Source organism: Mycoplasma bradburyae, from assembly GCF_024339025.1.
In the GTDB taxonomy this organism is placed as follows: Bacteria; Bacillota_I; Bacilli_A; order Mycoplasmatales; family Mycoplasmoidaceae; genus Mycoplasmoides; species Mycoplasmoides bradburyae.
The window spans coordinates 749,728-807,398 of record NZ_CP101415.1 but is presented as its reverse complement, the minus strand read 5'-3'; the positions used below and the strand labels follow the sequence as shown (position 1 = coordinate 807,398).

The following is a 57,671-nucleotide window of genomic DNA, read 5'->3' as shown; positions in this document are numbered from 1 at the left end:
ACTACAATGTTCGTTGAGATTCCTAGAATTATTAGATTAATCCGTAAAGTTGATAATGATTGCTTAATAGCAATTACCCAAATCAAGGGAATTGATGGATGGATGTATATAACTGAAGAATAATAAAGAATGAATCATTCCAAAATTAATTGATTCCCAGGTCACATGAAAAAGACCTTGGATGATATCAATAGAGTTAAAAAACATATTGATTTAGTTATTCAAGTTCTGGATGCTAGGGCAATTAATTTGACATCCAATCCTGATTTGTTAGATATTTTTAATAACAAAACAATTATTAATATAGCTCTCAAATCAGATTGAGCTGATCTTAATTATGAATATGATAAAAATACAATCATAACAAGTATTAAAGATAAGAATTTTAGTAGTTTTGTTATAAATAAAATCTATCAGATTCTTAATGATAAGATTAAAAAATTGCAAGCAAAAGGTTTAGTCACACCACACTTTAGTATTATGGTGATTGGTTTACCAAATATTGGTAAATCTTCATTGATAAATGGATTGATTAAAAAAAACCATAACAAAGTCGAAAATAAAGCTGGAGTTACTAAACGTCAAACCTTTGTTAAATTAAATAAAAATTTCACCTTGTACGACACTCCTGGGGTGTTGTATAAAAAAATTGATGATTTTGAACTAGGTGCTAAACTTAGTTTATTAAACTTAATCAATTTAGAAGTTATACCAATGCAAGAGGTTTTGGATTTTGGTTATAAATATCTAATTAAACATTATCCAAAACAGATGATAGAATGATCTGGCAATTCTGAATTACTTGATGACTTTAATGATTTTATTAAGTTGTATGCTAATCAAAAAGGTTATTTAAATAAAGGTAACGCAATTGACCTTAATGCAACTTACATGAATTTTTATAAAGACATTTCTTTATCTAAAATTACTAAACTGAACTACGAAAAAAAATAATTTTTTATAATTTTTAAAATGTAAGACTATGAGTATATTAATTGAAGAACTTAAAAATAAGATTAAAGAATCTAAAAAAACACCTGAAATCCTTTTAGTAGAAGGATGACATCCATATGTTCAAGAAGCTGCTAAAAAGTTAGTTGCAGAAAAACTTGTTAAACCAGTTTTAATTTTTAGAACAATCGATGAAATACCTGCTGATTTCGATCCTAGAATCAGACGCTACGTAATAGAAAAAATGGATTTATCTAAGTATGCTACATACTTATTTAAATTACGTGAAAAGAAAGGTATGACTCTAGAAGTAGCTCAAGAAGAAGTTAAGAAACCTAATGTTCTAGCTGCTTTATTAGTTAAACTTGAAGAAGTTGATGGTGAAGTTTGTGGTAAAGAATATACTACAAAAGATACATTAAAACCTGCTTTACAAATCATTAAAACTGCTGAAGGTGAAAAGATCGTTGGTTCGGTAATGGTTTTAGAAAAAGGTGAAGAAAGATTAGTGTTCACTGATTGTGCTATTAATCTTTATCCAACATCTGAAGAATTAGCTGAAATTGCTAAATCAACTATTAAGTTTAGTAAGCAAGTATTACAAACTGAAAAAATTAACTTAGCAATGTTAAGTTATTCAACACTTAATTCAGGTGCTGGTGAATCAGTTGATAAAGTTAAAGAAGCTACAAAATTACTAGAAGAATCTGAAATCGGAAAATTAGCTTCAATCTGTGGTCCTATGCAATTTGATGCTGCTTATGTTGAAGAAGTAAGAAAACAAAAAGCTCCTAAATTAGATTGAGAAAAGGGCGCTAACACTTTTGTTTTCCCTAACATTGATGCTGGTAACATTGGTTACAAAATCGCACAACGCCTAGGTGGATATGAAGCGATCGGTCCAATTCTTACAGGATTAGCTAAACCAGTTAATGATTTAAGTCGTGGCGCTAGCGCTAACGAAATTTATTCAGTTGCTATTATAACTGCTAGTCAAGCTGTAGCTAATAAATAATAATGAAAAACAATATTGAGTGAGTAATTAGTGACCTAGATGGTACACTTATCCGTTACGAAAACAACGAACATATTGTTGATCCTGAAGCTATTAGAGCTATAGAAAAATTACCAGGTAAAAATATATCATTCACGATTGCTACTGGTCGTAAACAATCCGATGTAGTTAATCTATTAAAAAAATATGATCTTTCTTCACAAACGCGTTATATTATAGCTTGTAATGGCGCTATCATTTACGACTTAGTTGAAGATAAGATTATTAAGAATAATTATTTAACTAAAAAAGTAAAAACAACTGTAATGGAATTCATGGATGAATTTAAAAACATTACAGATGATTGTCTTGTATTATCATACGATTTAAATAATAATATTTATGTCTATGATAAGAATAAAAAACATAATAAGAAACTTATAGAAGAATTAACAGCTTATGAAGGATCATTTACAGATAATAATTACATCGAAACCGATGATTTAAATGCTCACGATGATTTAATTAAGTTAATCTTCTTTTACGGTAAAAAAGCGATTAAAGAAGATATTACAGAATATTTAGCGAAGTTTCTTAACCTAACAAAACTTGAAGCTAGTGATTGCGTAATTGTTTCGCCAATGGCTTTTGAATTAAACTCTGAAAACACTTCAAAGGGAAACGCAATTCTAGAGTTAAATAAAATATTAAAAAAAGATCTTAAAAACACTTTAAGTATTGGTGATTCATTTAATGATATTTCGATGTTCAAAGTTACAGGGCTTAGTGTAACGCTTGAATCATCCCACAAAGAAGTGCAAAATAACGCAACAAATATTCTTGATGTTAAAGCATCTCAAGTCGTTGCGGATGCAATCGAATTATTTGTACTTTAATATTCTTCGTTTAATAATTTATTTAAGCGTTTAAAACTAATGTTTTTAGTTAGCGCTATTGCTTGAGTCAGATTATAAAAATGATCATGCAATAGCGCTAATTTTTTTTTGTCACTAAACTTAGTTTTAAGAATATCCTGAATATATTCGTCAACCTCTTGAATTAACTTAGTTTTTATAAATTCAATCTCACCCTCGATTTGCTTTTCAAAAAAATCGATTTCTGCATATTCATCATCGTCATACATGATTCTAGTATACATTGATTTATCCATAATTTTGTTATAGTTATTAATTAATTTTTCAAGATCAATATTAGATAATAAATCCTTTAATTTTTCAATATAGGTTTTAAGATTTTGCATTTCGAATAATTTCCTTTAATATTTCAATATAAGTGTCTTTGTGTTCTAGAATGAATGCATGCCCACCATTTTTTATTTCAATATGTTTAGCATCTTTAAAAAAATTCTTTATATAATGTCTGACCATTGTGAATGGTACTAAACGATCTTTATCAGCAGTTATAAAAGTAAAGTTTTCATATTTCTTTTCTGAATGATAAGCGCTGATTATCTTTCTTATCATATCAGGATTAAGTAAAGTTAATGCTAATTTTTTTTGCTCTGTTTGATGTTTTTTGTAAAAATCTAAATCAAACCATTGATTAAATTCTTTTAGATATTTCTTAGGATCATAAAATAAATCTTTAAAAAATTTTTCGATACCAACATCGTTTATTTTATTGGCATCACTAGTAAAGTATTTTGTGAAATGTAGCGCAGTAAGTAAAGTGTTGATTGTTAATGGAGCGTTTAAAACAATCTTCTTGATACGTTCTTTTTCGTTTTTAGTTAGATGTTTAAGAGCGAAAACAATAACGGCACAACCCAATGAATGACCGACTAAAATAATGTTTTTTAAATCAGGATTTTGTTTAATAAAAATAGCTAAAAGTTTTGAAAAATAATCAACGTTTAACTCCTTCATTGTAAATTTAAAATCTGTATCAATATGACCAGGAAAACCCAAGTCATAATGATTAACATTACTTAGTTCTTTAACGATTTTATAATGCATGCCAGGTTCTGTAGCTAAACCATGACAGAATATCAAATCGACCTTCGCTCCTTTGTTGATGTTTTTAATAACCTTTAAATGGTTAATGTCAACGTTCTTAAATGCTCTATTCATAATTTAAAGTTATTATAATAATAATAGAAGATAAAAATCAATATGTTAAAACACGAAAAAAACGTGTTAGTTTCAGACGAAATAAACGAGCATTTAGTTAATTTAATACCTGTCGATGCTTATAAGTTATGTCATAGATTAATGTATCCTAAAAATACAACTAATCTATTTTCAACACTAACAGCAAGAAAAACATCATTAAAAAATATTACAACTCACGCATGAAATGCTGAATTAACAACTAAAGTTGTGTGTGATATCATCGATCGTTTCGTATATTCATTAATTGAAATGTATAACGAAAAAGATGACAAAATTAAAAACTTAATAAGAAATAAATTATATAGCGTTTTTAGTAACAAAGAATTCAGCGATGATTTTACAAAAGCGTTAATAGATGTATCGAAATACGCAAACGAACACAAAAGACTACCAATAATTATTTCGGTAAGAAAATCTGATCAATATATTAACTTTAACGAACCATTATTGACGATATGCGGCGAAGAAGGTATTAATAAAAAATATGTTTGATTAATTAATTATTTTGAAACTATTATTTTGCAAAATATATGACAATACCAAACATCGTTAACAATTGCAAGAGAATTTTATGATTTATGTTCAAAATATGCGGTAAAAACAGCAGATTTTGATGATTTTGTTAAATATCAATGTCACGATTTTTCAATGCGTGGAATGAGTTCTTTTAAATCATCTATTTATTCAGCTAATGCTCACTTACAATACTTTAATGGAAGCGATTCAATTCTTGGTGGTAACAATGCTGAATCTGTTATAGCTTCTGAACATAGTGTTATGTGTGCTGATGGTGAAGAACAAGAAGCTCAAACATATGAACGATTATTAGATATATTTAAGGATGGTATTTTATCTTTAGTTGTCGATTCTTGAGATATCTGAAATGTTTTAGATAACATATTGCCAAGTTATAAAGAAAAAATCTTATCAAGAAAAGGAAAATTAGTTGTAAGACCAGATAGCGGAGATCCTATCGAAGTTATTTGTGGTAAAAATTACGATCCTAACGACAAATCTACTTGAGGGACAATTCATTATTTAGATCACCACTTTGGAAGCAAGATTAATTCAAAAGGATACAGAGAACTTAATGAAAAAGTTGGTATTATTTATGGCGACGCTATTACATTAGCTAGAAGCGAAATGATTTTACAAGAACTTGAAAAACAAAAATACTCATCTAACAATATAGTTTTCGGTGTAGGAGCTACAACTTATCAATCATCTACTAGAGATACCCTTGGTTTTGTGATTAAACTTACAGCAATAGAAAAAGAAATTAACGGTAAAACCGAATGATTTAATATAAAAAAAGCTCCTAAGACCGATCAGTCTAAGGAGTCTTTAACTGGTAGATTTTTTAACGAAAATTTAGTAAGAATTTACTAAAGTAATTCAATCCCTTTTCTCTTAGCTTCTTCTAATACATCATCAGATCATTGTGAAGCTTGCACTTCTCCAATGTGATCTTTTTGCAAGAAGAAATAACATAATCTAGATTGACCAATCCCTCCGCCTACAGTTTGGTGTAATTCGCCGTTGATAAGCTTTTTATGAAACATTAGTTCTAATCTTTCTGTTTGTTTAGATTCTTCTAGCTGTTTAATTAATACTTCTTTATTTACACGAATACCCATTGAAGAAAGTTCTAGTGATTTTTTAGATTTAGGGTTGTAAACTAAAATATCACCGTTTAATGATCAATCATCATAATCAGGTGAACGACCATCATGAATATCGTTATTTGAAAGTTTTTTACCAACTTGCATAATAAAAACTGCTTTTTCTTTTTCGCAAATTAGCTGCTCTCTTTCAGATGGAGTTTTATCGGGATATAGATCTAATAATTCTTGTGTGGTTATAAAATAAATAGATTCTGGTAATAAGTCTTTTTCGCTAAAAATACCGTATTTTTCATTAATTTTTAATTGACATTCCTTAATTACACTATAAATTTTATTAACGGTCGATTTTAAAAATTCAATGTTACGATCATTTTCATCTATTCTTAATTCTCAATCTCATTGATCGACATACATTGAATGAGTTTCATCTAAAACTTCATCCATTCTAATCGCATTCATATCAGTGTACAAACCTTGATGTAAAGGAATGTTGTATTTAGCTATTGAATATCTCTTTCATTTTGCTAAAGATTGCACAATCTGACAATTAACGCCATTAGTTTTAGATTTAAACGATACTGGTGATTCCCATCCATTTAAATTGTCATTTAATCCTGAATCAGAAGATACAATTAATGGAGCGCTTACTCTTACTAAATTCAATTTATTTGCTAAAGCATTTTGAAATAAATCTTTAATATATTTAATCGCTAGTTCTGTTTCTAGCAGCGTTAACTTTTTCATTTTTATACTTTTTTCTATATTTTTATTATTTGTGTTGCAGGTAAATTATATAAAACAAGAATTTTAAGCTTCAAAAAAACAGAACAAAATGGTAAAATATACAAGACATATTTGCTTTATCTAATCTAATTAAAATTCAAAATTAATTAATCAGAAAATAAATAAGTCAATTTTCATACCCAAGGATTAAAAAAATATACAAATGGCAAAATATGAAATTATGTTATTGGTAAGCGGAAAGCTTAACCAAACTCAAGCGCAAGCTGTTAATAACGAATTAAAATCAGTATTCGGTGACATAGAAATAAAAGAAGAATACTTAGGGCAAAAAACTCTAGAATATCCTATTAATAAGGAAGTAACTGCTCATTACTACAACTTATTCTTAAACAGTGATGCTCAAAAAGTTCACGAGTACAAACGTGTATCTAGCATTAGAACTGATGTGTTAAGAACTTTAATTATTAACACTGAAAAAGACTTTGGTTACAGAGCTACACAAAATGAAAAGAAAGTAGCTATTGCTAAACAAAAACAAGCTAGATATGAAGAAATCATGAAGCAAGTTCAAGAAAACGGATTTTTCCAAATCAAAGGAAGTAAGAGAAATTCTAAAGTTGAAAAAGCTTCAGCAAAAGAAACTTGAATTTTAAGAGAAAAATTCGGTGAAGATTTACCAGAACAAAAAATTCCAGTACTTAGAAAAGTTAATTTAACAAAGAAAACAACTGCTAAAACTACTGAAAACAAATCTAAAGCAGAAAAATAAGTTTTAAAGTAAGGTAATATGAACAAAGTAATACTTATTGGAATGTTATCTGAAGATCCCAAAGCTTTTGAATATAAAGGTCTAAAAGGCTGTGAATTGAAAATTGTTGTTCAACAAAACGATTTGCAACAAAATAATTACCCAAGAGATCCTTATATTTTTCAAGTGAATCTTTGAAACAAAAACTTAGATTATGCAATGGATTTTCTAAGAAAAAATGATTTAGTTTCGATAGAAGGTTATTTAAAATCAGAAATTCAGCAATCTACGAATGGTAAAGAATATTTAAGATTATCTATTTCAACTGAAAAAATTAGAAAAATTCCTTTATCGTTTAACAAGAGCGGAAACAGATCATTGCCTAATGAATATAAATTCAATCGCATGGATCAAACTTTATACAACAGTTTTAATAAGTCGAATTATGATTCATATTCTAATGATAACAATCGTTTTTCTAATGAAGACTACTTTGAACCGCCTGCAACAACTGAAATTAAAGACTATCGCGAATCGCACGATATAGAAGATATCAAAAAAATAGAGCCTCAAGAGTTTGCTAAATTCAAAACCCCATCTAATTTCAATCCTAAAAGAAATTTAATAGATGATGAGGATGATAACGATTCAGATAGTGATGATGGTTTTATGAGTATAGATGATTGAATGAACGATAAAAAATAAATACTAATAATAATTAATAAATATTAAGGATAAATACAATGAGCGACATTACAAAACAACCAGCTAACAACATTAGCGAAGACAAAAAAACGCCTACACAAAAAAACAATCAAAAATCTAATTTTGAAAACAACAAAAAGAAATTTTTCTATAAAAATAAATCAAGAAAACTTTGTCACTTCTGTGCTAAAGGTATCTTAAAAGTTGATTATAAAGATGTAGCTACTTTAAGAAAAAACATCAACTCATACGCTAAGATTGTTTCTAGAAGACAATCAGGTAACTGTAACCTTCACCAAAGACATGTATCTAACGCAATTAAGAGAGCTAGAATTGTAGCCCTACTTCCATTCGTTAAAGAATAATTTATTTAATTAAAATAAAACTACGAGGTTTCGTTTATGAAAGTTATCTTAATTAAAAACGTTCCAAACTTAGGTAAAGCTGACACCGTAGTTAATGTATCAAATGGTTATGCCAAAAATTATTTGTTTAAAAATAATTTAGCTGTTCCTCTAACAAACGAAAGTCAAAAACAATTAGATTTAAGAAATACAAAACGTTCAGAAGATCATGACTTACTTTTGTTAGAAGCTAAAAATTTAAAAAAACAATTAGAAGGTGTTAACCTAGAATATTCCGTTAAAACAAACCAAGAAAATAAAGCTTTCGGGACGATTGGTTTTAAAAACATCATTGATGATTTAAATAAAAAACATATCCCTGTTACTAAAGACATGCTTGATACTAAGATGAAACTTGATATCGGCGAACATAAAGTTAATATCAAAATCTTCGAACAAGTACATGCAACTATTTTAGTTAAAGTATCAAAAGCATAATATACATGTTAATTAATCAATTTAATAACCCAACAGACGATTTTTACGACGAGAACAATTCTGATGAATTAGATAATAATTCTGTTTCAGATCAGTTTGAAAGTGAAGAAATGGTTATTGCTGAGATAGAAGCGTATAATGATATTTACAATAAAAATATCGTTTCCTTTGATCCGGCTCAAAACGAACTTTTTAAAAAAAACCCACTTTTTTTATATAAATGCTATCGTTTAGAATTAATTGTTTTAAGCTGTCTTGTTCATAAAATTCCCGGTTATGAAATTGCTAGAAGAATATTAAACAAAGAAGATTTTACTGGAATTAATAGATATATCTTCCAATGTTTAACTAACGATTTATATGTTAATCAAATCGATGGTTCAATTGATAATATTCAAACTTGAATCAATGAAAATTTTTCATTAGATAATAGCCAACAAGATTCGTTAACAGAAGTATGTTCATATATTAGAGCTCATACGAATATTAGCGCTGATAATTTTGCGAAATTTTTGAACAACCTGATCGAACATAGTAAGTTTAGATCTGTTTATTACCTTACATACAACTTTTTTAATGACGCAAATTTTGATAACAAAAATATTAATGGCCCTTTAATTCCACTTGATCGTTTTGAAAAACAAATAAATGAAATCGTTAACCGTTCAATTCAAACAGATCTTGATTCAATTGATAAAATAGCTGATGATTTTTTAACTAAAATCAATAATTTAATTAATGCTAAAAAAAACAATATTTACTCAACTGGTTATGCTGGTTTAGATAAATATTTAAGTGGTTTAGTGCCAGGTAATTTAGTCGTAATAGCTGCTCGTCCTGGACGAGGTAAAACTGCTTTTGCTTTAAATATTTTATATAACATAGCAAACGAATTAAATGAATATAAAAAAGCAGTAAAAGATGATCTAGATAACTATAATTTAGATGATGAATTAAATGAAGATAATGACATTTGTCTTTTTTATTCAATCGAAATGAACTCCGATGAAATTTTAGCTAGATTAGGAAGTTTACATTCTAATGTAAGTTTTAAACTTTCAACTGCTACACAAATTTATTCAAGTAAAACTAGTTCATATCAAAGGTTTGCTAATGGTATTAAAGTTTTAAAAGATTTGCCGATCTATATTAATTCATCGCCGCAAACGTCGATTAAAACGATTTATAATGACTTGCACTATTTAGCAAGTATTAATAAAATACCTAAAATCATCATTGTTGACTACTTGCAACTAATTAATACACATGATTTAGATGCTGTTAAAAATAGATCAAGACACGAAGCAATAGGTTTTATTTCAGGTAGTTTGAAAAGAATTGCTAAGCAATATAATGTTCCAGTAATCGCTTTAGCTCAATTATCTAGACGTATCGAAGAAAGAAAAGGAGCTGACGCTGTTCCTATCTTGTCTGATTTAAGAGAAAGTGGAAGTATTGAGCAAGATGCTGATATCGTAATGTTTATCCATTCTTCAACTCCTAATAAAAAAGGGCAAGATGTGGATACTTACGAAATGGAAAAGAAATTAGATGTAGTAATGCATATTGCTAAAAATCGTTCAGGACCAACAGGACAAGTTAAATTTATCTTTGATAAAGAACATTCAAAATTCGAAGAGGATAAAGATTAGAATGAAGAAAAAATATCTATCAATACCAACATTAGTATTAGCTAGTTCGATGGCATTAAGCTCTTGTTCTACCGCTATTTTTAAGCGTAACAATCAAACATATTCTAAATTTACTGAAATTCTAAAAGATCCGCAAAATCCAGATACTTCAGCTAAACAGGTTGTCTATATGTCATGAAAACAAAATGATATTAGACAAGCAGCAGCTGCTTTAGATGCTAAAAAAAATAATACTCAACAACCATACCAAAATTTCTTTAGCTATGCATATGGAGATTATGGAACAAACAATACTCCAATGTTAAATAACGATGCTGATCTATTGTTTAGATTATTCTATGAACAAACTTTTATTTCTGTATTAGGTTCAATCGTAATTCCTTCAATTCAATATTCAAGTAATTTATCAAATTATCTTGAACATAATAAAAAAGAAGATTGAACAAGTAAATTATTTGGTGTTGAAACTGATAAAATAGCTTCACAAAAAGCTTTTTACCAAGCTTTTTCTAATACTTTATTAACCGGTAACCAAGAAAACAATTATATTTTTACGCCGATTGATTTCAAATTTCATTTTGAAAAATTAACTCCTCAATTAGTTAGTGATAATAAGATCTATGATGTTCGAGCTTATAATAATAAATATAAGTTAAATGCTACTGAAATCCAAGATGCAAATATTTTTAAAACATCTAATTATTTAACTAAGTTATATGCTATTAAAGATATCAACATTACCTTTGGTTTTTACTCTGTGGGACTAGATAATACAGTAGCTCCTGATCGTAGTGCTTATATTACTTCTAAAGAAGATGCTAGATTTACTGCGCTTGCTAATAAGTTTAATGAAGTTTATAAAAATAAATTAGAAGCTCCAGTATTCAATTTAAAGCTTAAAGATCTTGGATTAATTGTTAGATACAATATAGTTAAAAAAACAACTAGCAGCAATAACGAATCTAATAATGCAACCGCAAGCAGTAATACTACAACAGTTAATCCAACAGATTATTTAATTCAACCTTCTTCAATTGATAGCATTATCCCGTTAAGTTTATTATCTAGTAATGATCTTGTATATAAATCTGGTGATTTAAAAGATCAAAAAGTTGGTTTCAAAAAAGAATGAACTGACAAACTAGTTGATTTAACCAAAATTTTATCGCCTGAAGAATACAACGATAATACTAAGAATACTAATAACTTTGTAAATCAATCTAATAATATTAAAGCGGCTACTGGTTCGTTCTTTAATTTAATTAGCAAAACCCATTTTAATGTTATTGATCAAGATTACGTAATTGATAACAACTATTTAGGTGCTAATTTATTTAATTACTATTCTTGATATTTTGATAAGTTATCTTTATTAGATAAATACACAAAGATCGATTTAACGATTCCAAAAAATGACAAAGAGATTTTAGATCTTTCTAAATCTAAAGAAAACAGTTCTAGTGATATGGATAATAATTCTTCAACAAATAATATGATGAATTCTGATATGATGACTGATGCTTCAAATGATTCTAGTGTTATGACTGATTCAATGAATTCAAATCAACCCGCAAATGATTCATCGTCAAGCACGCCTGCAGCGATGTAAGTTTAACTTAATCCTTAAATATGCTTAATCAATTAATTAGCGAAATTAAAACTGATTGAAAAAACTTAATTACCGAATTTTTTGATGAAAATAAAAAGATTTTTAACAGATTAGATGAGTTAATTAACACAAGACTTGAAAATAATAAATTAATTCCTAAAAAGGAATTAATTTTTAATGCATTTAACTATTTTGATTATCAAAAAACTAAGGTCGTAATCATTGGTCAAGATCCTTATCCTAGTGTTGATAAAGCTAATGGCTTATGTTTTGGCGTTAATACGAATAAAATACCACCTTCATTAAGAAATATTGTTAAAGAAATGAAGAATAATCTTAATTTATCTGATCAAGATCTAAATAAATTTGATTACTCTTTAAGTCATTGAGCTAAACAAGGTGTGTTATTAATTAATACGATTCTTACAGTAAAACAAAAATCAGCTTTAAGTGATATAAATTTAGGATGAGAAGAATTAATTAAATTCTTGATCATTAAATTGCTATATTTAAAGCCACAACCAGTATTTGTTTTATGAGGGAATAAAGCAAGCAGTTTTTTAAAAGAATTAGATATTAAGTTTGCGTTAAATTCAGCCCATCCCAGTTTTTTTAGCCAAGAAAAGTTTTTTAATAATAATCACTTTAATTTGGTTAATGAAATTTTAAAAAAGAATGGTATTAAGCCTATAGATTGGCTTTAATAATATTTATGTAATTTATAATTACAACTAGAAATAAAGCTTTATGAAAGAATCATTTATCCAGCCAACGAGTTCGTTTGCTATAACTGTTTTTGCGATTATCATAGGGTTAGTAATTCTTTTAGCTCTAGCTAAAAAAACCTACTATTTCTTGTTTCAAAAAAAACGGTATTACACAATTCCTAGATTCTCAGTGATAGGTATGACGAATGTGGCGATGGTGATAGCGATAGCTGTTGCAATCATCCTATTAATTAGCGCTATAACAGGTGGATTAGCATCCATATTATTTAGGGTCTATCCGGGTACTAGAGTTTCAATTGAAACAATTCTAGTGAAAATTTCAGGATTATTATTTGGTCCTATTATCGGGATGATATCAGGGATTATTATTGATCTCTTAGCAGTCACATTATCAGCTGGATTTTTTCATTACGGATATTTTGTTGTTGCGATATTAACAGGAATGTTATCTGGAATGATTCGATCGTTATTGACAACATCTAAATATTCTAAATATCGAAATTTTTCGTTATCAATATATTTAAGTTTATTAGTTATTTTATCGTTTTTAGTAACCACTTTCCTAATCTCAAGTATGCCTGAGATTAGTGTTAATAAAGGATTTGATTTATCGATTCCAGGAATTTCTCAAACGAAGCTTTCGTCAGTTGCTTTTACTTGAATTATTCTAGGTTTTGGAATTGGAATTATTGCTTTTGTTTGAATTACTTTTTTAATATATAAGCTAACTTCACTTAATAATGTTAATGCTTTAAGTGGTTTTACTCATAAAAGAGAAATTCATTGTAATCACAAACATATTATTACAATAGATGCCAGAAAGAATTGGTATTCATCATTAATTTCATTAGTCTGTTTAGCGGGTGTTAATGCTGTTCTAGTTAATCTTTTCTTTTTACCTATCTTTGATAAAGAAATTACTGGTCAGCCTTATCCATTCTGAATTTCGATCAGATTAATCGCTAATCCAGCGCTGTTTTTAATTGATATTATAGTAATCTATCCTGTTATTATGATCATTCAACCAATAATGAAATATAACTATGAGGATGAATTAACAGAAGATTTAAATACACCATTGTTTATTAAAAATTGAACAAGTAGAAAAAAAGGTTCTAATATGAAAATAAATAAAGAAGATTTAAAAAAACTTTCAAAGCTAGTTAAGTTTGAATTAGATGAAGAACAAATTGAAAAGTTGCAAATGGAGTTTGATGATATTTTAAGTAACTTCAAGGAAGTTGAAAAACTAGATACAAGTAAGATAAAATCAATGAACTATCCTATTAGTAATAGTTCTAATCAATTAAGAGATGATGATGTTGTGTATCTAACTGATAAAGAAATCATTCAAAAAACTGCTAAGGAAACTTTAGGAGATTTTGTTAAGGTATAGCTTATGAAATCAGAAATTTTAAAACTTAATAATCAATTAAGAAAAAAAGAAGTTACGCCTGAACAATTAATTAAAAATTCATTAAAATTAATTCATAAGTACTCATGAACTAATGCTTATTTATATGTAAATGAAGATTTATTAAGTTCTAGTTCAAATAGCTTCAATCCAGATAATCTTAATAGCTCTTTATTAGCTTATATTCCTTACAGTTTAAAAGATAATATTTCGACAAAGAACATTAGGACGACTGGAGGATCAAGATTTTTGGGATCTTATAAACCACCATACGATGCAACAGTTTATAAGATTCTAGAAAATATGAATGCTTCTATGATGGCTAAAACCAATATGGACGAATTCGGATTAGGTGGTACCGGTCTAGATTCTGGTTTTGGTTATACGCATCACCCGATATCTAAAAAATATGCTCCAGGAGGATCTTCTTCTGGTAGTGCTATTAGTGTTGCGAATAACTCTGTTGTTTTTAGTATCGGAACTGATACTGGTGACTCTGTTAGAAGACCAGCTAGTTTGGTAGGTGTTGTAGGTTTTAAACCTACATATGGTTTGATTTCGCGTTATGGTGTATTTCCTTACGCACCATCACTTGACCATGTAGGGATTTTTGCTAGATCAGTTATTGATGTGGCTATTGTAGCTGATGCTTTAACTCAATACGATTCAAAAGATTTTACATCACAAAAAACAACTAATAAATTACTTAATAATTTATTAGAATCTGATTCATCTAATAAAAAGATTCGCTTAGGTTACTATAAGAATTTAGAGCCTTATATGTATGAAGATGTACTAACGGCTTGAAAACAAGTAATTGATTTCTTAAGAAAAACCAACAAGTTTGAGATTGTTGAACTTGAGTTTGACATCAATTTATTAAAAGCGACAATTCCAACTTACCAAATGTTAAGTTTCCCAGAGGCTAATAGTTGTTATGCTAATCTGACTGGTATTCCATTTGGTGAAAAAGTGGAAGGTGATAATTATGATGAGAAGGTAATTAATGCTAGAACTAAATTATTAGGAAATCAGATCAAAAGAAGATTCACAATCGGAGCTTATATTACTTTAGCTAATAATTACGAACCGCTATTCAAAAAAGCGCAAAAAGCGCGAAGATTAATTGTTGAAGAGTTTGAACGTTCAAAAAAATCTGTCGATGTTGTTTTCTCATTAGGTGCAAGTAGTTTTGCGCAAACAATTGATGATATTAAAGAAGGAATAGCAAGTTCTAACTTAATCGATGATTTCTTAAGTATTGCTAATTTTGGTGGACATCCATCTATTACTATTCCAATGATTAAAAATCGCGAAAATCTTACAATCGGTTTAAATTTAGTATCAGATCAATTTAAAGATGAATTAGTTGTAAAAACAGCTCATATAATCGAAACAGAATTAGATAACTATGGAGGGAATATAAATGCATAATTTCCAACCGACAATAGGTATAGAAGTGCACGTAGCTGTAAATTCGAAGACAAAGATGTTTTCTCCATCAGCTAATTCGCACACAGATAATCCAAACAGCAATGTTCATCCGATTGATTTAGGATTACCAGGAACAATGCCTGAGCCTAATGCTTTGGTAGTTAAAAAAGCTTTAGTATTAGCTAAAGCTTTAAACATGAAAAATGTTGATCACCACGTAAGATTTGATCGTAAAAATTATTTTTATCAAGACCTACCTAAGGGATATCAAATTACCCAACAACATCACCCAATAGCTACGAATGGTTATGTTGAAATCTTTAATAAAAAAATACCAATTCAGCGTTTTCATATTGAAGAAGATACTGCCAAACAATTAAATCAAGATAACAAAATTTTATTAGATTATAACCGAGCAGGTTCTCCATTAATTGAGATTGTTACTGATCCAGTGTTTGAAAGCGGACAAGAAGTTAAAGAATATTTAACAAATCTAAGAAGAATCCTAATTTTTAATGATATCAGCGACGCTAAGTTAGAAGAAGGTTCTATGCGTGTCGATGTTAATGTTTCGATTCGTCCATATGGCGTGAAAAAATACGGAACAAGAGTTGAAATCAAAAATATTAATTCGATTAATAATGTTGAAAAAGCGATTAATTACGAAATTAATCGACAACAAGAAATGCTTTTATCAAACCAAGGTTTGATTCAAGCCACTATGCGTTATGATGATCAATTAAATCAAACTGTATTTATGCGTGAAAAGACTGATGCAGTTGATTATCGTTATATGTTTGAACCGAATATTATAGGTATCCAACTTGATCAAGAATTTTTAGAACAAACTAATCAGATGCCAGTTTTTGATATTAAGAAACTTGAATCAGAATTATTAGTTCAAGGGCTTGATAAACAATTTGTAGATCTGTTATTAGACAATATCTTTTTATACAGAAAATTAAATGAAATTAACAGTAAAATTGATGATTTAAGCTTGGTGTCAAAATGATTATTAATCGAATTAATTGGTCGTGTTAATAAATTAAAATTAAAACTAGAATTAATTAACCCAAAATGATTTGATGGTTTAAGTGATTTGCTTGTAATGATTAAAAATGAAGATTTAAACCAAAAGCAAGCAAAAGTAGTTTTAGATGAAATAATTAAATCAGATGAAACAGTTGCTCAGATAGTTGAAAGACTAAATATGAAGCAAATCAAAGAACCTGGTGAAATCAAAGCATTGCTTGAACCGATTTTATTAGAAAACATTAATGTTTTAAATGATTACGATACACGCAAAGAACGTGTAGAGAAATTATTAATAGGTTTATTGATGAAAAAAACTAATGGTCAAGCAAACCCTAATGTTAGTATCAAAGTATTAGATGAATTAATTCAAAAACACAGATAGATAAAATGAACGCTAATAATACATCATATATGAGTATCCAATCAATTCTAATTATTCTTTTAGCAGTAATTGCTTTTGTTGTAGTTGTATTATATAGCGTTTATTTTGTTATATTTATCCGCGTTCGTAGATCAATTAATAAGAATTATAAGTTTAGAGAAAAGTATAATCTTTTATCTGCTAAAAATTACAAACAAACAATTTTGCAAATAACAAAATTATCTAATAAACGATCACAACTTGCGCATGTTGTTGAGTTTATTAATAAGTTTAATGATTTTTATCGAGAGCAAATTGATGCTGTTTATGAACCAATTAAAGAATTGAGTAATTTTGACTATCATTTTGATTTTCAATACACAAAGAAAGCTTCAAAACAAATTTCTTTATATCTAGATAAGGCTCAGAGTTTAGATGAATCATTTAACAATATTAAAGGTGATATCTCAGCATACAAAAATAATTCATCTGCCTTAGTAGTTAATTTTAAGGAATTGTTTGATGATTTAGTTAAGTTTTTAGAAAGATATATATTACCTTCATTTGATAATAGTGAGCTATTAAAAATGACTAATTCTTTTTCATCTTGTTTAGCTAAGTTAGAAGATGCTTCAACGATGTTAATGAATAAGAATTTAGCAGCTTTTATCGAACATTTTCTAAAAACTTGTCCAACTCTTATTAATACTTGCAAAACATATTTCGTTCTTAATAAGTGAAGAATAAGACTAAAATATTTATTGGAAGAAATGCAATGTTCTTACAATCAATTATCTAAAGAACAAAACTTTCCTTACGAATCTAAACAACGCGTTCAGACGATTATTAAATACACAAACAAAGAATTAAATGATGTGTATGATGCTTTAATTAATCGTAATTTTCATTACGCTGAAAAAGTAATGAAGGATAAGTTTGAATTGATTTATCGAACTAAAAACGAATTAGATTTAGAAATCAAATCAATGAGCACGATTTCTGTAATTTATGAATCGTTTCAAAGATGAATTGAACATTACATAAGTAATTTTGAGAAATTAAAAAACAAACTTGATACCTTTATTCTTAACTTCAAAAAAGATCATATGTTAATTGAGCAGATTAAAGAAATTAATTACAAATCAGCTCAATTAAAAACATTGGTTAATGAAATTAATGATGATAATAAGAAATCTTATAGCCATAAAGAATATCTAGTTTTAATTAGCAGTATTGCAGATAACGCTATTAAATTAAATGATATGATCGAACATTTAATTAAAACAATAGCTGATAATATTGCTGTTTATGAAAACTTTTTATTTAATACAAATAACTTAAGATTGCAATTTGGAATGATTAGAAATTATTTCATAAAAAATGATATCAAGAATGATAAATTGTATAAGTTGATTGCTGACAACACCAATGAATTAAACATAATGGAAAGTAATTTAAATAAAAATTACAAAGAAAACATTGTTAAATTCGATGGATTGCATAGAAAGATGGAGCGTCACTTTCTTGAAGCGTTAGCTATATCAATTAAAGAAGTTGAATTAAAAGAACTATGTCAATATGCATTTATGTTCTTGAATAAATATATCTACGAATCGCAAGATATTAATAACTATGTTACTGATTTCAGAAGAAGATTATTTGCGAACGGATCTTATGAAGAGTGTTTAATAAACCTAATAACCTTATTAGAAAAAATGAAACGTGCAGCAAAAGATAATCAAATTAATCTTTTTTAATTCTTTTTAAAAAAATTGACATATCTTGAACAGGAGTAGAATATGATAACTTCTGTATATGCAAAAATAGAATATGTTACAAGCACGAAAATGTTGTTTGTTGCCAATAACTGAGGTTATTGGGTTAATGTAAAACCAAATAGCGGTTTTAGTAGATCTGATACAAATGTATTAATCTTTTTACATGAATTAGCTTTTGTTACGCAAAATAACTCTTTAAGTAAAGAATTTTATGCTTTCAAGAGTTTAAAAGAAAAAGAATGATTTAAATCGTTGTTGACAGTTAATGGAATTGGACCTAAAACAGCAATTAATATTATGGCTAACAATCAAGATGATGTTTTGTCGTTAATTAAAAATAATGACCTAGAAGGATTATTAAAACTAGAGAATATGAATAAGAAAATTGCTACGATCCTTCTAGCGTCTGATATTGCTAATAAAGGTTTCTTAAGAAGTCAAATTCTGAATGATAAAGAAAATGAAGAAGAGTCTAAAAGCAAAAAGCAAGAAACCAACCAATTCCAAGCTGATATAGATGAAGTGCTATCAGATTTAGTTATTGAGGCGATAGATTGTTTAATAAATTTAGGATATAAACAAGAACAAATTCAGAGTGCGTTGTGTGAAATTGATTTCAAAAAAGAAACAATTAATGACTCAGCTGATTTAGTTGCAGTTGTTATTAAACAAATAGGTTTAAGAACAAGTGAAATTAACTAGACCAACAAATTTCAATGAATTTATAGGTAAGAATGAATTAAAAGAAAAACTTTTAACATTCATAAATGCATCAATTAGTCAAAACAAATCTTTAGACCATGTCTTATTTTATGGACCACCAGGTGTTGGCAAAACATCACTGGCCCAAATAATAGCAAATGAATTAAAATCAAAAATTAAAATTCTGCAAGCATCACAAATTCAAAAACCATCTGATTTACTAAATGCTTTTTCGTTATTATCAAAAAATGACGTGTTGTTTATCGATGAAATCCATTCATTAAATCCTGCCATTATGGAACTATTATTTCCTGTAATGGAAGATTATGTTATTGATATTTTAATAGGTAAGGATTTTAATTCTAAATTTACAAGAATGAAATTACCACCCTTTACTTTAATAGGTGCGACAACAATGTATGGAAGAATAATTGATCCATTAGAAGAACGATTTGGTATTTTATTAAAACTCGATTATTATCAAGACGAAGAAATTTTTGAAATCATTAAGACGGCTAATGCTAAGGATAAAATTAAATTATCGGATGACGAAATACAAAGCATAGCATTGAATTCCAAAGGAACACCAAGAAATGCGTTAAGAATTTATAAACGGGTTATGGATTTTAAGCTATTTAATAAAAAAGAGAATATTCATCAGATACTAGAAAAACTTAATATCCACAAATTTGGCTTATCCAATCTAGATCTAGAATATTTAAAAGTTTTTGAAAATAATCCAAAACAATATCTTGGTTTGAAATCGCTTTCATTAATTAGTGGAATTGACGGATTTACAATTGAATCAAAGATTGAACCATATTTAATTAAACTATGTTTAATTAAAAAGACTTCTAAAGGTCGTCAAATAACTCAAAAAGCAATCGAATATTTTAAAGATAATTAGGTTCCTAATTGTCTTATTTTTTAAATTTATTAAAATTACCAAGATATTATTGTTCAAAAAACATATGAATCAAAAACCTAATCCAGCAATAGATAAGAATAACAATTTGCAGCAAGTCATAAGACCTTCTGTTAATATCGCTAGCAAACAACAACCAAGACCTAATGCTAATATTTATCAAGCGCAAGCTCAAATTGTTAATGCTCAGACAAAGAAAGATGGATTAGATAGTCCTAATAAAATACAACAAAGACCAAATCCTAATCTAAACCAAAATAATCAACCTAACAATATTGCTCTCGGATTAAATCCTAGACCTAATTTAAATGCACAACAAAGACCTAATCCACAACTTAATTTAAGTCAAAATCCTAATAATTTAAATGGTAATTTAAATCGACCAAATCCTAATTTAAATAACCAACAATTAAATAATAGAACAATTAATTCTAATCAACCTGGAACTCTTAATATATTAAATAAATTACAACAAAACCCTAACAAACCAAACGAAAATATTAAATCAGATGCTCAAGGATTAAATAAAAGACCGGCTAGTTCGCTTAGAGATTTTGTTGCTCAAGATGAAACAAATTCAGTTGATGATGAAGGTGAGATAGAGGCGCCAATTACTTCATTAAAAAGTAATGAACCACAACAAGCAATCTTAAAAGATTTCAATCAAAACCAAAAAGTTGAACAATCAAAACCAGTTGAAAAACCTCAACCGATTAATAAAGCACAATCAATTCAACCAACACAACAGCCTCAACCAGTTCAACAAATCCAAGAATCACCAAACCCTACCCCTGAAGAAACAGCAGAAGAATTAAAGACTACAACTCCTCAAGCGCCTACTCCAACTCCTGCCCCTGCGCCATCAGCTAAACAACCATCAACACATCCATCTGGAATGACGCTTGAAGATTTCATGCGCAAAAAACTAGAAACTAATCTAGTTGTTGTTGATGAAGAAACTTTAAGAAAACAGCAAGAAGAGAAAGATTCTAAAGCAGTTGCAGTTGTTAATGAAAATCAAGCTGCTCCAGAAGAAGAATATCAACAACCCGAAACTTCTAGCTTTGATCTTCAATATGATGTTTGAACATTAGATCGACTTAAAAAATTCAGTTTAGCATCAATATTTATGGGGATTTTTTCATCTCTTTTAGGGATTGGTGTTTTAGCTCTTTCGATTTTATATATCCTAAATTCTTTAGAGACATTAAATGTTTCAAAAGCATTAAATCTAAAATCTGAAACACTAAATGCGATTTTAGTGGCTATCTCAATTGTGTATGTAGTGATTAGTTCAATATATCGTGCTCTCGCATTAGTTTGTGTTTTATCAAGCAATCAAATAAGTAGTCAGAAGAACTTCTACAGTTATGACTTTGATTCGTTAAAAGCACCATTGTCATTCAGTGTATTCTTCGAAATAACAAGTTTAATATCTTACCCAATGTTGCTTTCTAAGATATCTAAAACAGTTAATCTTCTAAAATAATTAGATAAATGAACATTAAATCGGTTGGTTTAATGTTCATTTTATATTTATCTTTTATGAAACTGATTTTAGACATTTTATTCTTGAGAAACAAATAAAAAAACAAAAATGTTAATAAATAAGCCTCTAAGATTGAAAATAATAAAAGTAGTATAAAATTACTAGGTTACTTAATAAAAACGCTACAAGGGCTATTTATTAGCGTTTAATGGCTATGTTTAGAAAAATTAAAAACAATTTATCTTAATAGCTAACTCATATTTTATTGCCAATAATAATTTTTATTAAGGAAGAAATAGGTATATCTTAGATAATTGATTCAAGAAAAACTTATTTTTTTAAATTTTTCAAATTTGCTTGTTTAACCCTTATTTAAAGGTAAATTTACTTCCTTATTATATATGAAGGGTTTTTGCTATATAAAAACTAACCAAAATCATTACATTTTTAAAGCTTAAAATCAACATAAACAGATTGAAAAAACTTAATAATATAAATAATATTATTAACAAAAATTGATGTAACAAACCTCTTGAAAACAACTTTTTAGATCATTAAAATATTCACACAAAGCCAAGTGCATTCAGTATGAAAAATCAACGCATTAATAAAATCTTTTTTTTAAGCTGCTTGTCATTATTACCAACAGTAGGTGTTACTGCTGGTTTAATCGGCAATTCTTACAGCACTAATTCATTCAAATCATCTCAAATTAATCAATCTGCTACATTAGTAGAAGAAGAAAATCAAAAACAACTTCAAAGATGAGATAACGACTTATCTAAATACAAATACATTGACAATGACAAAACATTATTCTTAGGAAAAAATTTCCTTAGACTTAACAACGCTGTTGTATTTGATAAAGAACAAAGAAAATTAATTCAACAAACAACAATTGGTGTTTATGATGAATTAAACAACCAATTACAATCTATTGTTTTATCTAACGATTACAAACAACTTTATTTTGTAGATGATAACGATCCAACAAAAGGCTTTGTTGTATCAGATGATTTAAATAATGCGATTTATTATCCTATTGATTTAGATACTGGTTTAATTGATCAAACAAATGCTTGAGCTATAGCAACTCAAGAAAAAGCTAGCAACGTTGCTGCTTACTTATCAACTCAAGTTGATGAACGAAATGATTTAATAAAGAATGCTAGAATTGTTAGCTTCAGCGTTAATGACAATCAATTAAAAGTTGTTGTTTATAACCAAAATGGTAGTTTTGAAGTAGAAAACATTCCAGCAATTAACAAAGCATTTACATCAATTAAAATTGTTAAATCATTTTCAATCAACAACGCTTTATTTACTGGTATCAACTTTTTTGATGATGAAAATAATTTAGTCGGTTCACAAATTATCAATATTAAAAATGGAGCATATGTTCCAGGTGGTGCTAGCTTTGATATCAACCGACAAATCAATGCAATGGTTTATGATGCTGATCACAATGCGATTTATGCTCAATACCATTTCACTAACGACAACACTACAAGAATGTGATATTACTCGATTTCTCCAATCGATCAATTTGGACAAATCGGAACAATGCCAAATGAGAATTACTTTTCAGATTTAATTTTTATTAAAGGTGAAGGTATCGTTGGGGTTAATAAACAAAAAAATAACTTAACACTATATCCTTTTGAAAGAGAAAGAATTTTAGCTGCACCTACTTTTAAAGATGTTGCTTCAAGTTATACAAACGACTTTTTCAAACTTAATTCTGATAAAATAACAAACATTATTTACGATCAAAAGAATCAAAAGTTTAATGTTTTTTATAACAGTAATATCTATGTTGACGGATTAGTAAGTTTTAATTTAGCGGACTTTAAAAAGAAATCTGATATATATTCAAATATTGTTCCAATCTACATCGATGAAGCTAAATTAATCGATGAAATGAACAAACAAGAATATCAAGAAAGCTTTGCTTCAGTTTATGCTAAGAATGAAATGAGAAATGATTTTAATAAGTTTTTAGTAATACCTGAGTTTTATAAAAATTTAGAAAATCAATCAAAAATCGCACAAGATAAGAGTTGAAGTTTAATTTATAATTCAGATGAAAATCTTGGATTAATTAACATCAAAATAAAGTTAAAATACGGCGAAAAACAACTGAATCTAGTTGATCGAGACATTTTTGGTTTTGAAGCAGTTAATGTAAATGATATTAAAACTCATTACAATAAAAATTCACCATTACTTGATAAAACGCCAACAGAAATTAGACGCTTACTTGATGACGAAAAAACTGTAACTGAAACAAAACGAGCAATTTTTGATCTTTACGGTTTTGATGCTAAATATAAACAATTACCATTTGATGTAAAAATCAAAGATAGTTCAGTATTAGGTGATATTAGCTTTATCTTTAGCTTTTTAACAATAAAAGATAATAAAATTCAAGCTAACTTTAAAAAAGAACAACCTAAAGATAGCTTAGTAAAACAGGATGCAACAATCGATTCAAATACGGGATTATTAACATTTGATAATAACTTCAAATTATCGATTGAACGCTGATTTATTCCGGTTGTAGTTATTGCAGCGATCCTTCTAATGATGGGTATAACAACATTAACTTATTTCTTATTAATTCAAAGAAAATACCCTAAATTATTAGCGAGTATTAAACAAAGAATTAATTCAACTTCGAATAATGAAGACGAAGCAGAAAATATTGAAATTAACGGTAAAATTAATATAAATCAAATTAAGAAAGATCAAGATGAATATGTTGATTTATATCAACAAAGTGAGGTTAAAAAGAAAGAAAGAATAACAGAAAATCTTAAGCTAGTTACAATTGAAAAAAGAGTAGATGAAAATACAACTAGAGAATTAACAAGCGAACAAACTAGTTCAACTAAAAAAAGTCAATACAATGACTTCTACAGAAATAAAAAAGCAGCTACTATTGACATCTTTCATCAAAAGATGGCACAAGATCAATTAAGTTGAAACCCAGAAATAAAATTAACAAAACAAATCGGATAATCTAAAATTTAATAAAATATATATACTATGGCAAAGATCAAAACATTAAGTGCAGCTGAATATCTTAAAGAAATTGCTGACGATACTAATCTAAGAGTTCAAGACATTCGTTTAGTAATTACTTCTTTACAAAAAGTTTTAGCTAAAGAATTAGCTACTACTGGTGAAGTAAGACTATTTGATATTGGTAAATTCAAAGTTCAAATAACTAAACCTAGAATGGGAATTAATCCTAAAACTAAAGAAAAGATTCAAATTCCTGAAGGTAAAAAAATCAAAGTAACAATATCTAAAATCTTAAATGATGAAGTTATAGGTTCTAAATAATCAAAATGAATCTTTTGTAATACTTTTAATGACTAGATCATTAAAAGTATTTGTTTTATATAGTACATTTATGGCATCGAATTATAATGAGACGAATATTAAGGTTCTAAAAGGATTAGAACCAGTTAGAAAAAGACCAGGGATGTATATCGGATCAACTGATATTAGAGGGTTGCATCACTTGGTGTGAGAATTATTTGATAATGCTGTAGATGAAGCATTAAATGGTTCAGCTAACAAAATCGAAGTTGTTCATAAAAAGGATGGTTCGATTATTGTTACTGATAATGGTAGAGGAATACCTGTTGGTAAAAACCCAAGCACAAACTTATCAACTGTTGATACAGTTTATACAGTATTACATGCAGGTGGTAAGTTTGACGATCAAGCTTATAAAGTGTCAGGCGGTCTGCATGGGGTTGGGGCTTCAGTTGTCAATGCATTATCATCAAAATTAATAGTTACAGTTCATCGTGATGGTGGAATGTATGAATCAATTTATGAAAACGGAGGAAAGATTGTTCAACCGTTAAAGAAAATTGCATCATCAACAAAACACGGAACTATCGTGCAATTTTGACCTGATAAAACAATCTTTAAAAACACTCAGTTCAATTCTTCAATCATCAAAGAAAGATTACATGAATCAGCGTTTTTATTTAAAGGCTTAAAAATTGTTTTTGTAGATGAAAACAAGCCTGAATTATCTGAAACATTTATTGCTAAAGATGGTATTTTAGAATATATAAAATACATTAATGAAAATAAGAAAGCGATTTCCAAACTAATTGCTTTTAAAGGTGATTACGAAAAAATCGAAGTCGATGGTTGTTTTCAATACACAGATAATGAATCTGAAATAATCGTTTCATTTGCTAACTCAGTAAAAACGATCGAGGGAGGAAGTCATGAAAATGGTTTCAAGCAAGCAATGCTAGAAACAATAAATGACTACTCTAAAAAATACAAACTAATTAATCAAAAAGATAAAGGTTTTGATTGAACGGATATAAAAGAAGGTTTAAGTGTAGTTTTAAGTGTTAAAGTTCCTGAGAAAATTATTGCATACGAAGGGCAGACAAAGAATAAACTATTTACTCAAGAAGCAAAAAATGCTGTTCAAAAAATCTTAAGTCAACAGTTGTTTTATTTTTTAGAAGAAAACAAAACTGATGCTAAACAATTAATTGATCGTTTTAAATTAATTAAAGAAGCAAGAGATGCCGCTAAAAAAGCTAAAGAAAATACCAAGAAGCTTAAAAGTGCTAAAACTGAAAGAGTTTTATACGGTAAACTAACTCCAGCTCAACTAAAAAAACCAGAACTAAACGAAATTTTTTTAGTTGAGGGTGATTCAGCTGGAGGAACAGCCAAATCAGGACGCGACAAGCGTTTTCAAGCTATTTTACCGCTTAGAGGTAAAGTTGTTAATGTCGAAAAATCACGCTTACAAGATCTTTTAAAAAACGAAGAAATCTTATCAATTATTACTTGTTTAGGTTGCGGTATCGGAAATAATTTCAATATTAAAAATCTTAAATACCATAAGATCGTGATTATGACAGATGCTGATACCGACGGAGCTCATATTCAAGTTTTATTGCTTACTTTCTTTTATCGTTATATGCGTCAATTGATTGAACAAGGAAAGATCTATATCGCCTTAGCTCCACTATATAAAATTAGCGCTAAAAATTCGTCTAAATCAGCCTTTGCTTGAGATGAATATCAACTTGAAGAACTTAAAGAAAAATATGGTTCATCATATGAAGTTCAACGATATAAAGGTTTAGGTGAAATGAATTCTGAACAATTATGAGAAACTACAATGGATCCGGCAAAGCGACAATTGATTCAAGTATCAATTGCTAACGCAGTTCAAGCAGAAAGAAAAGTTGCTATCCTTATGGGTGATGATGCTGCTATTAGAAAAAATTGAATAAACGAAAATGTTGATTTTAGTGTTGAAGAATAATGGATAAAAAAAAGATATTTAAAAAAGACTTGGATGATATCATGTCACTTAGCTTTGGCAGATATGCTAAGTACATTATCCAAGAAAGAGCCTTACCCGATATTCGGGATGGTTTAAAACCAGTTCAAAGAAGAGTATTATACGGGATGTATAATCTTGGTTTGTTTTATAACAAACCATACCGAAAATCAGCAGCTACTGTAGGTGAAGTTATTGGGAAATTTCATCCTCATGGTGATTCATCAATTTACGAAGCGTTAGTAAGAATGACGCAAAGTTGAAAAAATAATATACCATCAATCGATATGCAAGGAAACAACGGATCGATTGATGGGGATAATGCTGCTGCTATGAGATATACTGAAGCTAGATTATCTCAATATGGCAATCTAATGCTTGATAACATTCATAAAGATACCGTTAGCTTTATGAATAATTTCGATGATAGCGAAGTTGAACCAACTATTTTACCTACTTTGTTACCTAATTTGTTGGTTAATGGCTCTACTGGTATTGCGGCTGGTTATGCAACTAACATTCCGCCATTCAACTTAAAAGAATTAATTGATGTAATCATTTTAAGAATTGATTCACCTAACTGTAAGTTAGATTCAATTCTTAAAATTATGCCTGGACCAGATTTTCCTACAGGGGGAATTATTTTAGATGACGATGGTATTAGAAACGCTTATCTAACTGGTAAAGGAAAGATTGCGATTAGAGCTAATATCATTAATGAAAATAAAAACTTGGTAATTACTGATATCCCTTTTGAAACAAACAAATCAAGCATTATTCGTTCAATCGAAGAAATTATTGAGGCTAATAAATTACCTCAACTAGTTGAGGTGAGAGATGAATCTGATCGCTTTGGAATCAGAATCTTATTACAAACTAACACAAAAGATGATAAAGTTTTAGACATCATTAAAAATTACTTATATAAATATACGCAATTACAAATTAATTACAATTTTAATAATATCGTAATTGATAATAAAAAACCAATTCAAATGTCGATATTTAACTATTTAGATAGTTATTTAAGTCATGCTTATACAGTTTTAAGAAATGGGATCGGTTTTGATCTTAAAAAAGATCTTAAGCGCGTTGAAGTAATTGATGGTTTGATTAAGGCTACTAGTATTATTGATGAGATTGTAGCTATTATTAAAAAATCAAAAGACAAACAGGATGCTATTAATAATTTAGTGGCTAAATATAAATTTAGCATTATTCAAGCAGAAGCGATCGTTTCATTGCGTTTATACCGCTTAACTAATACTGATGTTGTTCTATTAAAAGAAGAAAAACAAACTTTAGATGAAAGAATTAAACGACACCAAATATTGTTAAATAATCAAGATGCATTAAATCAACATCTAAAAGATATTTTAAGAGGTTATAAGAAATTATTTAACACTAAAAGACGATCTGTTATTGGCGGAAATATTGAAAAGATTGTGATCGATGAATCAGAAATTATCGAGAAAAAAGAATTATATCTATTAAGTTCTGCTGATGGCTTAATTAAAGCTTTAAATGTTGATAACTACAAAAATTTAAACTTATCAACATTTAAGATAAAACAAGATGATGATCTAAGCGATCTAATTAAAGTTAGTTCATTAAGCAAAGTAGCTTTTATTACCAACTATGGTAATGTTGTTGTGCTTAATGCTCATAAGATTAAGGAAGCTAAACCACGCGAAATCGGGATGGATATTAACGAATTAACTACGATTAAAGATAATGAAAAAATCATTAAATTAATCGAGATAAAAGATAATAATGATCATGTTGTTTTGTTATCTAAACTCGGAATGATTAAGCAAATTGCATTATCTGATCTTGATCAGATAAAATCAACCAAGCCGACAACTTGCATGAGCTTGAAGGATAATGATGAATTGGTGTGTGCTAATTTATTAAGTGATCAAAAAGCTGAAATTGTTTTGGTTACTAAAAACGCTTACGCGTTAAGATTCTTTGTGAATGAAGTTAATCCGACAGGGTTAAAATCTATGGGTGTAAGAGCTATCAAACTAAAAAATGATGACTATATTGTAGGTTTTGATGTAATCAATTCATCAATTGATCAATTAGTTTTAGTTAAAAACAACCAATTAAAAAAACTAAAAGTTTCTTTAATTGATAATCAAACAAGAGCGACTCAAGGAAAAAATCTAGGATTATCTAAAAATAAAACTCCACTAGTAAAAGCGTTCTTGCTAAACACAGAAAAATCAAGCTTATACGGCTTAAATAATGATTATGAATTAGTTAATCTAGAATTAAATAAGATAATTCTAGGAAATTTATCTTCAGAATATCTTGATTTAAAACAAGAATTTAAAAACTATTTCTTAAATAAAATAATTTATGAATAAGAAGTGTCAGGGGTGTGGTAATTATCTTTCGGATAACATTAATGATTTAGGTTATTGTGTTGATATCAATCGTTTTGAATTATGTAAACGTTGTTTTCAGTTCAAACATTATAAAAAAGTTGATGAAAAAAAGATTGTTGTTAAACAAGATATTGATGACTACCTAAAAACATTAGAACTAAAAAATTATTGTGTTTTTTATCTAGTTGATCCAACTAATTTTATCTTTGATCTAGAAACAATAAAACGCTTAATTAATTCTTATCGTTTTTATCTTATATTTAATAAGATTGATTATTTAGCTAAAAAAAATAATCTTGAACAAATTAAAGAAAAGATTATAAATAATCTCAAACACAATGGAATTGAATTACAGTATAGTCAAATTTTATTTAATTCTATCTATCTTTCTTATGATTTAAGAAAGATAGATGAACTAGTAAAAAAAGCGCATATTAACCGTAAAAAAGCGGTATTTTTAGGTCAATCAAATGTTGGTAAATCATCATTAATAAATAAATTATTAAAGCTAAATGATATTGATAAAAAGGAATTCTTAACAACTTCACCTTATTTAAATACAACACTAAAAATAAACCAGATTAAAAAGCGTGGTTTGTGTTTGTTGGATACCCCTGGTTATTTAGATGAATCTAATGGACTTTATGAATTAGATTCTAAGCGCATTAAAAGATTGATATCTCATCAATGAAAAAATCCTATAACCTTCCAAATCAGTTCTAATCAAATTTTTTATTGCGAAGACTTTATTAAATTAAAAGTTTATTTAGATGAAAATATCGATAAAACATCGATTACTTTTTATTGTCCAACTGCACTTAGAATTCATCGAACATCAGTTAATAACGAACAAACAATTGATAAAAAAATCAATAATATATTCAGTGATTTAACAGAATTTAATTATCTAACTAACGATAACTTTAGTTCTTATGATTTAAATAATTCCCAAAATAATTTACTAATTAATGGAGTTTGTTTAATTAAATTAAATAAAGGAATCAAGAAGATTGAAGTTTATAAGAAAGATAAAATAAGAGATTGTTTATTAATTATTAATTTGATTTAATAGGTATAGAAAAATGAAAAAAATAATAATTTTTGGTGGTAGTTTTAATCCGATTCATAATGGACATGTTCACATAGCAACAAAAGCATTAGAACAATTAAATGCTGATCGAATTTATTTTGTTCCAACCTATAAATCAACTTTTAAAGAGGCTTTTAAAATTAGTGACATTCATCGTAAAAGAATGATTCAAAATATCGTTAAAAAGAACGATAAATTTCACTTTAATTGATATGAATTGAACATTCAAAATGAGAAATCATATTTAACAGTTAAATATTTTAAAGAAAAATTTCAAGATGCTCAAATTTATTTTTTAATCGGTAGTGATAATCTAGAAAAATTTCACTTATGAGATGAAGCTGAAACAATGGCAAAAGATTGTCAAATGCTTTATTATTTAAGAAATAATGAATTCAAAGATCATGAAAATATTAAAAAATTTAATTTTTTAAAAATCGATGGCGAAAATTTAGATATCTCATCAACTAATATTAGAAACGGAACACAAGTAATTAATTGTATAGATGAAACAAATCTTGATTATATAAATGATAATGGTCTATATATTACTGATCGATTAGAACATTTTTTAAAATCTTCAACAAGATACGAACACTGCCTTAGGGTCGGTAATTTAGCCAGAAGATTTGCTCATTTTAATTATCCAAATTTAAGTCAAAAAGCATATATTGCTGGCTGTTATCATGATTTAGCTAAAGAATTAGATGAAAAAACTATGCTATATTATCGTGATAAATTCGATAAAAATATTAATCCTGAACCTTATGAAAACGATTCTGACTACAGAGTCCTACATGGATATGTAGCAGCTTGAATTTTAAAAAATCAATTTGGATATCAAGATGAAGAATTACTTAATTCGATTTATTATCACACAATAATAAATACAGAAGAACCCACTCCATTGGAAAAAATTGTTTATTTAGCTGATAAATTAGAATCTCATAGAGTGAAACAAGATATTAATCGTTACTTTAAAATTAATAAAGCTAAAGCTTTAGCTTATAAAAATATTCATCAAGCATTTCAATTAACTCATGATCAAATTAGGAAATATGTTCAAATGAAAAACGAACAAAAATAACCCAAACAAAAAATATATAATTATAGCCGCAATGTTTGATGAAGTTGATTTAATATTCAAACAATACGACTATAAAAAGAATAGTAATTCTAATTTCATTTACAGTTCTGAAAAAATTGGTGATGTAGACATTGCTATTTCTGGTATCGGTAAAACAAACGCAGCAAGTTGCACTCAGCATATAATTGATCTGGATTGTTATAAAAATATTATTAATATTGGAATTTCTGGATCAATAAATCATCAATTAAAACCAGCTGAATTAATTGAAATAAATAAATTGGTTTATGGCGATGTAGATGTTACTTATTTTAATTACGAGTTTGGACAAATACCAAAATTACCAGCATCATACGAATTAAAAAACGGAAGTTATACTTGTTTAACAACCGATAGTTTTATAAATCGTTTTAACTACGAAGCAATAATTTCGAAACTTAATATACCTATTGATGTATTAGAAATGGAAGCTTGTGCAATAGCTCAAGTGTGTCATATCAACAACTTTAAAAATTTAAAAATTTACAAAGTCATATCAGACTATGTAAAGTTAAATGAATTGAATAAAAAGTTAGATGATCAATTATCAGATCATGTTTTAGATAAAGTGGATTATCGTTTTAAAGTATTTGATAAGAAAAATAATAAAGAATTAATTCTTAATAAAGAAGAATTAATAAATCATTCATATCAAGTAATACTAGAATGATTTGAAAATGAATTTTCTAAATAAATCTATTATTATTTTAATATATTAATTTTTGAAAAAAATAGCTATTTTACCGCGTATTTTTAAAAAAATATTAAACAAAACTAACTATTTTCTTTAATTATTTTATGACTGATCTTATGTTGCCTTAATTTAATTCCAGCGCTTTCCAAAATGAATGTTGATATCTTATTATCAGGCAAGTGTTCGTATTTATTATCTTCATAAACAACTTCAATAATTCCACTCTGAACAATAGTTTTTGCGCAATTAGAACAAGGAAACAAGTTTGTATAAAGAGTGCAATCTTTAATAATAGTACTAGTATTTAAAATAGCGTTTATTTCAGCATGAATTACATAAGGGTATTTAGTCTTTGAAGGGTCTTCATCTTCCCTTTTTCAAGGAAAGATGTTATCTAAACCTTTAGGCATTCCGTTATACCCTAAGCCTATTACGTATTTTTTATCATTAACCACACATGCACCAACTTGAGTTGATGGATCTTTTGAACGCATTGCTGATGTTTTAGCTAACATCATAAAATATTCATCTCAAGAAATAGCATTAGGATTTAAGTTATTATTGGAAGAATTTTTATTTCAATATTCGACGGTGAATTCGTTAAAATCTATCGTTTTTATTAATCGGTAATTACTTAGATCTAAATTAAGATAAACATCTCCTTTATATGAATTTTTAATTCTAGATATTATGATCTCGTCAGCGTACATATAATATTTTTCATAAACTGATTTACCGCCTGCTATAAAGAGAATTTTTTCGCTATCTTTATATTCGTTAAATAAATCTAACAATTCCTTATCATTATGGATTGTATGATCAGCCATAGGTTGATCAACGTTACTTAAAACATAAATTTTGCGATTTTTAAGTTTTGACTTTAAACCCAATAAAGTTCTCTTACCGAATAATAATGCATGATGAATAGTTGTATTTCTAAAATGAACAAATTCTTCTTTAATATGCCATGGCATTTTATCCTTATCGCCAATAAGGTTATTTTGATCAACAGCTACAATTAATTTAATCATTAGACAGCCACCTTAGCTTTAATTGCTTCATCGTATTCATAGCCTTCTAAAGTGATATCTTCAAACGTAAATTTGAAGATATCTTTTATTTCAGGATTCAAAATAACTTTAGGTGATTTTTTTGGTTGTCTTTTTAATTGAATATTTACCTGATCAATATGATTTAAATAAATATGAGTATCGCCAATTGTATGAATAAATTCGCCGACTTTTAAATCGCTTACTTGAGCTACCATTAAGAGTAACAAACTATACGAAGCTATATTAAAAGGGACGCCTAGAAACATATCACCACTTCTTTGGTATAGTTGAAGTGATAATTCCCTTTTTTCGTTCACGAAAAATTGAAAAAAACTATGACAAGGGGGTAATGTCATATCTTTAATTTCTGCTGGATTTCAAGCGCTTACAATTAATCTTCTTGAAAACGGATTTTTCTTAATTTCATCAACAACTCATTTTATTTGATCAATACCAAAAAAATCGCGTCATTGTTTTCCATAAACCGGACCCAATTTTCCGTATTTTTCAGCAAATTTACCGTCGTTTTTTATTTTTTCTACAAATTCTTTTAAGCTTTCTTGATTATAATCATTAGATTTTTTAAAAATCTCGTAAGGTCATTCATTTCAGATATTAACATTGCGATCAACTAAGTATTTAATATTCGTATCACCTTTAAGAAATCACAACAATTCATGGCAAATAGCTTTTCAAGCCATCTTTTTTGTTGTTAGCAATGGAAACCCTTCTCTTAAATCATACCTAGCTTGTGTACCAAAGTAAGAGATAGTGCCAGTATCAGTTCGATCTTTTTTAATTTCACCTTCGTTTTTTACTTTTTCTAATAAATTTAAATAAGTTTTCATAGCTCAATGATCTAGTTGTGTTTATTAACTATGTAATAGTTATAATTGAAAAATATCTAAATTTAGAAATGATATTATTTTTTCAATTCTGATCTTACTATTAGATCTATATATCTCGCATTTAAAAAGAAAGAAAAACACATTTATTGAAATTAAAAACTATTTTATTTAATTAAATTGATATTCAAATTTCTTTATTAATAAAGCATATTAGATATTATTTTGTCTTAATCTAAATTAACAATAAAACTAGATATATAATTTATGATTATGCCAAAGTATTCAAAGAAAATTATTGGATTATATTAGTAATAAATAACCAATATTTAATGTTTTTAAAAAAGTTTTGGTTAATTTATCGCATTAATATATATAATAAGATTAAGTAAATATTTGAAGGTACATACGATAATTTATGAAAAATAAAACTAAAGTTAAAAAAATAACAACTGCTTTAGGGATCGCAGGTGCTGCTTCAATCGCAGGAGCTACTCTAGCATCTTGTGGAGCTTCACTTTCTTATAAATCTTCAGTTCAGTTGGTAGTATCTAATGATTCATCAACTTTAGCTGACCAATCATTCTCTGAAAGTTCTTTTAATGGAATTAGAGATTTCTATAAAAAAGAATTAATGATTGACATTCCACAAGCTAATAGTAGTAGTATTTCAGTAAACGATGGTTTATGAAAGAGACCTGGTGATACTGATGATAAGAGAATCAACACTTACAGACAAATTAAAAATGAAGGTTCTTTAGTTGCTGTAGCTACTGGGTTTAATCAAGAATCTGCTTTAAATAAGATTCTAGATAACACTGCTTATTACAATGAATTTAAAGACTTTGGATTTATTTTCGTTGATGGTGTTATCTCTAAAACAAATGGTACTAATATCTCAGCTATAACTTTCCAAACTGAAAGCGCTGCTTTCTTAACTGGTATTGCTGCTGGAGTTTTAGTAAATAAAAATTCTGGTTTCTTCAAAACTGTAATGGTAGATGGAAAAGAAACATATGGAATTGGTTCATTTGTTGGATTAGCTCTTCCTTCTACAGTTAGTTTCTTAAATGGATTTAGATTAGGTGCTATATTCTTTAATGAATACGTTCAACCAAAAGTTAAAGGATTTAAAAAATTATCTTGAATAAGTTCTAATAAAACACAAAATGATGGAGCTCGTGATAGTTTAGCTGCTGATGTATCAGGATCATTCAGTAACACTGAACAAAAAGCTACAACAATTACTGATGGTTTATTAGATAACGGTGCTTCATTAGTTTATCCAGTTGCTGGTCCTCAAACAGCTTTAAGTCAATCAGCTATTTTATCTAAAAAAGAACAACACAAAGCTCAATTAATCGGTGTTGATACTGCTCAAGAAAATTTAGCAACTACTCAAGCTTTACAAGGCGCTCCTGGAGGAAAAACCATCGCTTTCTCAACTGTTAAAGCGTTAGATGTTGCTGTATATTCAACTTTAAAAGCTATTAAAGATGGTAAGGTGTATAATGGATTCTATGGATACGGTTGAAATAACCTAGCTTCATTAGCTAACAATGGTGTTTCATTATCAAACGCAGGATTAGCATACTTACCGGATTTAGCTAAATTATTTAAAGATACTGAAGCTACAGTTACAGCTGAAGCTGGCGGTTCAGTATCAGCTGACACCGGAACGAATAGCTCGTCTATGAATATGATGATGGCTGAAATGAATTCATCAACTAGAGCTTCAACATTAAGAGCAGATCCTGCGGCTGCAGGTGAATCTAGCACAGGCACTGGAGCAGCAACAATGTCAGGTGATTCAGGAGCTACCGCAGAAGCAACTACTACTGCAACTACATCAAATGAACCTAAGCAAATTGAATCATCTGCATTAGTTACTGTAACTGATAGTAATAAGCAATCTATCTTAGAACAATACGTTAAAATTTTAGCTGGTACTTCTACTTTATTTTCTTCTGAATCTGATAAGACAAGATGAGTAATTAAAGGTAACGAATTAATAACTTTCAAAACTAAAATTGAAGCTGATGCTAAATTATTACCTGTATTAACTATTGAAGGAAATAATAACGCTTTAAGTCACGCTAGCGCATTATTAGCTTCTTCTAAACAACAAGCAACAGGCGAATTATTAAATCAATCTAAGAAAACATTTGTATTCTCTAAACTAAGATAATTAAGAGACTTAAAAATCTAAATAAAAGGTACACTACGGTGTACCTTTTTTATTAAAATAATCGAGCATTTTTGCTTAAAATCGATCTTATGACTTGCAATTATATATATATATATAATTTGTGTGTGTTAAAGAAATTAACATATTTATTTAATTTAGATTTATCTGAATCCAAATTAATAAGAATTTAATTATTTATTGGAGAAAATAATTTATGAGTCAAAAAAGTAGACTTGTTTTATCTTTATTATCGTTTTTTTAGGAGGGCTAGGCGTTGATAGATTCTATGCTGGACGTATAGGTTTAGGTATAGCTAAATTATTAACCGCAGGTGGATTAGGAATTTGAGCAATGATTGATTTTGTCTTAGCTATATGTGGAAAAATGAAAGATGAAAATGGTCAATTAATATCTGATTGAAAAGCATAATTTAACTTTTATTAAATTTGTAATCAATTAAAAAGATTTAAATAAAATTTTTTAAAAAGTCAGACTAAAAATTTAGGGTCAAGTTGCATATCAATTCTGATATGTATGATCATTTCAACGTTGATAGAATTAATATATATTGTATTAATACTTGTTAAAGTAGTTGTATTTAATGGTGATTCTCTGAAATCTACAGATTCTACTAAAGATACTTATCTTATATCCATGATTATAATAGCTGTAACAATATTTACTATTTTCATAGTTTCATAAATTTATGTAATGCCTATAGCTATAAAAAATGGTTCATTAAATACAAATTAGAAATGAATAGTCATTTCTTAATATTAGAAAATATCGGCACGCTAAGAGGGATTGCGATTTTAGCTGCAGTTTTAGTAGTTTTTTATTCCTTTGGTTCGCGGCATTTTATCATTGATAATAATGGTAATGAGTATAGCAATAGGGAATTCTATCTTTAAGAAAATAGATATGAATATCCTTTCATAAATTCATTTAATTAGCGACAATAAGACAATTATTCATATAGAAATTAATAATAGTTTCTGTTTGATTTAAAGTTGAAGATGACTAATTGAAGAAAAGTAATTAAGAAGAAAACTTAAATCATAGAAAATAAGATTAAATAAATGTTTAAAACAAAACCCATTAATTTAAATTAATGGGTTTTTAAATGATATTTAATTAGATTTAAAATATATCTTTGTCAAAGATATATATTTTTATATTTAATTTATTTTACATGGTCTTATATTTAGTTGTTAAATAACTAATAATTTTTTATAAAAACTAATGTTAAAAAATTAAAAATCTTCTAAAATATTTAATCAAAAAAAATAAACACCGCTTTTTTAAATTTCAGTAAATGACTAAATAAAAATCTTTATTTTTACTTGCAATTTGGTTAACTAGATATATTAATTAATATAAAATTGTTATATTAATAATTAACAATGCATATAAAATCAAATCATATAATCTTTGGCTTATCTGCCTCTAAAAAATTAACAGAATCTGTTTGTTCTAGATTAGGTATTGAGCCTGGTGACATTACGATTCAAAGATTTGCTGATGGAGAAATTTTTGTTAGACCAGATTGCACCTTAAGAAATAAAGATGTGATTTTTATACAATCAACTAACTCTCCAGTGAATGATAACTTAATGGAACTATTAGTTGCTATTGATTCTGCTAAACGCGCTTCAGCTAAATCAATAACAGCATTAATGCCTTATTATGGTTACGCTAGACAAGATCGTAAATCAGCGGGTAGAGAACCGATAACTTCTAAATTGGTAGCTGATTTAATAACTAAGGCTGGAGCTGATAGAGTTACATTGACTGATATTCATAGCGATCAAACGCAAGGTTTCTTTGATATTCCGGTTGATACCTTAAAAGCTTCATTTGTTTTGTTGTGCCACGTTTTGGTTAATAATAAAATTGATGATTTAGTTGTGGTTTCACCTGATTATGGTGGTGTTAAAAGAGCTAGAAAAATAGCTGAATCAATTAACGTTCCTTTAGCTATTATTGATAAAAGAAGACCTAAACCAAATGTTGCTGAATCAATTAATATTTTAGGTGAAGTTTCTAACAAATGTTGTATTTTAGTTGACGATATGATCGACACAGGTGGAACGATTATGTCTGCAGCTAAATTACTTCATAAAAATGGAGCTAAAAAAGTTTTAGTAATGGCAACTCATGGATTGTTAAATAAAAATGCAATTGAATTATTTGATGAGTGTTATAAAAACAAAGAAATCGATGAGATTTATATAACCGATACAATTGATCAATCAGCAAAAAATCTTAAAGATAAAAAACAATTTAAAGTTGTTAAATTAGACCACTTTTATAGTTTAGTATTGGAAGCTTATATGAATGGTGGTTCAATTAGTGATGTTTATACACTTTATCAAGAATGAGCGAAATCACCAGATTTAAAGAAAATTCTAGAAAACCTAGAATAAATGAAATAATCATTGTAGAAGGTAAAACTGATACCGTTAAACTTAAAGGTATTTTTGATTGCGAAACGATAGAGACAAATGGATCCGAAATATCTAATGAAAAAATTAATTTGATTAAGGAATTAAGTTTAACTAAAGGTGTTATTTTATTTTTAGACCCAGATTATCAAGGTAAAAAAATCCGATCTAGACTTATTAAAGAGTTAAAAAAATATAAAGAAGCTTTTATCGATATAAATGAACTAAAAGATTCAAAAAAGAAAGGAATTGCTGAAGCTAGTAATGAATCTATCTTAAAAGCGTTTAATAATTTAATAAGTTCTGATTTAGATAATACGAAAACTATATCTTGGATAGAATATTTATCTTTAAATCTAGATACAAAAATAAAAAGAATTAAGTTGTGTAAAAAACTTGGAATTCCTTATGGAAACAACAAAAGTTTATTTAGATATTTATCTCTTTTAAAAAAAGATTTATCTGAAATAAAAGAACTTATTTCTGATATTTAAAATAGTCAAAATCTTCGGCAATATTAAGCAATTCTTTATTAGTTTCATTGTTAATATCGCTGACGATTTTTTTTAATATGGTTAAGTCTTTTTGTTCTTTTGAAAGTTCTTGATAAATATTTATATTAGGGATGTATTTATACTTCTTTTTAATGTTGTTAAAAGTTATACCGATATTAGAAACTATTTCGCCATTATGAAGTCTATCAAGCAACTCAACAGCTTTATTATAAAGAGACGATCTCTTATCTATGAATTGCTTAAATGAATATGATAATGAGATTGTTTTATTATTCTTTAATGAAACAGATACATTTTTAGTCAAAAGATTTTGATTTTTTAATCGTTGATAAATTTCATCAAACAAGTCATCAAAAATATCTAAAATAGAGTCATAGTTTCTAACTATATATCTTATATTTCTTGAAACTGAAACAGATTTCCTTGAACTATTTTCATAATTTACAAAATCATCTCCCTTACCATTAGCATGATTGTAGTGAGTTCAGTACATATTCTTAAAGATGCTTATTAATTTTTCTCTATCTTTAAATTGCGCGAAATTACCGATGTTTTTAATATTTAGTTCATTTAAAACAGGTATTTTTTTTGAACCAATTAAATACATTTTACTAATGTTAATAGGTCATAATTTTTCTTTAATTTCTTCAGGCCAGATTTCATAAACACCATTAGGTTTGTTTTGATCTGTTGCCATTTTAGCTAAAAATAAATTTGAACTAATTCCGATAGATACAGTTAAATTAGTTAATTCCAAAATTTGTCTTTGAATCATTTTTGCTAATTCAACAGCGCTTAAGTTTCTATTTTTTTCTAATATATCTGTAACATCTAAATAACATTCATCAATTGAAGCTACTTCTATTTTCTTAGTTATAAAATCTCTTAAGTAAGTAAATACATAAGCAGATACTTTTTCATATTTCGAAAAATCTACTTCAGCAATAATTAATGAAGGACAAAGTTTTTTGGCTTGAAAAATTGGCATTGCCGAACGAACCCCGAAATTCCTAGCAACATAATTAGCACTAGAAACAATAGAACCATGCGATTTAGATCCAACCGCTAATGGTTTATTAATATATTCTGGATTGGATTTTTCTTCAACTGAAGCAAAAAATGCATCAAAATCAATATGAAAAATAGTTTTTCTAGCCATTAAAAACAATAATTTAAATAATATTAAATTATTAGAAAAAATATTTAAATCAAGCTATTTAAAGTAATAAAAATGCTTTTATAATTAAACAATAATACAGCAACCAATTTGTGTTATGAATGAAACTAATTCACGCTCTTCCGAATTTTATCATGTAAAAAACCCCTTAGTTTCTATTCTTATACCTGTATATAATAATGCCAAAACGATAGAAACCACAGTAAGTTCTGCGTTATTTCAAAGTTATAAGAATATAGAAATTATTTGTATTGACGATAGTTCATCGGATAATTCATATCAAGTTTTAAAGAGATTTGAAACATTCGAACAAAATGTAAGAATATATAAAAATCAAACCCAAAAAGGGAGAGGTTTTGTTTATGATCAATTAGTTAAATATGCTTCAGGTCATTTCTTTTTATTTTTAGAACCGCCAAACACTCTTAATCAAGATGCTATTAAGCATATGATTTCAGTTAATGAACAATTTACTGAGATTATTGTAGGGAGAAATATGGTTGCTACAACATCTAACCCTATGAAAGGGGTTTATGATATTCCTACGAATGATAAAAAACTATCTGACCGTAATTCAATTGATTACATCTTTGCTAACTCATTTAATACTCAAGGAATATTAATTAAAAAGAATTTCTTTGAAGCTCTTGATATGAAGTTTGGTAAAAATCCGTACATTCCCGATTTTTATTTGAAATACGATTTATTAGCTAACTGTGATTTTTTCAGAGTAGTTTGAAAACCGACCATTAACTTTATTGAAAGCGAAGGTTTTTATGATGAGAATCGTTTAAAGTTTTTAGTTGCTAAATATCGTTATATTTTTCATGAATATCCTAAGATGATTGATTGGTTTAATAATTATGTTCCAATCAAAGACCGAATAAACGATTTTAAATCTAGTATAATTACCAGTATAATAGATCAGGTAAGAATTGAATATCGTAGTACTGTGGATGCGATTAAAAAGACATTCGAAGAGCAAATCCTAACACTATTAAAGAATCAATATTTATCTTCTAATTACATCTTTAAGGTACCTAATAACCTTCGAGAAAAACTAAAAACTAACGAAAATAAAAGATTATTTAAATAATTAAAAAACATGGTTATTAAGTCGATTTATCAAAATAAGCCTTTCCCTAAAAACTCACATACAATCGTTAATAACTTTAGATTTTTAATGTTTGATAGTGTCAATAATAGTTTTATAGGGAAAGCTGCATATGGATTTGGTTCAGCAAGTTATCTTTATGTCTTGTTCCGCAACTATTTTGTTATGGATGTTAATGATATAGATGCAAGCTATAATGATAAACTTGTTGTTTCAAAACAATTAGGTGGATCTAATATTAGGGCTTGTTTTTACTTATTAAAACATCCTGATATAAAAGTTGATGATCTAATTGATTTTTCTTATGAAAAAAAGATTAGAAATCTTTACGATTTTTCGAATAAGCAACCAGGTTATAATCTTGCTTATGCTGTAGGTTTAGCAATAGATTCTAAGTTAATACAAAAAGCTTCTCATTACACAAAAACTAATAAAATTTATTGTATTGTTAGTAGTGCTGATTTGAATTCTAATTATGGTTTATCAGCTCTTAAAACTGCTATTAATCAAAAATTAGATAACTTAGTTATTATTTATGATAATAATTCTTTTGAAGAACGCGGAGCTAATGATGATTATTTAATAACTGACTTTTCAACAATTGTTAAGAAGATGGGTTATAAATACATCAGTGTATTGAATGCTAACAATGTTGATAAAGTTGATGTAGCGTTCCAATATGCAGTCAATGCTAATCGTCCTGCTTTTGTTGATATCAACACTGTTGTTGGGCATGGTTCAGAAATTGCTGGTACTAGTCAAGTATTAAGAACTCAACTAGATCAAGAAGAATTAAACAAATTAATCAAGCGTTTTGAATACTATGGTGAAGAATTTAAGGTTTTATATGAAACTGCAAATGATATTTACCCGACCCAACAAACACGTGTTAATAAATTAAAAGATTTAATAAATAATCAACTAGATGAATTAAAAAGACGAAATATTGTTTTAGATGACTATTTAACAAATTATAAGGATTGAGAATTCAACTCAGATAAGATTGATAGTAATCAATCATTAGCTAAATTAAAAGCAGTTATTTTTAAAGAACAACCTAACTCTGTTTTATTAGAAGTTAACGATAATGATTATGAGTTGGAAAATGAACTAAATCAAATCAATTCTGATCGTTTAATATTATTAGGGCAATGAATTGAACTGGCTAAAGTTATTGCTTGCGCTATAGCGCACAACAAAGTTCATTTACCAGTAATTAATACTGATATCAACCTAATATCATCGATTATAACTGATCCAAACTTACAACAATGCAACAATAAATTCTTATATTTAGTAAATACTCCTAAGGGTTTATCTTTTAATTATTTAAATTCAATTTGTAATTCAATCGCATACCAAAACAACACATTGTTATTACAACCAGGAACATACGAAGAATTAAAATATTCAATATGTGAATTTAATAAACAAAACAAAAAAGATACCTTTATTGTTTTGCCACATGTTTCGGATTTAGTTAATATTATGGTGGATGGCATTAATTTAGCTGGCTATGAATTAAACACGCATAATTATGCTACTGTTAACATTATTGCTTGTGGCGCAGATTTAATAAAAGCATTAAGTTTTCGCGAAGAATTATTAAAAAATGGGATAATGCCTAGAATCATTTCGGTATTATCATTAGAACATTTTGATAACATGGATTCTGTAGCAAAATCTGTTTTGCTAAACAACTTCCCAAGTTATTATATGGACAGAATGGAAGAAGTTGCATGAGGTAATGTTTTATCTAAAAACCCACTTGAACTAAACTCAATTGATCAAATGAAAGAACATACTGTTCATTTCAAAAAATCTAAGCGTTCACAAAAAACTAATAATAATAAAATAAAATCATTAGATTCAAGAACTAATACAACTGAATTTGATAATGATCAAGATCAATATGGTCATTATCTATTGAGTGGTAAAATCGATATTAATAAAAATAATGGCGCTGATATCTTAAAGCGCAATAGCGATATCAATAACGACCAAGATAAGAAAAATAAGGATAGTAATTAGGAGACAAAAATGGAATTAGCATTATCACTAGGTTTGAGTATACCTTTATGCTTAATAGCTGGAGCTATTTTAGGTTACATCATTGCAATTAAAGTCTTTAAGCGTCAGATGCGTAAAAACCCACCGATAACAGAAGCACAAATTCGCAGTTTATATGCTCAAATGGGACGTAAACCATCTGAAGCTCAAGTAAAACAAATGATGCGTGCATATTCTAAGGAAATGAAATAACCATAATGAATCGTTTTATTAAAAGCGCTACTAGCTTAAAAGAGTGCATTAACGATTCAAAAAAAGAAGTGTGCTTAATAGGTCGTTCAAATGTTGGAAAATCAACAATTATTAACGGTCTAGCAAACGCTAAGATAGCTCATACATCAAAAACCCCAGGTCGAACGGTTACTATGAATTTTTATGAGATTAGTAATCAGAGAATCGTCGATTTACCTGGATATGGTTATGCAAGAATCAAGAAATCTCAAAAAGAAGAAATATCAGCTTTTTTAACTGATTATTTGAATCATAGAGAAAATTTAGCTGGCATTTTTTTAGTTCTTGATCTTGGTGTAATAACTCAACAAGATATGGAAATAACTAAACTGTTATCAACTCTTGGAATTGATTATTATATTGTCTTTAACAAGATTGATAAATACCCTAAATCAGCTTATCCTAACAATAAACATAAGATCTTAAATGCTCTTAAGGTTAATGAAGAAAAAATCATTCTAATAAGCGCTAAAAACAAGCAAAATTTAAATAACTTAATGTTAAGAATTATAGATGTTAATTCGTAAATTATGAAACAATTAAAAAAACTGGATTTAAACCAAAAATACGATCATAAATACATAAGTGAAGGTGTTGTAGATTTTTGATTAGATACTGATTATGCTAATCAAAAATCTGATTTTTGTTTATCTGACACAAAACCGTTTAGTGTGATTATGCCTCCACCTAATTTAACGGGTAAATTACATATTGGTCACGCTTGAAATTTATCGATTCAAGACTTAATTGTTCGTTATAAAAAGTTAGTAACTGGAAACATTAATTGAATTCCTGGTACTGATCATGCAGGGATTGCTACGCAAACAAAATTCGAATCAATTCAAAGAAGCAATAATATTGATTACAAAAAAGACGATCGCCAAACCCACTTTAATAACATCTATAAATGAGCACAAGAATCATCTAAAACAATTAAGAATCAAGCTAAATCGTTAGGTTTAGCTCTTAATTGAAAAAAAGAAAAATTTACTTTATCAGAACAGTCAAATAAATATGTTTTAGATGTTTTTGTAAAACTTTATGAACAAGGATATATAACTAAGAAATATACACTTGTAAACTGGGACACTAAACTAAATACTGCTATATCAAATATTGAAGTAATCAATAAGGAAACAACGCAAAAATTACATTATATTAAGTATTATCTAGAAGATAGCGAAGATTATCTTGAAATAGCTACAACTAGACCTGAAACAATCTATGCTGATGTGGCTGTTTTTGTTAATCCTAATGACGAAAGATATTTAAAATATCACGATAAAAAATTGATTAATCCATTGAACAATCAATTAATTCCGATTTTAGTCGATGAATACATTGACATCGACTTTGGTAGTGCGGTTATGAAATGTACCCCAGGGCATGATCATAATGACTATGCATTATCTAAAAAACATAATTTACCAGAATTAAGCTGTATTAACTTTGACGGAACACTTAATGAACTAGCTTTAGAATTTGAAGGTGTTGATGTTTATCAAGCTAGAGAACTAATTGTTGATAAATTAATTAAAGAAAACAAATACGTTAAGTTTGAAGAAATAGTAAGTAATATCGGTTATTCTGATCGTTCTAATACAATTATTCAACCGTTATTATCGAAGCAATGATTCTTGATTACAACTAAATTTGTTGATGAGATTAAAAAATTAGTTAACAATCCTGATAATATCAAAATTTATCCTAAACGTTTCTTAGATACGATTAATAATTGATTGGATTCTAATCAAGACTGATGTATTTCAAGACAACTTGTATGAGGTCATCAAATACCAGCTTGATATAATAAGAATAATTCTGAAGATATTAAAGTAAGTATAACTTCACCAGGTGAAGATTACATAAGAGATCCGGATGTTTTGGATACTTGATTCTCATCAGCATTGTGACCTTTAATATGTTTTAATGAAGGAATTGATGATAAAGAGTTTGCTGATAATTTTCCTAATTCATTGTTAGTTACTGCTTATGATATTGTATTCTTTTGAGTGTTAAGAATGGTGATCATGTCTTGATTGCTTAAAAAATCAATTCCATTCAAAGACTTATTATTGCATGGTTTGATATTAGATGATCAAAACCGCAAGATGTCGAAGTCACTTAATAATGGAATTGATCCAATTCAGGTAATTGATGAATATGGTTCAGATGCTTTAAGATTATTCTTAACATCAAATACTTCGCCAGGTGAAGATGTTTCGTATAATACCGAAAAAATGAATGCAGCAGCTTCATTTTTAAATAAACTATGAAATTTAGCTAGATATATTAGCTTAATTGATGTAACTAAATTAACTGATGAAGGGTTAGATAGTTTAGATTATTGAATTATTAACCGTTTTAACGATGTTAATGAAGGTGTTCAAGATAAATTAAAGGAATATCGTTTCGCTCTGTCAAATAAACAATTAAGTGATTTCATTTGAGATGATTTTGCTAATGTTTATATTGAATTCAATAAGAAAAACGGATGATCTAAAGCTAAATATGATCTAGCTAATAAAATGTTTAGGAATTTATTAGTTATGCTTCATCCCTCTGTTCCATTTATTACTGAACAACTATACAATGTGTTTGAATTTAGTAATAAAAAACCTTCAATCATTCTTGAAAAATGACCAAGCTTAATTGATATTAAACAAAAAACATCTAACTTTGATAATATTTTAGGAATAGTTATTAAGATTAGAAATTTCAAACAAAGTTTCGAATTGAAATCTAAAACAGAGTTAAACGTTCTTTACAAGAATGATGTAAGTTATATTGAAGACTTAACTAAATATTTAAAAACAGAAAACATAAATCTTATTAAGATAAGTGACCAAAAACTTGACGATTTATTCTTGATAGCATCAGATGATAATGAATTCTATGTTGTTTATGAGAATGATAAGTCAAAAATTATTGATAAATTAAAAGCTGAAATAGTAAAACTTCAAAAAGAAGTTGAAAGAAGTTTAAATATAGTTAATAATGAAAACTTCAAGAATAAAGCTCCAAAAGAAAAATACGAGGCTGAAGTTAAAAAATTAAATAACTATCAAGAAGAGTTAAAACTAAAAGAAGATAAATTAAATTCTTTAAAATAAGATTTTTTTCCATATCTTGTATATGGAATTAAAAAGAAGAATAAACATAAAAGAAAACTACGGACTAGCATTGATGTTCTGTTTAGTTTCCATTTGATTGTTGGGTTATACATTTAATAAACAACAATGGATACTGATAGGAATCCTAGGCGTAGTTTTTTTATTGTTTCATTCTTTTTGTTTAATTGCAAAATAGCAATTTTTATTTGCGTATTATTTGTTTTATTTTTAGGGTATTATCTTATTTATTATTTTCTTGATATTAAAGGGGTTAGTTTTAAAGAGTTGTTAGATAGGATACCAGAAGAATATGATCTTAGAAAAATAATTTTGAAATATCTTAATACAAACGAAAGAAAACAATCAAGAGGATTTTTATTATTAACGATATTTAATATTAGAAACAATGATAATAGAGTTATATATAACCAGATATTAAACCTATCAATAGCGCATTTATTAGTTGTTAGTGGGTTGCATTTATCTTTAATAAATATAACTATTCAAAAAATATTTAAAAAATCAAAAATTATCGGTAATTTTGTATCATTTCCGATATTAATTTTTTATTGTTACTTATTGAGTTTTAGTTATGGAGTAACACGAATATTACTATGTTTATTTATTAATCTTATTCTTAAGAAAATTATAAAGGAAAAGGATATAAGTTTTTTAGTTTTAGCGATTTCTGGACTAGTATTATTGTTATTTAATCCATATGCTTTTCTGAGCTATTCCTATATGCTAAGTTATTTAAGTGTATCTGTAATAACTGCAATTTATCAAATTGAAAAAATAAATAATTTTGCTAAATCAATAATTTCGAGTGTGCTTATCAATATAGTGTTAGGCGGTTTGATTATTAATGGTTATGGGAAGATAAATTTATTGATAATATTTTGATCAATAATTTTGAGTCCTATTATTATGAGTATCTATTTTTTAAATCTTTTTCTATTCCCATTTAATGTTATTTGACCGTATTTAGAAATCTTGCATAATGTCTTTTTTATGATTATAGAAACTTTTCAAATAAATTATTTCGTTATAAATTTATCTGAATTAGCTAATTGAACACCTTATTACTATTTATTAATTTATTATTTATTTATCAGTAATATGTGGGTGATGAGGTTAATCTAAAGTGTCTTATTTAGTGATTTGTGACGATTTATATTTAGCTCAAATAAATTTAAGAGAGAAAAATAAGAATAAAAATATTGTTTGAGTTAACTATGATGAAAATACTAATTTATCTCAATACTTAAGTACTGGGTTATTCAACAATAATTCGAATGAAATTATAGCAATTATTAATCCCGCATTTTTATATAAAGAATTTGATTTAAATAGTAGTAAAGCGTTAATAAATACTATTAATAATTCATCTAAACAAGTTTTTTTAATAGTTGATAGTAAATATGATTATAAAAAAACAGATTTATTAAAAATTGACGGTAAAAATGAGATAAAAAGCTTAGATAGTAAAAATAATTCTAAGTTTAATTTCATAACAAAAGAGTTAGATAAGTTAAATAAAAATTATCCAAATTGACTTCCTTATTTTATTGATAAAAATACTAATAACGATGCAAGACTAATATGCAGTGAAATTAAAAAATTGGAATTTGTTGATGAAGAAAGCTTAAACAACCGTGAAGAGATAGATAAAATAATAATTGATCATTCGGATACATTAATCTACAACTTAGCTAAAGAGATTATCAATAATAATGTTCAAGAAATATTAAATATATATCAGGATCTAATTGATAATAAGAGGCAACCAAGCGAAATTATTTCTACTCTGATTACGATGCTTAGTAAAATATATTTCTTATTGCTTGGTAAAAAAATGAAATTATCTGATGAAGATATAGCTAAAAAAATGGGCGTTAATATTTATTGGTTAAAATATACATATAGAGATATTTATGTAAAATCTGATAAAGTAATAAAGGATTTTATTGTTGATTTGTTAAAATTAGATATTAATAATAAAAGAAGTTTGGCTGATCCTTACCAATCTCTTAAATATTTCATCATAAGAGGTATTGATTAAATATGTCGATAGAACTTAATTCAACTATAGATAAAATTAAATACAAACTTAACACAATTTTAAATAGTGAAAAGTTTGAAACTGAATTAAAGAACAATGAGGCGTTTAGAGCTGTTTTATTTAAACAGATTGCTATTTATAAATTTTTGGCTAGTAAAACTGAAAATGCTTCTGATAACTTGGAATATGTTGAATTTGCTTTAAATAAACTTAACAAGTTTACAACTAGCAAATATACTAGCGATAAATTGGTTTCTTACGACTCATTTGATGATGCTAATGATGATATCAATTATCTTGATATTTTCATTCTTAATACTTTTAATAAATCATTTGATGAAATAATTGACAAACCTAAAGTCAATGAAAAAGAAAAAAATGTAGTTGAAAGTAATGATGAAGAAATAAATAATAATAAGAATGATATTAATTCATCACCAACAGTATCTGATATCGAGGATGAAGAAGAATTAAATAAAAAAACTTCTTTTAGTGTTCCATTAGGTTCCTCTATTGATTTGAAAGAAAATTTAGAAAAAATCATTTCTTCAATCAGTCAACCTGATTACAAACAATTTGCTTCGATCGTTGTTAAATCTGAATCTGATATTGGTAAATTTTTCTTATTTAAAGAAAAATCTAAATTAATGATTATATTGAACTACTTAGCTTCTGTAATATGTTTAATATTCGCTGCTTTTGGGTTAGGGTTATTAGCTTGATACTTCGTTTTATATCAAAATCAAGAAATACCAACATTTGTATCTGCTATAGATAATAAAAATTATCCAATACTATCTCCGATAAATACTACCTCTACGTTATTATTAGTTGCTGTAAATATTATTTGCGCTTATACATACATAACTTCAGCAATAGGTAAAACATCGCTTAAAAAATCTCAAAATGCTATCGCTTTAATTTCTACATACACTAATAAAGAAGTAAAACCTCCTCATATTAATGACAACTTAAGATATAGTTTTAGAATTAAACCATTAATTTATCTATTATTATTCATAGTGTTTTATTCTTTTTCGCCATTCTTTAGTCCTTATTCTGGAGGTTCATTACTTGATGGAATTAAACACTTGTATTCAGTTCCTTCGAAAATTTTCTTTTCAAAAGAGGCTGTAGTGATTCCTGCTGATACAGTCTATGAAGTTACTAAAATTATTTGAATAGGATTAATTTCAATACCTTTGGCAATTATATTTTTAATTGTGATTTCAATGTTCTTCAAACCAAAAATTGATAAAGAAAAAATTGATGAAGCTGTTGATAAATATGCAGAAGAAATCAAAAAAGCAGCTAACGAAATAACTTCTATTTTCGAAAGAAATAATTCTAGCGATTCATCTAATAAGGTATTCTAATATTGCAAAAAATAGCTATTAAAAATCAGTTTGATGTTGCTAAAAAACCGATAAATAAATTAGCAATCATTAGGTTTTTTTTACCGTTCTGACCACTTAAATTAAGGTATAACATTTACCTTATTTCTTTTTTATCTATGTTTATAGCTTTAAAAGTTGTTTTAGGTTTTTTTGTTATAAAGATAGGTCCCACGATAAGTTTAGGAATCTCTTGAGTAGGATTAGCTTTAATTGGTTGAATTTTCGGTCCAGTTACTGCTATACCAATAGGTTTTTTAACTGATACACTTTCATTTATTTTAGGTAAAGGTGGTGTATGGTATTGACTTTATGCTATTCAAGAACCGATGATTGTATTTACTGCTTCTCTGTTTGGTTCGATTTATCGAATTAGAAAACAATACAGTTCTAATTCCTTAGATTTTTTATTTCAACAAGTTTTAATTATTGGATTCTGTGTTTCGGGGTTCATCTTTTTATCTTTATACAACAATACAGACACAGAAAAAATATTGATAAGAAACAATTCGTTTGGATCAACACTAAGTTTCGTATTTATTGGTTTATTTTTTATTTTTTCAGAAATCATAAGTTGATTGCTATACTTAAGAAATAAAAAAACTAAAGAATCGATTAAACTATTTTTATATGTTTCGACTATGATGATTACTTTATCGATTCTTTATTCATTAGTGTTAGGAACAATATCAATTAATGAATTCTTAATTAATGTAGTTCATCAAAAACCAAAATCCAAAGATTTTATTTTAAGCGCTTACTTAATTCCAAGAGTGATTAAAGAAACTTTAAGGTTACCCATTTTAATAATTTGTGTAATTAGTTTAATCAAATTATCAGAACCTCATTTAGAAAACTTTTTCAATCTTTCACGTTTGCGTTGATAAATACATAAAATAGTGATATAGTATAATAAAAAACGATATAGTTGAAGAATCCCTCGTGTTTCTTCATTTATTTATATATCTAAATTCATGTTTAAAAACAAAAGAAATAAAATTCTTGCAACTTCCTTTTTATTAAGTGGCATATCTGTGATGAGCTTAGTTGCCAGCAGCTGTTCTAGTGCTGTGGAAAAACAAGTCTTAGACGGACTTTTTAAGACTGAGTCTAATCCAAGAAATTTTAGTAACTCTAGTGTCGGTTCTTTCAATGAAGTTCTTCAAAACTCACTTGAAAACGATCAAGGTTTTAACAATTTTGCTAGATATTTGTTAGCAGATTCATTAGAGAATTGATATGAAAATAATGCATCTTCTGAAATAGTTGAAAAATATCGAAATTGAGAGAAAGAAGCTGATACTAAGTTAGAAAGTGAAACAACTTCTTTAAGAAATCAATTTAGAAGAAATTTTGAAGTTAGAAGACAAACAGATGTATTAGATATTAACGGCGGAACTGTTGATGCTTATAAACGCAAACAAGTTCTTACTAATGTCTTTACTGATTTCTCATCATTAGTTTTCCAAAATGATTATTTAGGTTATTTTAATGATGATAATAAACCTGTTGCTAATCCTTTAATCGACGAAGTAAGTAAGCCTGAAAATTGAAAACACATCAAGTTTTATGCTGAAGGTTACACAGATAATAAATCAGAGCAAAACAATAAACAGATGTTTGCTGATTTTCAATCGTATGTTTTTGATCAATGAGTTAGAAAAGAAAATCCGAATTTAGTATCTAGATTAGTATTTACTAATGAAGATATTAGAGGTGGATTGGATCAGATATTTAATAAAAAAATTTTGGGTGATGATCTTAGAGCTACTTACAATTTCCAAGCTTTTACTGATCCAAATAAAGTTGTTGATAAAACTTCACCTAAACTATCGACTGGATTCAAACAATTAGTAGCTAACGATGGGTTGAATAATTATTACAATCCAGAAAACTACACAGTAGATTTTTTAAATCAATTTTCATCAGATTCTGGTGGTAAGTTGTTAATGACTGCTAGCGAAATGTTTAATTCTTTTGATGTTGCTTTTAGTACTGCTTATGTACAACAATATCAAGATTTAGTTAATAATGTTGATAAGGATAATGCAGTAGCATCGGTTACACTTGATCCGGACAACATTATGAAGAATTTTATCTTTGCTGATACTACAATAGATACTAATTCTAAATATTCAACTAAATTAGATTTAACTTCAAACGATAATCAATTAAAAGAAATATCTGAAAAAATTAAATCAAGTATTTTAGTTGATAAGATTGCAGATGATAGCTACTACAGTGTATATAAGAAATACGCAAAAGGTGAAGCTAGTATTCATGAATATATCAGACCTAAATCAACAAATGAAGATGTAAACAAAATAGCTAAGCAATTCATCTTATCTAGAGGTAAGGATGGTATTCATATCATTGCTATTGATGGTGCTAACTATTACTTAACTGGTAACACTAGAGATATTGAGAAACAAAAACAATTCTTATTATTCAGAAATGAATTATTAAAGAATAGTGAGTTTCCTAAATACTTTAGCGAAAAAACTTATCAATTTAACTTATTAGAATCTGTTAAGAAATATTTTGATGACAACAACATTACCTTGATAATGCAGTTCTTACTAAATGCAGTGAATAATGATAAGTCATTCTTATATAAAAAAGGTAATGAGAAATTTTTAGACTCTTTAAAAAAAGTTTCAACTATTCTTTCAGATCTAGCTAAAAATAAAGCTCAATATAACTATGCTAAAAAAGTTAGAAACGATGCTTTAAATGTTAGAGATAAGATTTTAGAAAGAGCTAAGATGTTTGATGATTTAGTTAAATCAAACAAATCACCTAGCATTGGATTAGCTGCTAAATTACCTCATCCAGCAGCTAGTGATGGGACTTATTTAGGTATTGAAAGTTACTACAAAGAATTATTAGTTGAAAACAACTTGCTAGATAAAGCAAGTTTAGCTACAAAAGATACAGGTTTAACTCAATTATTTAATAAAGTAGTAAACGATGCTAAAGCTAATTATGATAAGAGTATTAAAGCTGCAATCGATACATTACTTCTTAATGGTGTAAGTTCTCAATTATACTCACAAAATGTTTTTGTAACTTCTAGATATGATAGTGGTTATGATGTTGGGATTAATGCTGCTATCAACGCAACAATCGCGTTACCAACTTCAGCTAATAATTTTAGAAAACAATTCTATCTAAATGATGAAGACTTCAAGAAATTCTATGATGCTTCTAAACATGAATTTAAAGATTATGAAAACATTGAAGCGAAGCAAATCAAAGATGTAGTTGATTTTTATTTCATTCAAAGTACTTGAGAAACAAAAACAGATAAACTTAAATATGGTTCTTGAACAACTCAAGATGAATATAAAAAAGTTTTAGAAAATTACTTTAATAGTCTAACTACTATAACTGATCCAAATGACAATGCTTCAATTAATTATTTAAGATATATAAACACATTTAGATATTTAATTAAAGATAACTTAGCAGAATTCAAGAAGATCTTATCTAACCAAATTACAAGAGGTATTAGTGCTAATGTTTCTTGAACATTAACTAGTGGAACTAAGTTAGAAGAAAACGGTAATATTGCTGCTACTCAAGATAAAGTAGATTTCAATAAATTTATCGCTAACCCTGATTACTTACAAGGAAGTAAGTTTGACTTTATTAATATCAATAAAACTGTTGATAGCGATCCAAATGTAAAGGCTAAGAACACTAATTATTCAACTGTTGGTGATGACGCAGCAACTGATAAACGTATTTATGGATTCAATGGATTAAGTGTAGCAAACTCAACAGCTAACTTAAATGATGAAGTTAAATCAGTTTTATTTGATAATTTTGAACAATCTGGATTAGATGGTATCTTATACTCATTCGGTGGTTCTTTAGATGAAGTTATTAAATACGTTAATTCTTTAACTAGTAATCGTGAGTTAGATACTTTCGTAGAATTACTAAAAAGAGCTAAGGTTAATATTAATTTATTTGAAACTGATGCTAATGGTAAACCGATCGAATTTAGTCAAAGAAAAACTACCTTAATAAACACATTAAGTGATAAGAAGATTTTAAGTGATAACGTTTATACAAAATTTGTTGGTTACATCGGAGAGAATAAGAAAACTTCAACTGATTTAACTACTCAACCTGAAGGATTCAAACCATACAGAGCAGCTAAGTCGTTAACAAATTGAACCACTTATGTTAAACAAATTAATTTTAATGATGTAAGTAAATTGGGTGGAAAATCTTGATTAACAAGCGCAGACAATCGTCTAGGTTTATCGGTTAATGAATTACTATCTGTGATAGCTAAGTACGCATTTGATAGTTCTTACCAAAACAACGCTGAACTAGCAATAATTAACAGTCAACAACTTATTAGTGTTAATGATAAACGTTTATATGATGCTTTAGGTTTAAGATGGACCCTAAAGAATTAAATAAAAAGTAGTAAAATTTTAAATTGGAGTAAAACTGATGTTTCAAAACAATAATAAAAAACGAAGAATTACAAGACAAATATCCTTATTGTCTTTAATTTCTTTCGCTGGAATCATTGCTAGTTCTTGTGGCAATGTTGCTAACAATCAACTTAATAGATTCAATACAGGTTACAGTAACAATGGTGAAAATAATATCAACCAAGGTTTTGTAAATGGTGATGAAAGTATTTTAGGCGGTTATAAACTACAAGCGCAATCTGTATTAACAACTGCTTTAAAAAATAACCAAGGTTTTCAAACTTTATTATCAACATTGTTAGCAGAATCTTTATCTAATTATTACAAAGATTCAAAATCTCAAGTTTTAAAAAACAAATACGAAAACTTTAGTGATGATATCAAAGATCAATTAGATACATCAATTAAAGATAATAAGAAACTTCATGGTAATGAATATGAAGATCTTTTACAAACACAATTATATGACTCTAATGGTGGTACTAAAGAAAGCTATCTAAAAAATCAATTAAACCAAAAGATCATTAGGGATTTCCTTGACTCTGTTTTTGAAACTCAATATTTAAACTACGCACCAACTACATCTACAAACACAGATGGTTTAACAGTTTATTCAAACCTAACTAAAATTCCATCAAGAGAAACATTAAGCAATCCAGAAAATTGAAAAAATATCAAGTTTACTAATGGAGGATTTAGTAAAACTGATAACGAACAAAACAATAAAGAGTTCTTAGCGCAAATCCAAGCTAATATTTTTGATAGTTGAGTAACTAATGAAAATCCTAATTTAGTATCTAGAATTGTATTTACTAATGATACTCCAAAAGACGGATTAAATTCTATTTTCAATGACCGTGTTGTTAATGCTAGTTCATTAGTTGCTGGATATAATTTCCAAGCGTTCAAAAACCCTAAAGATCAACCATTCGATGAAAATAAAGGAATGAGAGCTTATAACGAATTCATTCGCAATGGTTTAGATAGTTATGTAAACGACAAGACTAAAGGAATTGATATTCCGAACAACTTCTCATCTGATGCTGGTGGTAAGTTGTTAATGACTGCATCTGACATGTTTAATAGTTATGATGTATCGTTTAGTGCTGCCTTTGTTCAACAATATCTAAGACAAACTAATAATCCTAACAAAGATAATGTAGGTAATGTTCAATCTTCAATAGATGAAACCAACTTAATGAACAACTTCATTAGAACTCCGGATAGTTCTAGTGGATCAACTACAACTTCAACTTGAGATCAAGCAGTTGCAAACGATTCATTATTAAAAACTGATAGCACTAACAGAACTAAAGATCCGTACTATCAAGCTTATGCTGATTTAGCTGCTGGTAATAAGAAGATTTTTGAAATCTTTCAGTGAGATGGGAAACAAATGACACCTTCATCTCAACCGATGTCTAGAGCTGCTGATATGGTCGTTTCGTCAGAAGGTTCATCGGCTCCAGCTCCTGCTGCTCCCGCTGCAGCCACTCCTGCTGCTGCTAAAAATACAAAAGCTGACAAATTCATTTTTGCTAGAGGTAAAGATGGAATTCATGTTATTGCTATAGATGGTGGTGAATACTATTTAAATAATAATATGGATAAGCGCAGAGATATTTCTAAACAAAAAGAATTCTTAGCTTACCGTTCATTATTAAAATCATCTGTAAGTTTAGCTGATAATGAAAAATATGATTTCAGCTTAGAAAACCAAGTTAAGTCATACTACGATAAAGACCAAACATTAAACTTATACTTAGCGTTAAGTAAGATGTATGAAGAAGCTATAAAGACTCCTGAAAGCAAAAACAACATCTTTAATATTGAAGATGGCGGGAACTTCAGTTTTAAAACTAGCTTCAAAAAAGTTTATGACTTAGTTAATGATTTAGTTAAGTCTCAAGTTGAATACCAAAGAGCTCTTGATTTAGATACTCAAGTGCAAAACGTTAGAGCTAAAATCTATGAACGTGCTAAAGCGTTTGATGATAATCAAAAAAACAACCAACCAGGTAACAATGGTATAGCAGCTAAATTACCTTATGTAAGATCAGCTGATGGTTCATATAACGGTTTAGAACAATACTACTTAGCTACTTTTGGGTTAACTGGTACTCCTTCAACAGAAGGTACAAATAAGAGTATCCAAGATAACGTTAAAAAGAAACGTGAAGCTAGAGATGCTAAAATTCAAGAATTGTTAACTAAATTAAAAGTTGAAACAGTTTTAATTAATAGTAAAAGTCAAAATACCTTTATAGATATTAAAGCTGAAGATGAACAATTTAGTAAATGAGAAAATCTAAAATTAGCTTTAAATTTAGTTTTAGGTTCTATTATCTCTTCATCTTTATTAACTAATGAAATCAAAACTGAATTCATTAAATCAAGTAAAGAGTTTAAAGAGTTTTATAAGGTTGAAGACGGTAGCGTTTGATCTTCATTTGGGATAGATCAAACTACATTGAAAAATGTTATAAGAAATGTTTATCAG

General features: G+C 27.6%; 47 protein-coding genes (2 of these 47 only partly in view). 41 read left to right on the top strand and 6 right to left on the bottom strand.

The genetic code is table 4. The features are described 5' to 3' along the window. The 4 genes in view from NMG77_RS03165 to NMG77_RS03150 are tightly spaced (at most 28 nt apart) and all read left to right on the top strand, a layout consistent with a single transcriptional unit that may run on beyond the window. Positions 1-123: the 3' end of a YitT family protein gene (locus NMG77_RS03165; RefSeq protein ID WP_255034520.1), read on the top strand. 1,164 nt of this gene lie to the left of the window's left edge; only the last 123 of its 1,287 coding nucleotides appear in the window; the start codon falls outside the window, past its left edge; its stop codon occupies positions 121-123. 6 nt (positions 124-129) lie between these two features. Continuing rightward, positions 130-954, top strand: a complete 825-nt coding sequence (gene ylqF / locus NMG77_RS03160; RefSeq protein WP_255045746.1) for a ribosome biogenesis GTPase YlqF — start codon at positions 130-132, stop codon at positions 952-954. 28 nt (positions 955-982) lie between these two features. Beyond that, positions 983-1,966 carry a phosphate acetyltransferase gene (pta, locus tag NMG77_RS03155; RefSeq protein WP_255034518.1) on the top strand — a complete coding sequence of 328 codons (984 nt, stop codon included), beginning with the start codon at positions 983-985 and terminating at the stop codon, positions 1,964-1,966. A gap of 2 nt (positions 1,967-1,968) precedes the next feature. Beyond that, positions 1,969-2,841, top strand: coding sequence for a Cof-type HAD-IIB family hydrolase (locus NMG77_RS03150; RefSeq protein ID WP_255034517.1), 873 nt, complete (start codon positions 1,969-1,971; stop codon positions 2,839-2,841). Here NMG77_RS03150 and NMG77_RS03145 read toward each other — a convergent pair. Both NMG77_RS03145 and NMG77_RS03140 read right to left on the bottom strand, forming a co-directional pair. Further along, on the bottom strand, positions 2,838-3,206 hold the full coding sequence (locus NMG77_RS03145; RefSeq protein WP_255045745.1) for an MG296/MPN423 family protein: 369 nt from the start codon (positions 3,204-3,206) through the stop codon (positions 2,838-2,840). The genes NMG77_RS03150 and NMG77_RS03145 overlap by 4 nt on opposite strands. Beyond that, the gene (locus NMG77_RS03140; protein WP_255045744.1) at positions 3,193-4,035 is read right to left on the bottom strand and encodes an alpha/beta fold hydrolase; all 843 of its coding nucleotides are present in this window, start codon (positions 4,033-4,035) and stop codon (positions 3,193-3,195) included. Before NMG77_RS03140 ends, NMG77_RS03145 begins: the two co-directional genes overlap by 14 nt. Before the next feature lie 42 nt (positions 4,036-4,077). Between NMG77_RS03140 and NMG77_RS03135 the strand changes: the two genes are divergently transcribed. Then, positions 4,078-5,466, top strand: coding sequence for a nicotinate phosphoribosyltransferase (locus tag NMG77_RS03135; protein WP_255045743.1), 1,389 nt, complete (start codon positions 4,078-4,080; stop codon positions 5,464-5,466). Here the strand turns inward: NMG77_RS03135 and asnA are convergent. Continuing rightward, positions 5,463-6,446: an aspartate--ammonia ligase gene (gene asnA, locus NMG77_RS03130; protein ID WP_255034513.1), complete on the bottom strand. Its 984-nt coding sequence runs from the start codon at positions 6,444-6,446 to the stop codon at positions 5,463-5,465. The genes NMG77_RS03135 and asnA overlap by 4 nt on opposite strands. A gap of 202 nt (positions 6,447-6,648) precedes the next feature. Between asnA and rpsF the strand changes: the two genes are divergently transcribed. From rpsF to NMG77_RS03025, 21 genes are all read left to right on the top strand, one after another. Beyond that, on the top strand, positions 6,649-7,215 hold the full coding sequence (gene rpsF, locus NMG77_RS03125) for a 30S ribosomal protein S6 (RefSeq protein ID WP_255034512.1): 567 nt from the start codon (positions 6,649-6,651) through the stop codon (positions 7,213-7,215). An 18-nt stretch (positions 7,216-7,233) separates the two neighbouring features. Continuing rightward, complete coding sequence (locus tag NMG77_RS03120; protein ID WP_255034511.1) at positions 7,234-7,899, top strand: single-stranded DNA-binding protein; 666 nt, start codon at positions 7,234-7,236, stop codon at positions 7,897-7,899. Positions 7,900-7,937: 38 nt separating this feature from the next. Then, positions 7,938-8,264, top strand: a complete 327-nt coding sequence (gene rpsR / locus NMG77_RS03115) for a 30S ribosomal protein S18 (RefSeq protein ID WP_255045742.1) — start codon at positions 7,938-7,940, stop codon at positions 8,262-8,264. 36 nt (positions 8,265-8,300) lie between these two features. Then, entirely contained in the window at positions 8,301-8,741 is a 441-nt protein-coding gene (rplI, locus tag NMG77_RS03110; protein ID WP_255034509.1) for a 50S ribosomal protein L9, read from the top strand. 5 nt (positions 8,742-8,746) lie between these two features. After that, positions 8,747-10,393, top strand: coding sequence for a DnaB-like helicase C-terminal domain-containing protein (locus NMG77_RS03105; RefSeq protein ID WP_255045741.1), 1,647 nt, complete (start codon positions 8,747-8,749; stop codon positions 10,391-10,393). 1 nt (position 10,394) lies between these two features. Continuing rightward, the gene (locus NMG77_RS03100; protein ID WP_255045740.1) at positions 10,395-12,002 is read left to right on the top strand and encodes a hypothetical protein; all 1,608 of its coding nucleotides are present in this window, start codon (positions 10,395-10,397) and stop codon (positions 12,000-12,002) included. A gap of 20 nt (positions 12,003-12,022) precedes the next feature. Continuing rightward, positions 12,023-12,706 (top strand): uracil-DNA glycosylase, encoded by a 684-nt coding sequence (locus tag NMG77_RS03095; RefSeq protein WP_255045739.1) that lies wholly within the window; start codon positions 12,023-12,025, stop codon positions 12,704-12,706. 43 nt (positions 12,707-12,749) lie between these two features. Further along, positions 12,750-14,126, top strand: a complete 1,377-nt coding sequence (gatC, locus tag NMG77_RS03090) for an Asp-tRNA(Asn)/Glu-tRNA(Gln) amidotransferase subunit GatC (protein WP_255034505.1) — start codon at positions 12,750-12,752, stop codon at positions 14,124-14,126. A gap of 3 nt (positions 14,127-14,129) precedes the next feature. Further along, positions 14,130-15,578 (top strand): amidase family protein, encoded by a 1,449-nt coding sequence (locus NMG77_RS03085; protein WP_255045738.1) that lies wholly within the window; start codon positions 14,130-14,132, stop codon positions 15,576-15,578. Continuing rightward, entirely contained in the window at positions 15,571-16,995 is a 1,425-nt protein-coding gene (gene gatB / locus NMG77_RS03080; RefSeq protein ID WP_255045737.1) for an Asp-tRNA(Asn)/Glu-tRNA(Gln) amidotransferase subunit GatB, read from the top strand. The genes NMG77_RS03085 and gatB overlap by 8 nt, the downstream gene beginning before the upstream one ends. Positions 16,996-17,000: 5 nt before the next feature. Further along, positions 17,001-18,731, top strand: a complete 1,731-nt coding sequence (locus NMG77_RS03075; RefSeq protein WP_255034502.1) for a hypothetical protein — start codon at positions 17,001-17,003, stop codon at positions 18,729-18,731. Between the two features lie 42 nt (positions 18,732-18,773). After that, positions 18,774-19,454 (top strand): Holliday junction branch migration protein RuvA, encoded by a 681-nt coding sequence (gene ruvA, locus NMG77_RS03070; RefSeq protein WP_255034501.1) that lies wholly within the window; start codon positions 18,774-18,776, stop codon positions 19,452-19,454. After that, positions 19,441-20,361, top strand: coding sequence for a Holliday junction branch migration DNA helicase RuvB (gene ruvB / locus NMG77_RS03065; RefSeq protein WP_255034500.1), 921 nt, complete (start codon positions 19,441-19,443; stop codon positions 20,359-20,361). Before ruvA ends, ruvB begins: the two co-directional genes overlap by 14 nt. A 64-nt stretch (positions 20,362-20,425) precedes the next feature. Further along, positions 20,426-21,868 carry a hypothetical protein gene (locus NMG77_RS03060; protein ID WP_255045736.1) on the top strand — a complete coding sequence of 481 codons (1,443 nt, stop codon included), beginning with the start codon at positions 20,426-20,428 and terminating at the stop codon, positions 21,866-21,868. A gap of 588 nt (positions 21,869-22,456) precedes the next feature. Continuing rightward, a complete protein-coding gene (locus tag NMG77_RS03055; protein ID WP_255045735.1) occupies positions 22,457-24,889 on the top strand; it encodes a hypothetical protein in 2,433 nt (810 codons plus the stop codon). Positions 24,890-24,916: 27 nt separating this feature from the next. After that, entirely contained in the window at positions 24,917-25,216 is a 300-nt protein-coding gene (locus tag NMG77_RS03050; protein ID WP_255034497.1) for an HU family DNA-binding protein, read from the top strand. Positions 25,217-25,286: 70 nt separating this feature from the next. Continuing rightward, positions 25,287-27,191: a DNA topoisomerase IV subunit B gene (gene parE, locus NMG77_RS03045; protein WP_255034496.1), complete on the top strand. Its 1,905-nt coding sequence runs from the start codon at positions 25,287-25,289 to the stop codon at positions 27,189-27,191. Continuing rightward, positions 27,191-29,581: a DNA topoisomerase IV subunit A gene (gene parC, locus NMG77_RS03040; protein ID WP_255045734.1), complete on the top strand. Its 2,391-nt coding sequence runs from the start codon at positions 27,191-27,193 to the stop codon at positions 29,579-29,581. Before parE ends, parC begins: the two co-directional genes overlap by 1 nt. After that, entirely contained in the window at positions 29,574-30,671 is a 1,098-nt protein-coding gene (locus tag NMG77_RS03035) for a GTPase (RefSeq protein ID WP_255045733.1), read from the top strand. Before parC ends, NMG77_RS03035 begins: the two co-directional genes overlap by 8 nt. Positions 30,672-30,684: 13 nt before the next feature. Next, complete coding sequence (locus NMG77_RS03030; RefSeq protein WP_255045732.1) at positions 30,685-31,779, top strand: nicotinate-nucleotide adenylyltransferase; 1,095 nt, start codon at positions 30,685-30,687, stop codon at positions 31,777-31,779. Beyond that, positions 31,751-32,512, top strand: a complete 762-nt coding sequence (locus NMG77_RS03025) for a 5'-methylthioadenosine/S-adenosylhomocysteine nucleosidase family protein (protein ID WP_255034492.1) — start codon at positions 31,751-31,753, stop codon at positions 32,510-32,512. The genes NMG77_RS03030 and NMG77_RS03025 overlap by 29 nt, the downstream gene beginning before the upstream one ends. An 80-nt stretch (positions 32,513-32,592) precedes the next feature. Here NMG77_RS03025 and NMG77_RS03875 read toward each other — a convergent pair whose 3' ends face one another. Beyond that, positions 32,593-33,543: a dihydrofolate reductase gene (locus NMG77_RS03875; RefSeq protein WP_322098507.1), complete on the bottom strand. Its 951-nt coding sequence runs from the start codon at positions 33,541-33,543 to the stop codon at positions 32,593-32,595. After that, positions 33,543-34,412: a thymidylate synthase gene (locus NMG77_RS03010; RefSeq protein ID WP_255045731.1), complete on the bottom strand. Its 870-nt coding sequence runs from the start codon at positions 34,410-34,412 to the stop codon at positions 33,543-33,545. Before NMG77_RS03010 ends, NMG77_RS03875 begins: the two co-directional genes overlap by 1 nt. A 415-nt stretch (positions 34,413-34,827) precedes the next feature. On the opposite strand from NMG77_RS03010, the gene NMG77_RS03005 reads away from it, so the two are divergent. From NMG77_RS03005 to rnmV, 4 genes are all read left to right on the top strand, one after another. Continuing rightward, positions 34,828-36,597: a BMP family lipoprotein gene (locus NMG77_RS03005; protein ID WP_255045730.1), complete on the top strand. Its 1,770-nt coding sequence runs from the start codon at positions 34,828-34,830 to the stop codon at positions 36,595-36,597. A 240-nt stretch (positions 36,598-36,837) separates the two neighbouring features. After that, positions 36,838-37,026 carry a TM2 domain-containing protein gene (locus NMG77_RS03905; protein WP_408954340.1) on the top strand — a complete coding sequence of 63 codons (189 nt, stop codon included), beginning with the start codon at positions 36,838-36,840 and terminating at the stop codon, positions 37,024-37,026. 974 nt (positions 37,027-38,000) lie between these two features. Continuing rightward, positions 38,001-39,023, top strand: a complete 1,023-nt coding sequence (locus tag NMG77_RS02995) for a ribose-phosphate diphosphokinase (RefSeq protein ID WP_255034488.1) — start codon at positions 38,001-38,003, stop codon at positions 39,021-39,023. Continuing rightward, positions 38,975-39,535 (top strand): ribonuclease M5, encoded by a 561-nt coding sequence (rnmV, locus tag NMG77_RS02990; RefSeq protein ID WP_255034486.1) that lies wholly within the window; start codon positions 38,975-38,977, stop codon positions 39,533-39,535. Before NMG77_RS02995 ends, rnmV begins: the two co-directional genes overlap by 49 nt. Here rnmV and NMG77_RS02985 read toward each other — a convergent pair. After that, positions 39,519-40,715: a Y-family DNA polymerase gene (locus tag NMG77_RS02985; RefSeq protein WP_255045729.1), complete on the bottom strand. Its 1,197-nt coding sequence runs from the start codon at positions 40,713-40,715 to the stop codon at positions 39,519-39,521. The two genes, rnmV and NMG77_RS02985, sit on opposite strands and share 17 nt — an antisense overlap. A 115-nt stretch (positions 40,716-40,830) precedes the next feature. On the opposite strand from NMG77_RS02985, the gene NMG77_RS02980 reads away from it, so the two are divergent. The 11 genes from NMG77_RS02980 to NMG77_RS02930 all read left to right on the top strand — a co-directional run. After that, complete coding sequence (locus tag NMG77_RS02980) at positions 40,831-41,829, top strand: glycosyltransferase family 2 protein (protein WP_255045728.1); 999 nt, start codon at positions 40,831-40,833, stop codon at positions 41,827-41,829. 9 nt (positions 41,830-41,838) lie between these two features. Continuing rightward, positions 41,839-43,878, top strand: coding sequence for a thiamine pyrophosphate-dependent enzyme (locus NMG77_RS02975; protein WP_255034483.1), 2,040 nt, complete (start codon positions 41,839-41,841; stop codon positions 43,876-43,878). Between the two features lie 9 nt (positions 43,879-43,887). After that, entirely contained in the window at positions 43,888-44,109 is a 222-nt protein-coding gene (locus tag NMG77_RS02970; RefSeq protein WP_255045727.1) for a YneF family protein, read from the top strand. A gap of 5 nt (positions 44,110-44,114) precedes the next feature. Next, complete coding sequence (gene yihA / locus NMG77_RS02965; protein WP_255034480.1) at positions 44,115-44,675, top strand: ribosome biogenesis GTP-binding protein YihA/YsxC; 561 nt, start codon at positions 44,115-44,117, stop codon at positions 44,673-44,675. 3 nt (positions 44,676-44,678) lie between these two features. After that, a complete protein-coding gene (gene valS, locus NMG77_RS02960; protein WP_255045726.1) occupies positions 44,679-47,261 on the top strand; it encodes a valine--tRNA ligase in 2,583 nt (860 codons plus the stop codon). 126 nt (positions 47,262-47,387) lie between these two features. After that, positions 47,388-48,404: a ComEC/Rec2 family competence protein gene (locus tag NMG77_RS02955; protein WP_255045725.1), complete on the top strand. Its 1,017-nt coding sequence runs from the start codon at positions 47,388-47,390 to the stop codon at positions 48,402-48,404. A gap of 1 nt (position 48,405) precedes the next feature. Beyond that, positions 48,406-49,323: a DNA polymerase III subunit delta gene (gene holA / locus NMG77_RS02950; RefSeq protein WP_255034476.1), complete on the top strand. Its 918-nt coding sequence runs from the start codon at positions 48,406-48,408 to the stop codon at positions 49,321-49,323. 2 nt (positions 49,324-49,325) lie between these two features. After that, entirely contained in the window at positions 49,326-50,699 is a 1,374-nt protein-coding gene (locus tag NMG77_RS02945) for a hypothetical protein (RefSeq protein ID WP_255045724.1), read from the top strand. A 137-nt stretch (positions 50,700-50,836) separates the two neighbouring features. Next, positions 50,837-51,604, top strand: a complete 768-nt coding sequence (locus NMG77_RS02940) for an ECF transporter S component (protein WP_255045723.1) — start codon at positions 50,837-50,839, stop codon at positions 51,602-51,604. 87 nt (positions 51,605-51,691) lie between these two features. Further along, entirely contained in the window at positions 51,692-55,150 is a 3,459-nt protein-coding gene (locus NMG77_RS02935; protein ID WP_255045722.1) for a DUF3713 domain-containing protein, read from the top strand. Positions 55,151-55,187: 37 nt separating this feature from the next. Then, on the top strand, positions 55,188-57,671 hold the 5' portion of the coding sequence (locus NMG77_RS02930) for a DUF3713 domain-containing protein (RefSeq protein ID WP_255045721.1). 1,128 nt of this gene lie beyond the right edge of the window; the window shows 2,484 of its 3,612 coding nt (coding positions 1-2,484); it begins with the start codon at positions 55,188-55,190; its stop codon lies off the right edge, out of view.